At 31.4% G+C, this 48,513-nt stretch carries 46 protein-coding genes; 14 read left to right on the forward strand and 32 right to left on the reverse strand.

Going from position 1 to position 48,513, the window contains the following annotated elements; translation table 11 throughout:
* Positions 1–43: 43 nt before the first annotated feature.
* From argH to IUY40_RS07965, 12 genes are all read right to left on the reverse strand, one after another.
* Positions 44–1,324, reverse strand: coding sequence for an argininosuccinate lyase (argH, locus tag IUY40_RS07910; RefSeq protein ID WP_195736318.1), 1,281 nt, complete (start codon positions 1,322–1,324; stop codon positions 44–46).
* Positions 1,325–1,369: 45 nt separating this feature from the next.
* The gene (locus IUY40_RS07915) at positions 1,370–2,080 is read right to left on the reverse strand and encodes an HNH endonuclease signature motif containing protein (RefSeq protein ID WP_195736319.1); all 711 of its coding nucleotides are present in this window, start codon (positions 2,078–2,080) and stop codon (positions 1,370–1,372) included.
* A gap of 51 nt (positions 2,081–2,131) precedes the next feature.
* Complete coding sequence (locus IUY40_RS07920) at positions 2,132–3,202, reverse strand: M20 family metallo-hydrolase (RefSeq protein ID WP_195736320.1); 1,071 nt, start codon at positions 3,200–3,202, stop codon at positions 2,132–2,134.
* Between the two features lie 89 nt (positions 3,203–3,291).
* Positions 3,292–4,065, reverse strand: coding sequence for an acetylglutamate kinase (gene argB / locus IUY40_RS07925; RefSeq protein ID WP_195736321.1), 774 nt, complete (start codon positions 4,063–4,065; stop codon positions 3,292–3,294).
* A 59-nt stretch (positions 4,066–4,124) separates the two neighbouring features.
* The gene (locus IUY40_RS07930) at positions 4,125–5,072 is read right to left on the reverse strand and encodes an N-acetylornithine carbamoyltransferase (protein WP_195736322.1); all 948 of its coding nucleotides are present in this window, start codon (positions 5,070–5,072) and stop codon (positions 4,125–4,127) included.
* A gap of 86 nt (positions 5,073–5,158) precedes the next feature.
* Positions 5,159–5,920 carry a glutamate 5-kinase gene (gene proB / locus IUY40_RS07935; protein WP_195736323.1) on the reverse strand — a complete coding sequence of 254 codons (762 nt, stop codon included), beginning with the start codon at positions 5,918–5,920 and terminating at the stop codon, positions 5,159–5,161.
* Positions 5,921–6,156: 236 nt separating this feature from the next.
* Positions 6,157–7,353: a glutamate-5-semialdehyde dehydrogenase gene (locus tag IUY40_RS07940; protein ID WP_195736324.1), complete on the reverse strand. Its 1,197-nt coding sequence runs from the start codon at positions 7,351–7,353 to the stop codon at positions 6,157–6,159.
* A 53-nt stretch (positions 7,354–7,406) separates the two neighbouring features.
* Positions 7,407–8,546, reverse strand: coding sequence for an aminotransferase class III-fold pyridoxal phosphate-dependent enzyme (locus IUY40_RS07945; protein ID WP_195736325.1), 1,140 nt, complete (start codon positions 8,544–8,546; stop codon positions 7,407–7,409).
* A gap of 22 nt (positions 8,547–8,568) precedes the next feature.
* Positions 8,569–9,546 carry an N-acetyl-gamma-glutamyl-phosphate reductase gene (gene argC / locus IUY40_RS07950; protein WP_195736326.1) on the reverse strand — a complete coding sequence of 326 codons (978 nt, stop codon included), beginning with the start codon at positions 9,544–9,546 and terminating at the stop codon, positions 8,569–8,571.
* Positions 9,539–10,732 carry an argininosuccinate synthase domain-containing protein gene (locus IUY40_RS07955; RefSeq protein WP_195736327.1) on the reverse strand — a complete coding sequence of 398 codons (1,194 nt, stop codon included), beginning with the start codon at positions 10,730–10,732 and terminating at the stop codon, positions 9,539–9,541. Before IUY40_RS07955 ends, argC begins: the two co-directional genes overlap by 8 nt.
* A gap of 4 nt (positions 10,733–10,736) precedes the next feature.
* A complete protein-coding gene (locus tag IUY40_RS07960) occupies positions 10,737–11,354 on the reverse strand; it encodes a GNAT family N-acetyltransferase (protein ID WP_195736328.1) in 618 nt (205 codons plus the stop codon).
* A gap of 565 nt (positions 11,355–11,919) precedes the next feature.
* Positions 11,920–14,181, reverse strand: coding sequence for a M1 family metallopeptidase (locus IUY40_RS07965; RefSeq protein ID WP_195736329.1), 2,262 nt, complete (start codon positions 14,179–14,181; stop codon positions 11,920–11,922).
* A 179-nt stretch (positions 14,182–14,360) separates the two neighbouring features.
* On the opposite strand from IUY40_RS07965, the gene IUY40_RS07970 reads away from it, so the two are divergent.
* The 3 genes from IUY40_RS07970 to IUY40_RS07980 all read left to right on the forward strand — a co-directional run bounded on the left by IUY40_RS07970 (position 14,361) and on the right by IUY40_RS07980 (position 16,601).
* Positions 14,361–15,212, forward strand: coding sequence for an aldose 1-epimerase family protein (locus IUY40_RS07970; protein ID WP_195736330.1), 852 nt, complete (start codon positions 14,361–14,363; stop codon positions 15,210–15,212).
* Positions 15,213–15,229: 17 nt separating this feature from the next.
* Positions 15,230–15,787: a GNAT family N-acetyltransferase gene (locus IUY40_RS07975; RefSeq protein ID WP_195736331.1), complete on the forward strand. Its 558-nt coding sequence runs from the start codon at positions 15,230–15,232 to the stop codon at positions 15,785–15,787.
* A gap of 256 nt (positions 15,788–16,043) precedes the next feature.
* On the forward strand, positions 16,044–16,601 hold the full coding sequence (locus tag IUY40_RS07980) for a DUF3575 domain-containing protein (protein ID WP_195736332.1): 558 nt from the start codon (positions 16,044–16,046) through the stop codon (positions 16,599–16,601).
* Between the two features lies 1 nt (position 16,602).
* Here IUY40_RS07980 and IUY40_RS07985 read toward each other — a convergent pair whose 3' ends face one another.
* Together IUY40_RS07985 and IUY40_RS07990 are read right to left on the reverse strand one after the other, a co-directional pair.
* A complete protein-coding gene (locus IUY40_RS07985; protein WP_195736333.1) occupies positions 16,603–16,830 on the reverse strand; it encodes a VF530 family protein in 228 nt (75 codons plus the stop codon).
* A gap of 101 nt (positions 16,831–16,931) precedes the next feature.
* Positions 16,932–17,570: an outer membrane beta-barrel protein gene (locus tag IUY40_RS07990; RefSeq protein ID WP_195736334.1), complete on the reverse strand. Its 639-nt coding sequence runs from the start codon at positions 17,568–17,570 to the stop codon at positions 16,932–16,934.
* 145 nt (positions 17,571–17,715) lie between these two features.
* Between IUY40_RS07990 and smpB the strand changes: the two genes are divergently transcribed.
* Both smpB and IUY40_RS08000 read left to right on the forward strand, forming a co-directional pair.
* Positions 17,716–18,168 (forward strand): SsrA-binding protein SmpB, encoded by a 453-nt coding sequence (gene smpB / locus IUY40_RS07995; RefSeq protein WP_195736335.1) that lies wholly within the window; start codon positions 17,716–17,718, stop codon positions 18,166–18,168.
* A gap of 197 nt (positions 18,169–18,365) precedes the next feature.
* On the forward strand, positions 18,366–19,373 hold the full coding sequence (locus IUY40_RS08000) for a helix-turn-helix domain-containing protein (RefSeq protein WP_195736336.1): 1,008 nt from the start codon (positions 18,366–18,368) through the stop codon (positions 19,371–19,373).
* A gap of 23 nt (positions 19,374–19,396) precedes the next feature.
* On the opposite strand, the gene IUY40_RS08005 is transcribed toward IUY40_RS08000, so the two are convergent.
* Positions 19,397–20,038, reverse strand: a complete 642-nt coding sequence (locus tag IUY40_RS08005; RefSeq protein WP_195736337.1) for a protein-L-isoaspartate(D-aspartate) O-methyltransferase — start codon at positions 20,036–20,038, stop codon at positions 19,397–19,399.
* Between the two features lie 143 nt (positions 20,039–20,181).
* On the opposite strand from IUY40_RS08005, the gene IUY40_RS08010 reads away from it, so the two are divergent.
* From IUY40_RS08010 to IUY40_RS08040, 7 genes are all read left to right on the forward strand, one after another.
* Positions 20,182–21,147 carry a Gfo/Idh/MocA family oxidoreductase gene (locus IUY40_RS08010; RefSeq protein WP_195736338.1) on the forward strand — a complete coding sequence of 322 codons (966 nt, stop codon included), beginning with the start codon at positions 20,182–20,184 and terminating at the stop codon, positions 21,145–21,147.
* A gap of 88 nt (positions 21,148–21,235) precedes the next feature.
* Positions 21,236–22,123 (forward strand): 3-hydroxyacyl-CoA dehydrogenase NAD-binding domain-containing protein, encoded by an 888-nt coding sequence (locus IUY40_RS08015; RefSeq protein ID WP_195736339.1) that lies wholly within the window; start codon positions 21,236–21,238, stop codon positions 22,121–22,123.
* A 515-nt stretch (positions 22,124–22,638) separates the two neighbouring features.
* Complete coding sequence (locus IUY40_RS08020) at positions 22,639–23,298, forward strand: YggS family pyridoxal phosphate-dependent enzyme (protein ID WP_195736340.1); 660 nt, start codon at positions 22,639–22,641, stop codon at positions 23,296–23,298.
* A 101-nt stretch (positions 23,299–23,399) separates the two neighbouring features.
* Positions 23,400–24,761, forward strand: a complete 1,362-nt coding sequence (locus tag IUY40_RS08025; RefSeq protein ID WP_195736341.1) for an exonuclease domain-containing protein — start codon at positions 23,400–23,402, stop codon at positions 24,759–24,761.
* 30 nt (positions 24,762–24,791) lie between these two features.
* Positions 24,792–25,628: an ion transporter gene (locus IUY40_RS08030; RefSeq protein ID WP_195736342.1), complete on the forward strand. Its 837-nt coding sequence runs from the start codon at positions 24,792–24,794 to the stop codon at positions 25,626–25,628.
* A 157-nt stretch (positions 25,629–25,785) separates the two neighbouring features.
* The gene (gene miaA, locus IUY40_RS08035) at positions 25,786–26,706 is read left to right on the forward strand and encodes a tRNA (adenosine(37)-N6)-dimethylallyltransferase MiaA (RefSeq protein WP_195736343.1); all 921 of its coding nucleotides are present in this window, start codon (positions 25,786–25,788) and stop codon (positions 26,704–26,706) included.
* 6 nt (positions 26,707–26,712) lie between these two features.
* Positions 26,713–27,456, forward strand: coding sequence for an acyl-ACP thioesterase domain-containing protein (locus tag IUY40_RS08040; RefSeq protein WP_195736344.1), 744 nt, complete (start codon positions 26,713–26,715; stop codon positions 27,454–27,456).
* A gap of 262 nt (positions 27,457–27,718) precedes the next feature.
* Here the strand turns inward: IUY40_RS08040 and IUY40_RS08045 are convergent, their stop codons facing one another.
* The 12 genes from IUY40_RS08045 to IUY40_RS08100 all read right to left on the reverse strand — a co-directional run bounded on the left by IUY40_RS08045 (position 27,719) and on the right by IUY40_RS08100 (position 39,498).
* Positions 27,719–28,435, reverse strand: coding sequence for a response regulator transcription factor (locus tag IUY40_RS08045; protein WP_195736345.1), 717 nt, complete (start codon positions 28,433–28,435; stop codon positions 27,719–27,721).
* 3 nt (positions 28,436–28,438) lie between these two features.
* Entirely contained in the window at positions 28,439–30,022 is a 1,584-nt protein-coding gene (locus IUY40_RS08050) for a HAMP domain-containing sensor histidine kinase (protein WP_195736346.1), read from the reverse strand.
* A 59-nt stretch (positions 30,023–30,081) separates the two neighbouring features.
* Positions 30,082–30,678, reverse strand: a complete 597-nt coding sequence (gene coaE, locus IUY40_RS08055) for a dephospho-CoA kinase (protein ID WP_195736347.1) — start codon at positions 30,676–30,678, stop codon at positions 30,082–30,084.
* A gap of 1 nt (position 30,679) precedes the next feature.
* Positions 30,680–31,678, reverse strand: coding sequence for a glycosyltransferase (locus IUY40_RS08060; protein WP_195736348.1), 999 nt, complete (start codon positions 31,676–31,678; stop codon positions 30,680–30,682).
* Positions 31,679–31,806: 128 nt separating this feature from the next.
* Positions 31,807–32,997, reverse strand: a complete 1,191-nt coding sequence (gene fabV / locus IUY40_RS08065; protein WP_195736349.1) for an enoyl-ACP reductase FabV — start codon at positions 32,995–32,997, stop codon at positions 31,807–31,809.
* Positions 32,998–33,103: 106 nt separating this feature from the next.
* Positions 33,104–34,756 (reverse strand): DNA repair protein RecN, encoded by a 1,653-nt coding sequence (recN, locus tag IUY40_RS08070; RefSeq protein WP_195736350.1) that lies wholly within the window; start codon positions 34,754–34,756, stop codon positions 33,104–33,106.
* 53 nt (positions 34,757–34,809) lie between these two features.
* On the reverse strand, positions 34,810–35,694 hold the full coding sequence (locus IUY40_RS08075; protein ID WP_195736351.1) for a DUF4835 family protein: 885 nt from the start codon (positions 35,692–35,694) through the stop codon (positions 34,810–34,812).
* Entirely contained in the window at positions 35,687–36,898 is a 1,212-nt protein-coding gene (gene coaBC, locus IUY40_RS08080) for a bifunctional phosphopantothenoylcysteine decarboxylase/phosphopantothenate--cysteine ligase CoaBC (protein ID WP_195736352.1), read from the reverse strand. Before coaBC ends, IUY40_RS08075 begins: the two co-directional genes overlap by 8 nt.
* Positions 36,899–36,907: 9 nt before the next feature.
* Positions 36,908–37,225 (reverse strand): DNA-directed RNA polymerase subunit omega, encoded by a 318-nt coding sequence (locus tag IUY40_RS08085; protein WP_195736353.1) that lies wholly within the window; start codon positions 37,223–37,225, stop codon positions 36,908–36,910.
* Positions 37,226–37,234: 9 nt separating this feature from the next.
* A complete protein-coding gene (gene bamD / locus IUY40_RS08090; protein WP_195736354.1) occupies positions 37,235–38,029 on the reverse strand; it encodes an outer membrane protein assembly factor BamD in 795 nt (264 codons plus the stop codon).
* A gap of 136 nt (positions 38,030–38,165) precedes the next feature.
* The gene (gene dapA, locus IUY40_RS08095; protein ID WP_195736355.1) at positions 38,166–39,047 is read right to left on the reverse strand and encodes a 4-hydroxy-tetrahydrodipicolinate synthase; all 882 of its coding nucleotides are present in this window, start codon (positions 39,045–39,047) and stop codon (positions 38,166–38,168) included.
* A gap of 1 nt (position 39,048) precedes the next feature.
* Positions 39,049–39,498, reverse strand: a complete 450-nt coding sequence (locus IUY40_RS08100; protein WP_317190907.1) for a hypothetical protein — start codon at positions 39,496–39,498, stop codon at positions 39,049–39,051.
* A 122-nt stretch (positions 39,499–39,620) separates the two neighbouring features.
* Here IUY40_RS08100 and IUY40_RS08105 point away from each other — a divergent pair, with 122 nt between their 5' ends.
* Complete coding sequence (locus IUY40_RS08105; RefSeq protein ID WP_195736357.1) at positions 39,621–40,400, forward strand: 5'-nucleotidase; 780 nt, start codon at positions 39,621–39,623, stop codon at positions 40,398–40,400.
* 65 nt (positions 40,401–40,465) lie between these two features.
* Positions 40,466–41,377, forward strand: a complete 912-nt coding sequence (locus IUY40_RS08110; protein ID WP_195736358.1) for a metallophosphatase — start codon at positions 40,466–40,468, stop codon at positions 41,375–41,377.
* 90 nt (positions 41,378–41,467) lie between these two features.
* On the opposite strand, the gene IUY40_RS08115 is transcribed toward IUY40_RS08110, so the two are convergent.
* From IUY40_RS08115 to IUY40_RS08135, 5 genes are all read right to left on the reverse strand, one after another.
* The gene (locus tag IUY40_RS08115) at positions 41,468–42,055 is read right to left on the reverse strand and encodes a hypothetical protein (RefSeq protein ID WP_229335457.1); all 588 of its coding nucleotides are present in this window, start codon (positions 42,053–42,055) and stop codon (positions 41,468–41,470) included.
* Positions 42,045–44,048 (reverse strand): NAD-dependent DNA ligase LigA, encoded by a 2,004-nt coding sequence (gene ligA, locus IUY40_RS08120; RefSeq protein WP_195736359.1) that lies wholly within the window; start codon positions 44,046–44,048, stop codon positions 42,045–42,047. Before ligA ends, IUY40_RS08115 begins: the two co-directional genes overlap by 11 nt.
* Before the next feature lie 125 nt (positions 44,049–44,173).
* The gene (locus IUY40_RS08125; RefSeq protein ID WP_195736360.1) at positions 44,174–46,108 is read right to left on the reverse strand and encodes an OmpA family protein; all 1,935 of its coding nucleotides are present in this window, start codon (positions 46,106–46,108) and stop codon (positions 44,174–44,176) included.
* An 11-nt stretch (positions 46,109–46,119) separates the two neighbouring features.
* Entirely contained in the window at positions 46,120–47,052 is a 933-nt protein-coding gene (locus tag IUY40_RS08130; RefSeq protein ID WP_195736361.1) for a type IX secretion system membrane protein PorP/SprF, read from the reverse strand.
* 53 nt (positions 47,053–47,105) lie between these two features.
* A partial coding sequence (locus tag IUY40_RS08135) for a gliding motility-associated C-terminal domain-containing protein (RefSeq protein ID WP_195736362.1) occupies positions 47,106–48,513 on the reverse strand: 1,408 nt, incomplete at its 5' end.

The raw sequence follows: 48,513 nt of genomic DNA on the forward strand, positions 1-48,513 counted from the left end.
TACTAAAAAAATGCGCTATGAAATCATAGCGCATTTTCATGAATTAATAAGAACTCTTCATCTTCTCTTTTATAGCATCTAAACACAAATTATTAATACTTCCTTCATGTGTATGTTTTGTTTCTTTAGGCGACTTAAACGTACCGTTTTCAAGTTGTTCGGCAACTTCTTTATATGCATCTCTAAACGGCATTCCTGCTACAACCATCTCATTTAATGTATCTACTGTAAACAAGTAATCGTATTTTTTATCTTCTAAAATATGGTCTTTTACCGCAATGTCTTTTATGGAGAAAATTGCAATGTCTAAACAAGCTTTTAGGTTTTGAATTGCTGGAAACAATCCTTCTTTTAAAAGTTGTAAATCTCTATGATAGCCACTTGGTAAGTTATTTGTAATTAAAGTAATTTCATATGGTAATGCTTGTATTTTGTTACATTTACCACGAATTAATTCAAATACATCAGGGTTCTTTTTATGTGGCATAATGCTCGAACCTGTTGTAAGATGCGATGGTAAACTGATAAAATCAAAATTCTGACTCATATACAAACAAACGTCCATTGCAAATTTAGATAATGTAGCTGCAACACTACTCATTGCAAAAGCGACTGTTTTCTCTGCTTTACCGCGACTCATTTGTGCTGCTACTGCATTGTACTTTAAAGTTTCAAATCCTAGCTCTTTTGTTGTAAATGTTCTATTTATAGGAAATGAACTTCCATAACCTGCCGCTGATCCTAATGGATTTTGATCTACAATTTTGGCAGCAGCATTAAGCATCGTAATATCATCAATAAGACTCTCTGCATAAGCCGAAAACCACATTCCGAATGAGGATGGCATTGCAATTTGCAAATGTGTGTATCCTGGCAATAATACATTTTGATGCTTTTCTGCAGATTCCATTAACAAGTCAAAAAGGCTTTTTACTTGTTCTTTTAATGCTTTTACTTCATCTTTAAGATATAAATGCACATCGACCAAAACTTGATCGTTACGTGAACGTGCTGTGTGGATTTTCTTTCCTGCATCGCCTAATTTCACCGTTAGTAAATATTCAATTTTGGAATGCACATCTTCAAAACTATCTTCGATTACGAAATTTCCTTTTTCGGCATCTTCAATGATTTCGTTTAATGCATCCACTAATGAATTGGTTTCATCTGCAGTTAAAAGCCCAATTTGCCCCAACATTTTTGCATGTGCAATTGAACCTAATGCGTCATATTTTGCTAGGACTAAATCAAGTTCTCTATCGTTTCCAACAGTAAATTGTTCGATTTGTTTGTCAGTTGGTATTCCTTTTTCCCAAAGTTTCATAGGTAGATTTTTAGATTTTTAGAAACAAATGTTTCTTGTGTATTATTATTTTTTAAAAATATAATCATAATGAAACTCCAAGTACTTATGATTGCCATTTTTTATTTTAATCTTAATGTTTTCATTTACACCAATCTTTTCAATATCTTTTAATTGATTTGATATCTTAATCAAACCATTTTTGTCAAAAGTGATAAAACCCAAATCAAACAATTTATCATAAGTTGGTAAAAGTAAAAGTCCATTAAATTTATCAACTTTTTCAAGATTATCGGACATTTTCCATGGCTTTATATGTGATGCAATCAAAAACCTTACATCCTCATAACCTGATATACTGCATGCGTTCCAGAGATTTATTAAATCATCTCTGAATTTCCCTTGACCAATTCTACTTAAAATAATGGATTCTTTTTCTAATTTACTTAGATTATTATTATTTTTAATTTCATCAATTTCATCTAAAGAATTATCAAGTTGATTTCTATGCATTTCTAAAAACTCAATATATAAATCAAGTGATCGACTATACATTCTATTTCCAGTTTTATTTTTTATATAAAATTCATCATAACTAAAATACTCATCTCTAATCTTAAGAACTTCTTCAGAATTAGTGATCTCATATAAATCAATTTCTTTTCCCAAAGAATTTTTAAAATGATTTGAAATTGTTGTTATAGTATTTGAATACTTTTCAGATTTAGAAATTGAATCTTTATTTTCTTTAATCCAATTGTCAAATTTTGTTTTCATAATCTATGACTTAATTAATAATAACAATTCTCAAAGTTTTTGGTAAAGAAATTATAATTCAAAAAAATCTGCCAATATTTTAATATACAATTCGATTCCTTCTTCAATTTCGTTGATAAAAATAAATTCGTCTGCCGAGTGTGAACGCAATGTTTCTCCTGGTCCTAACTTTAATGACTGGCAGCTTAAAACGGATTGATCCGAAAGCGTTGGCGAACCATAAGTTGTTCTTCCTAATGCGATTCCAGCCTGAACTAAACCATGCTCAACTGGGATTGAGGAAGCGTTAAGATGCATCGACCGCGGTGTTACTTCAGCTTTTACATTGGCTTTTACCACTTCTAAAATTTCGGTATTTGAATAACAGTCGTTTACACGAATATCGACTACCAAATCACATTCTGACGGTACTACATTATGCTGTTTTCCTGCATTTATCTGAGTTACAGTCATTTTTACAGGCCCTAACACATCGGATATTTTATCGTATCTATAGTTTCTAAACCATTCCATTATTGGAATAGCATTGTATAATGAATTATCTTCATTTTGATGCGCTGCGTGGCTTGCTGTACCTTTTACCTTAACATCTAGCACTAATAACCCTTTTTCGGCTACAGCCAATTGCATCAACGTAGGCTCCCCTACAATGGCGCAATCCAACTCTGGTAAATGCTGTAAAACACTATTTAATCCATTTTTCCCACTGCTTTCTTCTTCTGCAGAAGCTACGATTACCAAATTATATGGTAACTTTTCGTTGTTATAAAAATGTACAAACGTTGCCAATAACGAAACCAAGCATCCTCCTGCATCATTACTTCCTAATCCGAATAATTTGCCATCTTTTACAATTGCTTTAAAAGGATCGTTTGTATATGCCTGGTTTGGCTTTACTGTATCGTGGTGCGAATTAAGTAAAAGTGTTGGTTTCTTTTCATCAAAATACTTGTTGAAAGCCCACACATTATTGTTCTCTCTCTTAAAAGGAATTTCGTTTTGATTGAACCAATTTTCGATTAAAAGTGCCGTTTTATCTTCCTCACTTGAAAATGAAGGGGTTTCGATTAAACTTTTCAATAATGCTATTGCTTCTTGCTGGAGCGTTTCTATATTTTTCATTTTTTAAATAGGTACTGAAGTACTAAGATTCTGTATTTTCTAAGATTGCAAAAATCATAGTTTCTTAGAAACTTAGCAACTTTTTTCTTTTATAATTTAATCGTTGTATGCAATATACTCGAATTTTGCAACATACTATGATGTCCGATTTTTATGATCTGAACTCCCTTAGATAAGCTATTAAAACAATTATCTAGCTTAGGAATCATTCCAGAATGAATCACCTTTTCGGCTTTTAGTTTTTCGTATAATTCGGCATTTATTTCGGTAATTACTGAGTCATCATCTTCTGAATCTGACAAAACACCTTGTTTTTCAAAGCAATATGTAAGTGTAACATCAAAAACTTCGGATAAGGCAATCGCTAATTCACTTGCAATTGTATCGGCATTTGTGTTTAGCAATTGTCCGTTTTTATCGTGTGTAATTGCACAAAAAACTGGTACAATTTCATTTTCTAGTAATGTAGCTAGTAATTTTGTATTAACTTGCTTTACATCACCCACAAAACCATAATCGATTGTTGGATGATTTCTTTTTGTTGATTGGATTAAATTTCCATCAGCTCCTGAAAATCCAATTGCATTATTATTTTTAGACTGTAATTGCGCTACAATATTTTTATTAATCTGACCTGCGTAAATCATCACCACAACATCTAGCATTGCAGCATCTGTTATACGTCGACCATCAATCATTTGCGGAACCAAACCAATACTTTCTGCCATTTTTGTAGCCGATTTTCCTCCACCGTGAATCAATACTTTATGTCCTTCTATCTTAGAAAAATCGGTTAAAAACTGCTCTAATTCTGATGGATTATCAATTATATTTCCACCTATTTTTATTACTGTAACTTTCATTTTTTTTGAGGTTCTGAGGTACTAAAATTCTGATTTTATAAGTGACTTAGTAACTTAAATTACAATTTCTTTAGAATCTTCTGTAACACTAATTGTGCTGAATATGTTCTGTTATTTGCTTGTTCTATTACAATAGAATTTTCGCTATCTAAAACTTCATCACTCACAATTACATTACGACGAACTGGGAGACAATGCATGAATTTTCCGTTATTGGTTAATGCCATTTTTTCGGCAGTAACAGTCCAATTTGGGTCTAAATTGGTTACTTTTCCGTAATCGTTAAAATTACTCCAGTTTTTCACATATACAAAATCAGCATTTTCGAATGCTTTATCTTGATCATATTCAATTTTGCAATCTTTTGTTATTTCTGGACTCAATTCATATCCTTCCGGATGCGTAATTACAAAATCCATATTCTTTTGCATTTGCATCATTTCTACAAATGAATTAGCTACTGCCTGAGGTAAAGCCTTAGGATGTGGTGCCCATGAAAGGACTACTTTAGGTTTATGTTTGGTTTTATATTCTTCCATTGTAATTGCATCTGCCAGAGATTGCATTGGATGACGAACTGCACTTTCCATATTTACAATAGGTACTGTTGCGTGTTTTATAAATCCTGAAATAACTGTTTCAGCATAATCTTTTTCTTTATTTTCTAAACCTGCAAAAGCTCTAATGGCGATAATATCACAATATTGTGAAACTACTTCGGCAGCTTCTTTAATATGCTCTGAAGCTCCTGAGTTCATAATTGCTCCGTCTTCGAACTCTAGTGTCCAGCCTTCATTGGTAAAATTCATTACCATTACGTTCATCCCAAGGTTTAAAGCAGCTTTTTGCGTACTTAAACGTGTTCTTAAACTTGGATTAAAAAATAACATCCCTAAGGTTTTATTCTTACCTAGGTGTTGATTTTTTAGTGGCTTTTTCTTGATTTTTAACGCACTCTTAACCCATTTTGATAATGAGTTGATATCTTGAATTGAAATATAGTTCATTGTTTTTTAAATTAATTTAGATAATGTGATAATTAGAAAACTGGATAATTTGCATTATCTAATTTACTCATTAGATTATTTACTCATTAGATTATTTTAGTAAAAGGTATTTCTTTTTTTAATGCTTTTAAAATGAAATTATCTTCTAATCCGTTTACGATCCAGGTTTCGATATTTGCTGCTTTGGCAATTGCTGCAGCTTCAATTTTTGATTGCATTCCTCCTGTTCCATGTGTTGACTTAGATTCTCCAATCTCTTTTTCTAAAAGCTGTAAATCATTTACCAAAGCTATTGTTTCTGGTACTTCATTATGGATAGATGCTTTCGTATAAATTCCGCTTGTGTTTGTAGCAATTATCAAAATATCTACATTTAATAAAACGGCTGTTAATGCTGCTAATTTATCGTTATCTCCAAACTGAATTTCATCAGTTGCAACGGTATCATTTTCATTGATAATCGGAATATAGTTGTTCTCAACCAAAACATTAATTGTATTTACAATATTGATTTTGGATTGTTCTTTTTCAAAATCAGAATAGGACAACAAACATTGCGAGGTCAATAATCCTAAATCACTAAAGTTCTCATGGAAAATCCGCATTAAATGAGGTTGCCCAATCGAAGCCAAAGCTTGTTTTACAATAATCTCTTTGCCTTTGCTTTCTAATTTCACAAATTGTTTTGCTGCTGCAATAGCTCCTGAACTTACAATCACAAATTCATATTTGTCATTTAAAGCTGCAATCTGCATTCCAATATCCTCAATCTTTCCTCTCGAAATATGATTGGTTTCTTTGGTTAAGGTATTGCTTCCTATTTTTAATAAAATCCTTTTTTTAGTCATTTTTTTTAAGTGGCTAAGGTTCTGAGTTTTTATATTGTAAATTTTCTTTTAACTGTATATTTTTTTAACCGCAATCCCGATAACTATTGGGAGCGCAAGATTTTTATTTTCTAAACCTTTATAAACGCTAAGTTCACTAAGCCATATCTATAACTAAATTTTAAAATCTAAAATCGTTTATCATCAATCTAAAATCTGAAATTCTAAGATAATCTAAGAAATCTAAATTATCTAAATTATCTAATTTGCCCTTCTCCATAAATATACCATTTATTCGTAACCAGATGTTGCAATCCAATTGGTCCTCGCTGGTGCAGTTTATCTGTGCTAATGGCTAATTCTCCACCTAAACCAAGTTGCCCGCCATCTGTAAATCGAGTTGATGCATTATGATAAACTGCTGCTGCATCTATAGATTCCATAAATTCCTGAGCAACAGCTTTATTTCTTGTGATAATTGCTGCTGAATGTCCACCACAATATTTATTTATTTTTTCAATAGCATGTTCCTCTGAGTCAACTGTTCCGATAACAATTTTATAATCTAAAAACTCTTCGTACCAAATATTTTCATCCTTAAAAACTGTTGTATTTTTAAATGAAACCAAGGTATTATCTACAATAATTTCAACTTTCGATTCGTCTAGTTCTTCGATTAAAATAGCCAAAAATCCTTCGAAATTTGGCAATCGTGAATCTACCAGAACTTTATCTACTGCATTGCAAGCTGAAATTTTGGATGTTTTTGCATTCAAAATCACTTTCAAGGCAATATCTGTATTTGCTTCTTTATGAACGTAAACAAAATTATTTCCCCGTCCGCTTACGATTACAGGGCAAGTGGCATGTGCTTTTACAAACTCTATTAATTTTTCGCCTCCACGCGGTACAATTAAATCTACTTTTTGTGTGGGTTTTTCTAAAAAAGTTTGTGTTTCTTGCCGATTAAAATTTAAATATTCTACCCACTCTGTCGAAACATTATTCTCTTTTAAAGCCTGATGCCATAAACTCACAATCTCTAAATTTGATTTCAATGCTTCTTTTCCGCCTTTAAGTAAAATTTTATTTCCCGATTTAAAGGCAATTCCACCAGCTTCGATAGTTACATCGGGTCTTGATTCGTAAATAATTAATATCGTACCAAAAGCTGCCGTTTTATTACTGACTTTAATTCCGTTATCGTGTACAAAATGAAACCTTTCCACACCAACTGGATCTTCCTGAGATGCCAATTGGTTCAATGACAAAATCATTTCATTAATCTTGGCATTATCGACTTTTAAACGTTCTTCCATTGCTAAATCGGAGCCATTGTAAGCGGCTAGATCTGCTTGATTTGCCAGAATAATTTGGTTTCTTTCTTCATCGACAAGCTTTGCCATAGAGAGTAAAACCAAATTTCGCTTTTCAATTGATAATTGGTGGTTCATAATTTTTGTAGTTGGTTGTTGGGTAGTTGTTGTATGTAGTTAGCAATGAAAAACTAGTGTCCTAATTCAGTTAAACTCTCTTTCAATGCTACAATGAATGTATCGATATCTGATTTTTTCACTGTTAATGATGGCAAAATTCTTAATAGATTTTTGTTGTTGGCACTTCCTGTAAAAATATGTTTCTCTACAATTAATTTTTTGCGAAGCGCACCGATTTCAAAATCAAATTCCACACCTAACATCAATCCTCTTCCTTTTACTTTTATAATTTGAGGTACTTGCTTGATTTGCTCAAAAAAGTAAGCAGAAACTTCATTTACATTATCCTGTAATTTTAATTTTTCCATTACATCCAAAACTGCAATTCCTGCTGCACAAGATAAATGACTTCCTCCAAAAGTAGTTCCTAACAATCCGAAACTAGCTTCAAATTCTGGAGAAATTAAAATCGCTCCAACCGGAAAACCATTCCCCATTCCTTTTGCTACCGAAATAATGTCAGCCTTGATATTATGATGTTGGTATGCAAAAAACTTTCCGCTTCTTCCATAACCTGATTGTACTTCGTCTAAAATTAAAACTACACCATGTTTTTTACAAGCTTTTTCTAAAGCCTGAAAAAATTCGGTTGTCCCTTCATCCAAACCACCTACTCCTTGAATTCCTTCGATAATTACACTAGAAACATCTCCTTTTTCAAGTTCTGCTTCTACTAATTCGATATTATTAAGAGGCAAGAAAGTAACTACTTGCTGTGCATTTATTGGAGCTACGATTTTTTTGTTATCTGTAACCGCAACTGCTGCTGAAGTTCTTCCGTGAAAAGAATTATCAAAAGCAACAACTCTTGATTTTCCGTTATGAAAAGAAGCTAGTTTCAATGCATTTTCATTTGCTTCTGCACCTGAACTGCATAAAAACAATTCATAATCTTCTAATCCTGAAAGTTTCCCTAATTTCTCCGCTAATTCTACCTGCAAAGGATTCTGAATTGCATTAGAATAAAAACCTAAATTATCTAATTGATTTTTAAGTTTCGATACATAATCTGGCTGTGTGTGACCAATAGAAATTACTCCATGACCACCATATAAATCTAAATACTTAACTCCGTTATCATCTATAATTGTGCAATCTATTGCTTTTACAGGAGTTATGTCATAAAGTGGGTATACGTTAAATAAATTCATGTCTTCTTTTTGTTTATTTTTTCTAAAATCCGCTTGGTTTCAAATGTAAACCTGTCGTTTCTGGTAATCCAAACATTAAATTCATATTTTGGATTGCTTGTCCAGAAGCTCCTTTGGTTAGGTTATCGATTATTGAAGTAATCAATATCCGGTTTCCACTTTTGGTTAAGCTAATAATACATTTGTTAGTTTGCACAACCTGTTTCATATTGATATTGGTTGTGGTTACGGTTACAAACGGTTCGTTTTTATAAAAATCTTCGTATTTCGCTACGATTTCATCTAAACTTTCTTCGACAGTAGTATATAAAGTTGCAAAAATTCCTCTTGCAAAATCTCCTCTGTTCGGAATAAATAACAACTCATCTGAATAAGCTGCCTGTAATTGATTTACACTTTGATTTATCTCTCCTAAATGCTGATGATCAAATGCTTTATAATGCGACATATTATTTGACCTCCAACTAAAATGTGTTGTTTCTGAAGGGCTTACTCCTGCTCCCGTACTTCCTGTTGTTGCATTAATATGTACATCGTTGTTTAAAAGCTCATTCTTTGCTAAGGGTAATAATGCCAGTTGAATCGCTGTCGCAAAACAACCCGGATTAGCTATAAATTGTGCTTTCCTGATAGCCGTTTTATTCAATTCTGGTAATCCGTAAACGAATTGTTTTCCATCAAAATTTGAATCTTCAGTCAATCTAAAATCATTTCCTAAATCAATAATTTTAGTATGACCTGCAAATTTATTTTCCTGCAAAAATGAAATAGACTTTCCATGACCTAAACATAAGAACAATACATTTACATCTGGATTGATAACATCAGTAAAATCCATTTCAATATCTCCCAATAAATCGTGATGTGCTACAGATAATGGCTTACCTGCATTAGTTGTACTGTACACAAAATCGATATTCACATTAGGGTGATACATCAATATTCTTATCAATTCGCCAGCTGTATAACCTGAACCGCCTATTATTCCAACATTAATCATAGTCTAAGTGATTTACAGATGAAAATATGTTTTGAGCATTTCCTAAAATTTTAATAAATCCTTTAGCATCATCAGATGTCCAAGCATTGTTCATTTCTCCATATTGACCAAATCCTGTATTCATTAAATCATTATCAGATTCAATTCCGTCAAGCGAAAAGTGATATGGTTTTAATGAAACAATTACAGTTCCATTTACTGTTTTTTGAGTATCTTCAAGGAAAGCTTCAATATTACGCATTACAGGATCCAAAAACTGACCTTCATGAAATAACATTCCGTACCAGTTTCCTAGTTGTTCTTTCCAATATTGTTGCCATTTACCTAGTGTATGTTTCTCTAATAAATGGTGTGCTTTTATAATTATTAATGGTGCAGCTGCTTCAAAACCAACTCTTCCTTTAATTCCAATAATAGTATCTCCTACGTGAATATCTCTACCAATTGCATAAGCATTAGCTAATTTTTCCAGGATAACAATATTTTTTGTTGGCGTATTTTTAATGTTATTTACACCTACTAATTCTCCTTTTTCAAATTGCAAAGTTACCTTCTCTTCGCCATCTTTTTCTAATTGCGATGGATATGCTTCACTTGGTAAAGCTTGGTTAGAAGTTAAGGTTTCTTTTCCTCCTACACTCGTTCCCCAAAGTCCTTTATTGATAGAATATTGTGCTTTTTCCCAAGAATAATGAACTCCATTTTTTTGCAAATAGTCTACTTCTTCTTGTCTTGACAATTTTAAATCTCTAATTGGAGTAATAATTTCAATTTCGGGAGCAATTGTCTGGAAAATCAAATCAAATCTAATCTGATCATTTCCTGCTCCTGTGCTTCCGTGCGCAATTGCTTCTGCTCCTACTTTTTTAGCATATTTTATTGCTTCAATAGCTTGAAAAACACGTTCGGCACTTACAGATAATGGATATGTATTATTTTTTAATACATTCCCATAAATCAAATATTTTATAGCTTTATCATAATACTTATCTACGATTGTAAGATTTGCATGTTGTGCACTTCCTAATTCGTAAGCTCTTTCTTCAATAGCATTTAATTCTTCTTCATCGAAACCTCCTGTATTAATAAGTACAGTGTGGACTTCATATCCTTTTTCATTTTTTAAATATTTAAGGCAGTACGAAGTATCTAATCCTCCGCTATAAGCTAATACAACTTTTTTCATAATTTTATTTTTTTAAGAAAAGGGCTTGTTTAATTAATTTTAATCTATTGAGTACTTTTACGTTAAATAGATGTTTTGGTGGATCTTTTTGTTTTTCTTTTGGATCGTACAACATTCCTGTACATAAGCACATTTTATTTTCTTTACTTTTTAATATTTCATAATTTGTACAAGTTTTACAACCTGCCCAAAAGCTTGGATCACTTGTAAGTTCGGAAAAAGGAACTGGTTTATATCCTAGATCTGAATTTATTTTCATAACAGCCAGACCTGTTGTGATACCAAATATTTTAGCATCTGGAAACTTTTCTAATGAGTAATCAAAAACTTTCGATTTGATTTTTTTGGCTAAACCTAAGTTTCTATAATCTGGATGTACTATCAATCCAGAATGAGCTACAAACTTACCATGCTGCCAGCTTTCGATATAACAAAACCCTGCAAATTTACCATCTACCAAAGCTATCAAAGCATCACTATTCTCCATTTTTTTCTGAATATATTCTGGAGTTCTTTTAGCAATTCCGGTACCTCTCAATAAGGCAGACGACTCTATGGTATCGCATATTTCTTGCGCATATTTATAATGTTCTTCTTGTGTTACAACAATAGAGATCTTCATTTCAATAGTTGAAGTTAGGGTTAAAAAATAAAACATGGTTTTTTTTCTGAAATCCGAGAGTTGCTCCAGCAAAGCTAAATAAAATATACGTAAAACCCTTACTATCAAAAAAATGACATTGAGATAATTTTAAATAAAATATACTTTTAGGATGTGTTTGTCCAAAGGACAACTTAGGTAATTTCAAAACAAAAAAATGAATATAAATAAATACGACGAAAAACTCTTTTGAATACTATAGAGATAGCATCCGTACTTCGGGAGAAGTAGCAGGCGAGTTTGTCCGTGACAAAGAAGTTATATGTAAACTTATTTTATTCATCGATGCAAATTTACATCTTTTTTTTAATTACAATACGTAATTTTAATTTTGTAACATTTTTTTAATATAATGTTGTTTTTATAGATTTATCGCATTACAACAACTAAATTCTACACAAAAATTAAACTTTTAATAAAAAAATGGCTATTTAAGTTATACTCAAATAGCCGTTTTTAATAATTCACAACTTTTAAAGCTCTTTAAAAAGCATATAGGTGTTATTTTTAATCTAATAAATTTAGATTACTCTTTTGTAAATTCCATTACTTGTGAGTTTTCTAAAATTGTCATTTTTAATCCAGTTTTAGTAAATACAAATCTTAATCCGGCTCTTAATGATTCGAAAGTATCAACTGCTCCGTCAACTGGATCAATTGTAAATTTAGGATAATTAGGAAGCTCTACTGTTAACGCATTATTTTTTTCTATAAATGTGATTTTAAGAGGTGTCATTTTACTAGAATATGTACCTAAATAAGAATCTAAAATAACATCCTTTTCGATTTTACCAGTTCCTGCTGTCCATACATTATTACTTTCATTACTATCTGGAAAAACGTGATCAGGATCAATTATAACACTCTCTATCTCTTCTGTAGAGTCAAATTTAAAAGACCACTCTTTATTTCTCTGCCAGATTTCAACTGGTAATTTTACTCTAGAAACTTTTCCGCTTTTAGTTTTCACATCTATTACAACAGGCATTACCATTTTTTCAAAATTCTCAATAGTAATAATAATTCCTTTTTTAGGATCATTTTTCACATATTTAATAGCATTTATACCCTGATCAAAACGCCAGTTATTAACAAACCATCCTCTCCAGAACCAGCTTAAATCTTCTCCTGCAACATTCTCCATTGTTCTGAAAAAATCATCCGGTGTAGGGTGTTTATAAGCCCAACGCTCCATATAAGTACGGAAGGCAATATCAAAACGTTCTTTTCCTAATATTTGTTCTCTTAAAATTACCAATCCTGAACTTGGTTTATAATAACACAACAAACCGATATTTGCCTCCTTCATATTATCTGGAGAACTCATAATCGTTTCTAATTTAGGACTAGTAAACATCTCTGCCATTTTATGCAAATCTCTTGGCGCTTCTTTATACTCCCCTTTATTAAACTCTGCTGTACTTAGTGAATTGATAAAAGTATTAAACCCTTCGTCCATCCATCCAAACAATCTTTCATTTGAACCTACAATCATAGGAAACCAAATATGTCCAAATTCATGATCTGTAACGCCCCATAAATCTTCTCCTTTTGATTCCCAACTGCAAAACACAATACCTGGATATTCCATTCCTCCTTCATTTCCTGCAACGTTTGTCGCAACTGGATAAGGATATTCTAGCCATCTATTTGAATAATTTTCAATTGCTCCTTTAGTATATTCTGTAGAACGTCCCCAAGCAGCATCTCCTGCACTTTCGACAGGATAAGCAGAAAGAGCCAATGATTTTTTCCCGCTTGGTAAATTAATTTTAGCACCATCTAAGATAAATGCCGCAGAAGAAGCCCATGAAAAATCGCGAGCATTTTTTATTTGATAATGCCATGTCTTTTCTCCATTTGCAGCTGTATTTGTTGCAGCAACTTCTTCAGCAGAACGAATCATTACTGTTTTATCACTTTGTGCTGCTTCTTTAAAGCGTTTTTGCTGTTCAGCTGTATAAACTTCTGAAGTGTTTAATAATTCTCCTGAGGCAACTACAAAATGATTAGCTGGAACTGTCAATTTTACATCAAAATCACCATATTCCAGATAAAATTCCGAAGCTCCTAAATACGGATGTGTATTCCATCCTCTTACATCGTCATACACACACATACGTGGATACCACTGTGCTATTGTGAAAATTTTACCGTTTTTAGTTTCAAGAACTCCTGTCCTATCTGATCCTTCATTTGGAGCAATATAAGAGAATTCAATTTTAATTTTAACACGGCTTCCCTTTGCTGCCAATTCTTCTGGTAGAAAAATTTGCATTCTGGTATCGGTAACAATATATTTCGCTTCAACTTCTGCTGATTTTTTCTTACCGAAAACAGTAACTTTTACCGATTTTATTTTATTTCCACCTTCAAAAACCTGACCTTGAGCTCCATTACGACTTCCTGACAATGGCACTACAGCATTTCCTCGTGAATCTTCTTTGAATAAATTTTGATCCAAATTAAGCCATACAAAAGACATTTTATCTGGACTATTATTGGTATAAGTAATTTCATCTGTGCCGATGATCTCATTAGTAACTCCATTTAACTTTGCAGTTATTTTATAATCTGCTCTATTTTGCCAGTATTCAGCACCAGGTTGACCGCTAGCTGAACGGGTTGGTGTTCCGTTTTTAGAATAGAACAATGGAGAGAATGCCTCATAATAATCGTATTTAGAAATAGGATTAGTATTTGCAGTAGGAACTTGTTGTGCCCATATGGCCGAAATTCCAAACAATAAAGCCATAGCAAATATGGCTCTCAAAGAGAGTTTTTTCATTTTTGTTGCTGTTTATCTAGCAAATTAATGAAAAAAAAAGCTATTAATGAATTAAATCCAAATAGATTAATACAATTTTACAAAAATTTTATAGAAAAATATTTCATCCGCTTTTTCGCCTATAATTTAATTTTATAAATATATTTACAATATTTTTTTAATCTTTCAAAACCTATATTTTGATTACAATTATTTCAAATTCAAAACTTACTGCTTCGATTAAACATACTGGAGCCGAATTATTTTCATTAAAAAATACTCATAATAAAGAATATATATGGGAAGGTAATCCTGCTTTTTGGGGTAAACATTCTCCTGTTTTATTTCCAATAGTTGGCACATTAAAAAACAATACCTATACAATTAATGCTATGCCGTATCATTTGCCAAGGCATGGTTTCGCTAGGGATTTGGAATTTAATCTAATTTCTAAAACTGATGAAAGTGCTGTTTTTTCAATTCAATCGAATAATGAAACACTGAAAATATATCCTTTTGAATTTGAACTCCAAATAATTTATACCTTAGTAGATTCTCAATTAGATATAGAGTACAAAGTAATTAATAAAACCGATTTAAACATGCCGTTTTCTATTGGAGCTCATCCTGCTATAGCGCTACCAGAAAATTTTGAAGATTACACTTTAGAATTTGAGAAAAAAGAGGTTTTAAAATATTCTTTACTTGAAAATGATTTAATTTCTAATAAAACAAAACAATTAGAAACAAAAGAAGGTCAAATTCAGCTAAATTATTCACTATTTAAAAATGATGCATTAATATTTAAGTCATTAGAATCAAATACTTTGGCTATCTTAAAAAATAATACACCATATGTAAAAGTTGACTTTACTAGCTTTCCTAGTTTAGGTATTTGGACAAAAGAAAATGCCCCTTTTATTTGTATTGAACCTTGGTTTGGTTATTCAGATACTCCCGAAAACTCTGGAAATCTTTTCGAAAAAGAAGGAATCTTGACTTTAGAAGCAAATAAAATATTTAATTCTAAATTTAGTATTGAAATTCTATAATTTAATCTTATTGCTTTATGTTAACTCTAAATTTTTCACCATTTCCTGTACTCAAAACTGAACGCTTATTCCTTAAAAGAATAACAAATGAAGATGCTAACGAGATTATAGCGCTACGTTCTAATCCAGAAACTATGAAGTACATACCGAGACCACTCATAAAAACTAATGAACAGGCATTGGAACATATAGCACAAATCAATAGTATTACAGAAACTAATGAGGGAATCAATTGGGGAATTACGCTAAAAGACAATCCTAAAATAATTGGTTTTATTGGTTATTTTAGAATAAAGCCAGAGCATTATCGTGCCGAAATCGGCTATATGTTATTACCTGAATTTCATGGAAAGGGAATAATTCCAGAAGCTGTAAAAACAGTAATTGATTATGGTTTTAACGAAATGAAACTTCATTCAATCGAAGCTGTTATTGACCCTGATAATCTGGCTTCTGAAAGAGTTTTACAAAAAATGGGATTTGTAAAAGAAGGTCATTTTAAAGAATCTGAATATTATGAGGGGCGTTTCTTAGACAGCGTAATTTATTCATTACTCAACAAAAAAAGTATTTAAATCATTAAAAGTGCTGAAACTATAGATGAAATTAAAATATAAGCTTTTCATACATCCGATAATTAAACATTAAAGAGTAAGACTAATTTGCTGTAATAAAACCACTTAGCATTTACAATCCATAAATAACTTACATAATTTTAATCAATTCTTGTTAAATTTTTAAATCATGGCTACACAACATAATGCATTGCGTTATATTTGCATCCGAAACTAGCAACCAAAACTAACTTATTGCTAGTAATTACTAGATTTTATGAAAAAAATATTTGCCTTAATCGTTCTTTTGTTATCAATCCAATCTTATAGTCAAACTTATATAAAAGCAAATGCTCTTACGGCTTTAGTCGCTATTCCTGATGTTGCTGTAGAAACAAGTATTGGTAATAAACTAACCCTTAATATTGACTTGATGGCCTCTTTTTGGGAATCATTTGATGGTAAAACCCCAATGAAATTTGCCACCTTCACTCCTGAAATTCGTTACCATTTTAATGAAAAATTCAATGGTCTATATTTTGGTGGTCATATTGGAGGAGATGTATATAAAATTCAAAAATGGAATTATTGGGATACCAACAAATACGAAGAAGGGCATGGTTATAGAATAGGAGCTACACTAGGATATCAAAAGAAATTAAATGATAAATTCATGCTTGATTTTTTTATTAGTGGTGGATGGCATCAAGGTTTTTATAAAGGTTTTTACAATGATGGTACACCTGGCCGTTATGAAAAAGCTCCTCATTATAACAAAAGTGGAGAATGGTTACCTTATGGAGGTGGTGTAATGATCTCTTATAAATTAAATTAATTTACACTAGAAATTTAGGGATCGATTTTATATATAAATCCTCTACTTTTTTTCTAGCCCAATCTGTTTTTCTTAAGAAAGTTAAACTAGATTTTATACTAGGATTTGAAGTAAAACATTTAACCGGAATTAATTCACCTAAAGTATCAAACCCGTAATAACTAACTAGTTTTTCGAGTATCGCCTGAAGCGTGATTCCGTGTAAAGGATTTTTATCTTGATTTTGCATTTTATATTTTTAAATAAATAATAAAAAGACCATACTATAAAAAAGTACGGTCTTTTTTTTACAAATTTACTAAATTGAAATTTAAATAATCTTCTATAAAATTAGAATATGAATTTAAATCCAAAAGAAAGTGGTGAAGTTAAATTTGGATTACTTCCTCCTAAAGCAGTATTATAAGATGAATCTACATTTGCTACGTGTGCCAATCCAAAATTAGTTACTGTAGTCTTAGAACCAACCTTTGGATCTAAAGTAGTAGATGTGAAATTCGCTAAATCATAAGAAAACTCAACTGAGAAATATTTTGTTACAAAAAAATCAAATCCTCCTGATAATGCCAAACCAAATTGGTTTACTTTCAATTCGCTTTCTTTCTCTTTTCCTGTAATAACTGGGGCTGCCAATTGACCGAAGAAATATAATGAACCTGCTACATTCCAGTATTTTCTGGCTAATGGCTGAATAACAATTAAATCAGAATTTGCAGCAGTTCCTTTATTTGAATCAGCCTTTATGTTAATATATCCAATACCCGCACCAACAGCTACAGATGGCGTGATAAAAGCCCCTACAACCGGCATTACTAATAAATTTGTACTTTTTACATCATCAGTTTTAGTTTGTTGGTAACCAAATTGTGATGTTACAAACCATGCGCCTTTTAAGCCTTGATTAGCTTCCTGAGCTTTTACAGTTAACCCCATTAAAATAATACTAGCTAATGTTAAAATTTTTTTCATGTCTTTAAGTTTTTATTTAGATTTATTTAACAAATTTAAGCGTAAGTTATTTCCTGAAAAATGATTAAAATCATAGTTTAAAAGTTATCTTTAATTATCTTTGATTTTACTAAAGTTTTTCTTTTTTATTTTACATTTGTACCCTATGTTAAAAACAGTCAATATACTCAACAAAAGAGCCCGCTTCGATTACGAAATAATAGACACCTACAATGCTGGAATTGTTTTAGCCGGAACTGAAATCAAATCAATACGTCTTGGTAAAGCAAACATTACCGAAAGTTTTTGTGAATTTAGTGGTGATGAACTTTTTGCTATTAATACTTATATTGAAGAATACATGTTCGGAAATCAATTTAATCACAAATCAAGAAGCGAACGAAAACTGCTTTTGAATAAAAAAGAATTAAAAAGTCTTCAAAAAAGTGTGCAAGCAAAAGGATTAACAATTATTCCTTTAAAGTTATTTACTAATGAAAAAGGATTAGCTAAATTACAAATCGGCCTTTGTAAAGGGAAGAAAAACTACGACAAACGCGAATCTTTAAAAGAACAAGATACTAAACGTGATCTAGACCGAATTAAGAAAGCTTTTTAACAAAAGTCATATCTCAATATTTACACTTATTTTTACTACAATAAATTCTAAATTTCAATTAGATAAAAAAAGACGGCATACTACCTAAGAAATAATACTTATCAAAATACAATAGCATTGAATTCATTTTTAATGCTATTTTTTATTACTAAAACAATGACTAATTTTGTCTTGACAATTAAAACTATGATTCTAAAATGAAAATGATTCTTAAAAATGCTCGAGAACAAAAAGGTTTTAAAACGCGAGAAGTTGCACAATTACTCGAAATTGATCAAGCATTAATAAGCAAATTTGAAAGTGGTACCCGAAAACCTACAAGAGAACAAATTATTAAACTTGCTTCATTACTCGATATTGATTTTGAAAATTTATTAATTGTTTGGTTAAAAGAAAAAATAATACATGAAATTGGGCATGAAGAATTTGCTCTTAAAGCACTTCATCTTGCCGAAATAGAAATTCAAAATATCAAAAAAGCAGATACTTCGACCATCTTATCTACGCTACAAAGCATTCTGGATGAAATTGAAGTATTAAAAACAAAAATACAATCCTTTCAACAATTTGACTTGCACCGAATTTCTAAAATTTTAGAATTGGAATTTACATACGAAAGCAATCGCATTAATGACAACTCATTGACACTACAAGAAACTAAAGCAGTAATTAATGAAGGATTAACTATTGGAGGTAAGACAATGCGCGAACATTTAGAAGCTGTAAACCATCATGAAACTATTTCTTATATCAAAGATCTAACTCAAAAAAACAGTGCTCTCAATGAAAAAGAATTACTGACAATTCATACTCAGATTTTAAGAGGAATAAAACCTGAACATGCTGGAAAATATAAAAATGATTCCTTAATCATTCGCGAAATGAGTTCGTTTTTCAGTTGGTTTGAAACCAATAAGAGTACACTACACCCCATATTATTAGCTTCTGAAGCGCATTTAAGGATTATAAAAATTAGTCCTTTTGAAAGCGGAAATATTCAAATAGCACATTTAGTAATGAATTGGATATTAATTCAAAACGGCTATGTTTTTGCAACTATTCAAGGTGACAATGAACACAAAAATGAATATTTTTCAATTTTAGCCGAAAGCCAAAATCAAAACGATAAATCAATTTTTATAAATTTTGTTGCACAGGTAGAAAAAGAAAATTTAAAACGCGCCATCCAATTAGTTTCTCAATAAAAAAGCCCATAAATGGGCTTTTATTAATTTTTATCTTCTAATAAAGGAACGAATCTAAATTCTCCAAACTCATGTTTTTCAAATTGGGTTTCGTTTTTACGAATTAATAATGTCATAATCTGAACATCTTCTCCTAGCGGAATCACTAGCCTTCCTCCTATTTTCAATTGTGCCATTAACGGTTGCGGAATAAATGGGGCTCCAGCAGTTACAATTATACTATCAAATGGCGCATACGTAGGTAATCCTTTATAACCATCCCCAAAAGAAAGGTGTTTCGGACGAATTCCTAACTTAGGAAATAAAACTGATGTTGTTTTAAACAGTTCATTTTGTCTTTCGACACTATATACCCTGGCTCCCAACATATATAATACAGCAGTTTGATACCCTGACCCAGTACCAATTTCTAATACTTTATGGTCTTTTTTAACTTCTAAAAGCTGCGATTGAAACGCAACAGTGTAAGGTTGAGAGATAGTTTGCCCCGCACCAATCGGGAAAGCTTTGTCCTGATAAGCATAATCTTCAAAGCTAGAGTTCAAAAAAAGGTGTCTTGGAATTTTTTTTATCGCTTCCAAAACAGCTTTATCCGTAATTCCCTTTTGTTGCAAAGTGCTTACTAATTGATTCCGAAGTCCTTGATGTTTGGCAGTGTCTTTCAATGTTTGTTCTTTTAATTTTGGTAAAAATAAGAAAGTAAATAGTAATTCAAATATTGATTCTTAAATATTAAATTACTAAAACTTTAAAGCATTCACTTTCACTTTCAACAAATAAATTATATTTTTGTTAAAAATACATTCTCATGTTAAAAGTAGGAGTTTTAGGTGCCGGTCACTTAGGTAAAATACATTTACGTTTATTACAACAATCTGATAAATATGAATTAGTTGGTTTTTATGACCAAAATCAAGAAAACGCCGAGAAAATTTCAAAAGAATTCGGTTATAAAAATTTCAATACAATTGCCAAATTAATACATGCTGTAGATGTAATTGATATTGTAACCCCAACATTATCACATTATAAATGTGCTAAAGTTGCTATAAAATCTGGAAAACATATCTTTATCGAAAAACCAATTTCGAATACTGTTGAAGAAGCCGAAGAAATTATTGCTTTAGCAAAAGAATATAACGTAAAAGGTCAGGTTGGTCATGTGGAACGCTTTAATCCAGCATTCATAGCAACAAAAAACATGATCGAAAACCCGATGTTTATAGAAACACATCGTTTAGCAGAATTTAATCCTCGTGGTACAGATGTCCCTGTAGTATTAGATTTGATGATTCATGATATTGATGCTATTTTAAGCGTAGTAAAATCGAAAGTAAAAAACATCAATGCTAGTGGAGTTTCAGTAATTAGTGATACTCCAGATATTGCCAATGCTAGAATTGAATTTGAAAATGGTTGTGTTGCAAACTTAACTGCAAGCAGAATTTCGATGAAAAACATGCGTAAAACGCGTTTTTTCCAAAGGGATGCTTATATTTCAGTAGACTTTTTAGAAAAAAAATGTGAAGTAGTTCGTATGAAAGATGCTCCTGAAATTCCAGGTGATTTTGATATGATTTTGCAAAATGCTGAAGGCGTAAAAAAACAAATCTATTTTACAAATCCAGATGTGGAGCAAAACAACGCCATATTAGACGAATTAGAATCTTTTGCAAATGCTATAAATACAAATACTGATCCGGTTGTAACTCTAGAGCAAGCAACAGATGCGTTAAGAGTGGCTTACCAAATTATTGACTGTTTCGATAAATAAAAATAATCACAAAAAAAAGTTAGCCATAAATTCACAAATTAATTTGTGAATTTATGGCTAAAATTATAAAATATAGTACTTAAATAATATGAAAACAATAGCTGTAATCGGTGCTGGAACAATGGGTAACGGAATTGCTCATACATTTGCTCAAAGTGGTTTTGTTGTAAAACTAATTGATGTTTCAGAAAAATCATTAGACAAGGGAATGGCAACCATTGCCGCTAATTTAGACAGAATGCTTGCAAAAGGAAGCATTACTGCAGAAGAAAAAGCTAAAACAATAACAAATATTATCACCTATACAGACATTAAAGATGGTGTTGTAGGAGTAGATCTAGTTGTAGAAGCAGCTACCGAAAACATAGATTTAAAACTAAATATTTTTAAACAATTAAACGAAACTTGTTCTCATAATACAATTTTAGCAACAAATACTTCATCTATTTCTATAACACAAATTGGATCTGTTGTTGCACATCCTGAACGTGTTATCGGAATGCACTTTATGAATCCAGTACCAATTATGAAATTGGTAGAAATCATTCGTGGTTACAACACTAGCGATGAAGTTACTAAAATTATTATGGAGCTTTCTATTAAATTAGGTAAAACCCCTGTTGAAGTAAACGATTATCCAGGTTTTGTAGCAAACAGAATTTTAATGCCTATGCTAAACGAAGCCATCGAAACGCTTTACAATAAAGTAGCTGGTGTTTACGAAATAGATACCGTAATGAAACTTGGAATGGGGCACCCAATGGGGCCTTTACAGCTAGCTGATTTTATTGGTCTTGACGTATGTTTAGCTATTTTAAATGTGATGTACGACGGTTTCAAAAACCCTAAATATGCACCATGTCCATTATTAGTAAATATGGTACGAGCTGGAAAATTAGGTGTGAAATCTGGCGAAGGGTTCTATGATTATAGTGAAAATAAAAAAGCAGATAAAATCTCAAAGCAGTTTATATAGATATTCATTTGTTCAATGAAAAAAATATATTTTTTTAGTAGTTTTAATAATTTCTATCTTAATCGGTCTTTTTTATTACAAACCAATAACATCAAAATATTTATTTGGAATAGCAAAAATTCTACAGCAAGACAATGAATATCAATTAGAAATTGACAATATAGTATATAACAATTGTGTTTTTAAAAGTACAGCAAGTTTTGATAAAAAACGAAATCATGATTTTATAATTTTATATTTGAAGGATTTAAAAATCAAACCTAGGTTTGAAATTATTGTTGTAAATATTAACTAGAAGCTAATAGGTCATTTCTGTATTTCTACTGGTTGCTATGATAAAGTATTTGAAAAACTTTTCAAAGTGATATGGGTTCATTTTATACACCTTTAAATGGTGACAAAGAGCCCGGATTTGATGCTAAATTAAAAATAGAAAATCAGAAGATGGATTTTTACATTCCGTCAGAATAAAATAGAAAATTACATATTCAGCTTTCCAAAAAAATAAATTAACAATGTCTATTAAAGCAAATTTAAATATCATAAAAACTTCCCTGCCAGAACATGTAACATTAGTTGCGGTTTCTAAAACTAAACCAGTTACTGATTTAATGGAAGCTTATGAAGCGGGTCAGCGTATTTTTGGAGAAAATAAAATCCAAGAGATGACAGACAAGTGGGAAGAAATGCCAAAAGACATTCAATGGCACATGATAGGTCACGTACAAACAAATAAAGTGAAATTTATGGCATCGTATGTTAACTTAATCCATGGAGTCGATAGTTTAAAACTACTACAGGAAATCAATAAACAAGCATCCAAAAATAATCGTATTATTGATTGCCTGCTTCAAATTCATATTGCTGAAGAAGAAACAAAATTTGGACTCGACGAAAAAGAACTCACCTCACTCCTAGCTTCAGATGAATTTCATAATATGAAAAACATTCAGGTTATTGGCCTAATGGGAATGGCAACTTTTACAGAAGATCAAAAACAGATTAAAAAAGAATTCACTCATTTAAAATCTATTTTTAACTCTTTACAATCTACAGAAGCTGTAAACTGTAAACTGAATACTATTTCAATGGGTATGTCCGGAGATTACCAACTTGCAATAGAATGTGGCAGCACTATGGTGCGTATCGGAAGTAGTATATTTGGAGGGAGATAGCTAAATAAAAAACAATTAATTGCAATTTCAAAAAAAAATAACAATTTAAAACCTTGAATTGATTTTTTTATTGAAATTAAATTTTGAAATTGACATCGATAATGTACGCAATACTAGACATAGAAACAACTGGAGGACAGTTTAATGAAGAAGGAATTACCGAAATTGCTATCTATAAATTTGATGGACATGAAGTAGTTGACCAATTCATTAGTCTGGTTAATCCTGAAATTCCCATCCAACCTTTTGTAGTAAAGCTTACGGGTATTAACAATGCAATGTTGCGTTCAGCTCCAAAGTTTTTTGAAGTTGCCAAGCGAATTATTGAAATCACTTCTGATTGTGTTATTGTAGCTCACAATGCCTCTTTTGATTACAGAATCCTACGTACAGAATTTAGACGCTTAGGTTATGATTTTGAAGCCAAAACCCTTTGCACAGTTGAGCTTGCGCAAAAATTAATTCCAGAACAGCCTTCTTATAGCCTAGGCAAACTAGTTCGTGCACTTGGGATTCCAATGGCCGACAGACATCGAGCCAATGGCGATGCAATGGCAACTGTTAAGCTGTTTAAAATGCTTTTAGAAAAAGATACTGAAAAAATAATTATAAAAGATTTTATAAAACTAGAAATTGAAAAAGGAATTGCTCCAAAATTACTAGATATTGTAGCACAAGCACCAACAAAAACTGGAGTATATTATATTCATAACGAGAGCGGAACCATAATTTACATTGGTAAAAGCCGAAATATAAAAAAACGCATCAATCAGCATTTTACTGGAACAAATATCAAAAGTAAAAAAATACAAGCCGAGGTATTTACGGTTACTTATGATGAAACTGGAAGTGAACTAATTGCACTTTTAAAAGAAAGTGAAGAAATAAAAGTTAACAAACCCAAATACAACCGCTCTCAGAAAAAAACAAATTTTCCACTATCTTTATATGTTGAAAAGGACAAAAAAGGGTATTTAAACTTAAAACTTCAGAAAACTGATGGACGCAGAAAAGAAATTACATCTTACGGAAGTTTGCAAGAAGGGAAAAATGCCTTATTTTTTATTACAGATAAATACAAGTTGTGCCAAAAGCTTACGGGTTTGTATGTGACAAAAAAAGAATGTTTTCAATATAAAATAAAAGAATGTGATGGTGCTTGTATTGAAGAAATCACTCCAGAAGTATATAATGTAAGAATTCAAAATTTTATTACAGATTATAGTTTCGAAAACAAAAATATGATTTTAATAGATCGTGGACGAACTGTTAACGAACGTAGTGCTATATTAATAGAAAATGGTGTTTATAAAGGCTATGCTTTTTACGATTTAAACTACCAGATTACCAAGATCGAAATTCTCAAAAACATCCTTATACCTATGCAAAACAATCGTGATGCCAAGAGTATAATTCAGAACTATATGAGAAAAAGCAAATCGTTAAAAGTAATTCATTTTTAATACATATTAACTTTCAGTATCTTCGCAGATATGACAAAAAATAAATCCAAATACGATCTTTTTAGACAAAAAACCCAAATCATCCTTTATGGTAGCAATACCATTTTAGGACGTATGTTTGATTTGGTACTTTTGGGTCTTATTCTATTAAGTGTCCTATTAGTTATGATGGATACTGTAGAAGGAATCAATCATAAATACCATACACAACTACTTATTTGTGAATGGATTATTACCGTTTTCTTTACAATAGAGTTTATTTTACGAATTATTTCGATACAAAAACCCATAAAATATATTTTCAGCTTTTATGGAATTATAGATTTAATGGCGATACTACCTATGTACTTGTCAATATTTTTCCCCGCTACAAATGTTTTAACCATTGTAAGAGTTTTGCGTTTCTTCCGATTGTTCAAAATTTTACATATTCCACAAATATCACAACAATCGATACAGCTTCGAGAAGCAATGGAAGCTAGTAAAGAAAAAATTCTAGTATTTATTTACTTTGTTGTTATTAGTGCCATAATTATTGGCTCATTAATGTATGTCGTCGAAGGTAAAGAAAGTGGCTTTACAAGCATCCCAATGGGAATATACTGGGCAATTGTAACCTTAACAACTGTAGGTTATGGCGATATCTCACCAGCATCACCTTTAGGACAATTTCTAGCCTCATTAGTAATGATAATGGGATATGGAATCATTGCAGTTCCTACCGGAATAGTAACTGCTGAATTTGCAAAAAGCAGCCTAAAAAGCAACTCTATTAGCACCAAAAAGAAGTGTAGAAAATGCCATTCGCAAGTTCATTTTGATAATGCCAAATATTGCTATGAATGTGGAGAAACATTACCTGATTAATTAATTTATGAAGCCATCTCCAGCTGTACATTACAACACCTCCTTATATTCGCATTTTTTCAAGACATAAAAGGAGCTTCATAAAGCGCTCTTTTATACAAAAAAAATAAACGAATCTAAGTCTGGGGCTTACATTTCCATCTAGGCTAAAAAAAATATGAAATACCTAATTACCATCATCGGACCAACTGCAATAGGCAAAACTGCTCTGAGTATTGCATTAGCTCAATATTTCAAGTGCGAAATAATATCGTGCGATAGCCGTCAGTTTTTTAAAGAAATGACAATTGGCACAGCTGTTCCCGATACCAATGAACTACAAGCCGCTAAACATCATTTCATACAGAACATATCCATATTCGAAAACTATACTGTAGGGGATTACGAAAAAGAAGCTATAACTAAGTTAAACGAATTATTCAAACACAGCGATTACGCTATTCTTATCGGAGGTTCAGGATTATATGTTGACGCTGTATTAAAAGGATTCGATGAGTTTCCAGAAATTGATGCTTCAATACGAGAAAAAGTAGCACAAGAATACGAACAAAACGGAATTACGTATTTACAAGAACAATTAAAAAAATTAGACACCAGTTACTACGATAAACTTACAATCGAAAATCCGCAGACATTGCTAAATCCGCAACGTATGATGCGCTTCATAGAAGTTTGCTTAGGCACAGAAAAACCATATTCTTCGTTTCTAAATCAAAAGAAGAATAACCGAGACTTCACTCCTATCCTCATAGGCTTAGAAGCTGACAGACCAATTCTTTATGACAGAATAAACCAACGAGTTGACGTAATGATAAACAATGGTTTACTCGAAGAAGCAAAGTATCTTTATCCTAATAAAGCATTAAATGCTTTGCAAACTGTTGGATATCGAGAATTATTTAGTTATTTAGATGGCGAATTCACATTGCCATTTGCAATCGAGGAAATCAAGAAAAACACACGACGTTTTGCAAAACGTCAGTTAACTTGGTTTAAGCGAAATGAAAACACAAAATGGTTTGATTACCTAACACCAAAAAACGAGATAATAAACTTCATCGAGAAAAATATAAAATAATTTACAATGCCCATATCACCAAATTTCACTTCTGTTTTAAGCAAAGACTGGGAAATCAATTTTACGCAATGCACTCCAAATGGATATCTGAAATATACCGACATGTGCAATCTTTTACAACTAACTGCTGCAGCCCATTCTGAAGTTGGAGGAATTAGTTTTACCGATATGCAGGAATTTGACCAAGCTTGGGTTTTAAGCCGAATGCGTGTAGAAATTACTGCTTTGCCTAAATGGCAAGATGTTGTAACTGTAAAAACCTGGATTAACAGCTTAGAAAATTCCCGCTCAGTTCGTGCATTAGAAATGTATGTAAATGGTAAGAAGATAATTGGCAGCGAAACATTTTGGGCGGTTTTTAACACCAAAGCACGTCGCCCCGAAGGATTAGCATTACCATTTGATCATTTTGAATTGTTTCCAGACAATAGAGCTACTATTGATAGTTTCTCAAAAATAAGTATCAATCCAGAGAAAGAATCTATTTTTGAAAAAACAGTTTATCTATCAGATTTAGATATTGTAAACCATGTCAATAATGTAAAATACCTTGAATGGTCCTTAGATCATGTAGACTCAAACAAAATTATGAATCAGAAAATAGATAGTTTTGAAATGAATTTCATGAAAGAGCTTTCTTTAAATGACACTGTAGTAATTCATGAAAGCGAAACCGAAGCGAATACTACTTTTAGCATCACTAAGGATGATAAAACCTGTTTTGCCTTACAACTTAATTGGAAAAAGTAACACATCCTTAAATACGAAGTATTTACTATCTGAAGCAAACCAACTACTTTACTATTATAATAAACAACAAGCGTAGTCTGTAATTTCGAGGAACGAGAAATCACAGTATAATAGAAATTTAATTATTGACCTGAACTCAAAAAAGCAATCCCTAACAGGTTTTAAAAATCTGTTAGGGATTGCTTTTTTTTATGAAAACTCTTGTAACATAAACAACAGAAAACGTTACAAAAAAAGCTCCGATTTCTCGAAGCTTTTCTATTTATACAGTTACTTTGTTTTTAACAACTAGTCTAAAACCTTCACCGTGGATGTTAAGAATTTCAACATCTTCATCTGGTTTAAGATACTTTCTAAGTTTGGCGATATATACGTCCATACTTCTTGAAGTAAAATAATTATCATCTCTCCAAATTTTTGTTAAAGCCAATTCTCTTGGCATTAAGTCATTTTCGTGAAGTATTAACATTTTTAATAATTCATTTTCTTTTGGAGATAACTTTATCGGCTCTTCATTTTCAAAAGTTAAAAATCTAAGTTTTGAATTTAAATGAAATTTACCAATGTTAAACTCAAATTGTACTTGTTCTGCTTTTGTATCAGAAGATTTTCTTTGAATAATTGCTTTTATTTTCATAAGCAATACTTCTGAATCAAATGGTTTGTTCAAATAATCATCAGCACCTGCTTTGTACCCTTTTAATACATCCTCTTTCATAGATTTTGCAGTTAAAAAAATAATAGGCACTTCACTATTTTTTTCTCTGATTTCTTTTGCTAATGTATATCCGTCCTTATATGGCATCATGACATCTAGAATACACAAATCGTATACGTCTTTCTTGAATTTCTCGAAGCCTTCCATTCCGTTTTTTGCTAATGTAACTTCAAAATCATTCAGCATTAAATAGTCTTTAAGAACTGCACCAAAATTAAGGTCGTCTTCTACTAAAAGAATTCTTTTATTGATATTTTCCATATTTTAATTTATTAGTGGTATTTTTATTATGAAGGTACTACCTTTCCCTTTTTCACTTTCAACGTAAACCTGACCATTATGGTCTTCTACGATTCTCTTTACATAAGATAAGCCTAATCCGTGACCTTTAACATTATGTAAATCTCCTGTATGCTCTCTATAAAATTTTTCAAAAACTCTTTTCTGGGCAACCTTACTCATTCCTAATCCATTATCTTTAACTTTTATAAGAATCATATCTTTAATGTTCTCCGTAAAAATTTCAATTTTAGGAATACCTGGCGAATACTTTATAGCATTCTCCAATATATTGACTAAAACATTAGTAAAGTGTACTTCATTAATTAACGCTGTTGTTCTAGCAGCATCGTAATGATTTGTAATTGCTCCACCTCTATCTTCAAGAATCAAACTTACATGCTCAATTGCATCGTCAATAATCCCATGGATTTCGGTTGGTTCTTTATTAATATCTAATTCTCTTTTTTCTAATTTAGATATTCGCAATACATTCTCAACTTGAGCATGCATCCGTTTATTTTCGTCTCTTATCATCTGAAGGTACCTAAACACCTTCTCTTTATCTTCGATTATTTTAGGATTTTTTATGGCATCCAAAGCCAGATTTATTGTCGCAATTGGTGTTTTAAATTCATGCGTCATATTGTTTATAAAATCTGTTTTAATTTCAGATATTTGCTTCTGACGAATTAACTGATTTAGTGCGCTTGTGTATGCAATTATAATAATAAGCGTAAATATGATAGACAGTATTGTTATACTTACCAATTCTGACAATAAAAATTTCTTCTTGTGAGGAAATGTTACTGATAGCTCATACTTGTTGTTTCCCTCATTATCTGCAAAAATTGGTATCGAATAAGTTGCTTCTTTATCATATTTAAACCCATCAGATTTAATTTTAGTTGCAATGCCACTGCTATAAATTCCAAACTCAAATTTTGTTTTTACACCATACTCCTCTAATTCCTTCTTTAAGAGTTTTTGTAACTTCTCTTTTGTAACTCTTTCATTAATTGGCATTGCCGAAGCAATATCTTTAAAGAATATTTCAAATTGTGCATTATCTAAAACATCTAGATTTCCTGATTTTTCAATCTTTACATCTGGAATTATGCTTTGCTGTAATGACGAATTATCTATATTGTTATTATTATAAATTTCGGTTGTACGCTTAGAATTAAAATTCTTAAACCTTTCGCTAGTAAATTTCTTATCAAAGAACGATCCATTTATATTATAATCTTCTGATATAATACTATTAGAATACACAATCATTTTATTCGTTCTAGGATTTTTTTGAACGTAATAAAATTCTAATAAATCATTTTTTTGCGGAACTTTACCGGTACTATCTTTATAATGATTGTATTTATCATAAAAACTATACGCCTCTTGTTGCTGTAGCTTATCGGCTACATTTCCAATAACTTGCTTAACATGAAACTTAAACTGCTCATCATTATTATTAAATGAAGAAGTAAACCAATATACCTGAACAAGAATTATCCCAATTAAGGATAAGCTCATCAATAAGACAAGAATTCTAAAAAACATTTTATTCATCGAAACAAAATTAATATTTTAACAATATACTAAACAATACATTAACCAAATATTAACATTTAAGAGTGATTTTGTTTAATATTTAAAAATTTAAGAATTTTAACAACTTCTTGCTTTGCATTTTTAAGATTCAAATTATGAATAACGTAATTACTATTCGCTATACGCTGCTCGTCGTTCCATTGCATATCCATTCTTTTTAAAACATGTTCGCGAGTAGTTTTATCGCGATTCATTACTCTCTCAATTCTGGTTTCCTGGGGGGCGGTAACCGTTATTATAATATCACATTCTTTATAACGACCGCTTTCAAACAAAATTGCGGCCTCATATATTATATAGGGTTCTTTTTTATGTTTCAATAACCAATTCTCAAAATCTTTTTTTACTGCAGGATGAACAATTTCATTAAGCAATGTTAATTTATCTGCATTATTAAAAACAATATCAGCCAATTTAGCTCTATTTAATATATTATTATCAAAAACGCCACTCCCAAATGCTGCTTGTATTGCTGTAATTATTCCCTCAGACTGCATTACTATTTTAGCTGCATCATCGGCAATATAAACAGGTATTCCCATTGCCAAAAAGTAGCCTGCTATGGTAGTTTTTCCGCTACCAATACCACCTGTTAAACCTATTATTTTCGTCATATTAAATCTTAAAAAATAATCCAGGAAAAGCTTCTTGAGGTTTTTTCTTTAAAATAATTACTTTAATAAATGATTCTAAAAAACCAATTCCATAACCATAAAACTGTTTCCAAACAGCAACAACTGATAAATAACCAATTCTTAAATTCTTATTTTGAATCGTCGATACAACAAAAATCACAATAAAGTAAGCAAAATACAATTGTAATAGTATATCAATATTAAAAACCACCAATATAACAGCCAAAATAAGTCCCAAAATAAAAAATGTTGGGAAGAAAAAAGTAAGTTTATTATACTGTGGGTACCAACTATTAAGTATTGGTCTTGCTTTTCCAAATTTATTAACCTGAATTGAGAACTTATCCCAATCGATTCTTCGTTTATGATATACATAAGCATTAGAGAAAAGCCTAGTTTCGAAACCTAAATTCCACAAACGTATTGACAAATCCGGATCTTCTCCTGGGTGAATATTTCCAAATCCGTTTGATGCTTCAAATCCTTTTCGAGACAATCCCATATTAAAGCTTCGTGGCTGAAACTTCCCTATTTTCTCTGATCCTCCTCTTATTCCTCCTGTTGTAAGAAATGATGTCATAGCAAAGTTAATTGCTTTCTGGATATCCGAAAAGCTATCTAATGCTCTATCTGGCCCTCCAAAACAATCCACATAATCTTCTTTTAATGCCTTATCTACTTCTACTAAATAATTAGGTGGGATAATACAATCCGAGTCAAAAATGATAAAATAATCACCTAGTGCTTTTCGCATTCCGTAATTTCTAGAATCACCAGGCCCAGAATTTTCTTTAAAGTAATAGGATATATTTAATTTCCCTTGATATTTTTGAACAATATCATCACATGGTAATGTTGAGCCGTCTTCTACAAGCACAACTTCAAAAGGTTCTTTATATTCAGATAACAATAAGCTTTCTAATAGCTCATCAACTTCGTCAGGACGATTATACACTGGTATAATTAAAGAAAACACCATAATTTGGTATGTGGTATTAAGGTAGTATTTATTTTAACTGTAAAATTTTAACAAAGATAAGTTATATCCGTAAAAAAACCACCAACTTTAGGTTGATGGTTTTAAATAATTATATAAATTTTGCTGGTTTAAGCGATACTTTCTACCCCAACTACTTCATTTGTGTCTGCTTTGTAATCTACTCCTTCAAATTCAAATCCGAATAAGTTTAAGAAATCATTTTTGTAACCAGCTAAATCACCAATTGCAGGTAATGTTTCTGTAGTTGCTTCCAACCATAATTTAGCCACTTTTTCCTGAACATCTTCACGCATTTCCCAATCATCGATACGAATTCTTCCTTTTTCGTCTGTAGGAATTGGTTTTCCTGTATACAATCTATCTTGGAATAAGCGTTGGATTTGCTCAATACATCCTTCATGAAGCCCTTCGGCTTTCATAATTTTGTATAATAATGATATATATAAAGGAATAACTGGAATTGCTGAACTCGCTTGTGTAACTAATGCCTTGTTTACCGAAACATATGCTTTTCCTCCTAGATCTTTCAAACTATCTGTAATAGCAAATGCTGTAGCTTCTAAATCATCTTTAGCACGACCAATTGTTCCCTTACGGTAAACCGCTTCGGTTAAAGATGGCCCAATATATGAATAAGCAACTGTTGTTGCTCCTGGTGCTAATAGATTTTCTTTTTTCAATACATCCATCCACATTGACCAATCTTCACCACCCATTACTGCAACAGTATTAGTGATTTCTTCTTCTGTACATGGCTCAATAGAAACTTCTGTTACATTTCCTGTATGAAAATCAACCGTTTTATTTGTAAATGTACTTCCAATTGGTTTTAAAACTGAACGATGCAATACTCCTGTAACTGGATGCAAACGAACTGGAGAAGCTAAGCTATAAATTACTAAATCAATCTGACCTAGATCAGCTTTAATCAAGTCTATTGTTTGTTGTTTAACCTCATTAGAGAAAGCATCACCATTGATACTTTTAGCATATAAACCTGCTTTGTGAGCTTCACTTTCAAAAGCTGCTGAGTTATACCATCCTGGAGAAGCAGTTTTCCCTTCAACTGGCGGTTTTTCAAAAAACACTCCAATTGTAGCTGCATTTGATCCAAATGCACTTGTAATTCTAGATGCCAATCCAAAACCTGTTGAAGCTCCAATTACTAATACTTTTTTAGCTCCTTCAATTGGACCTTTAGATCTTATGTATTCTATTTGATTTTTTACATTTTGTTCACATCCTTTTGGGTGAGATGTCAAACAAATAAATCCTCTCATTCTTGGTTCTATAATCATAATTTTGGAACTGTTTTTTATTTTTATTTTATAAATAATGGTATCTAACTACCTATTTTCACTTGGTAAGACTCAATAATTTAATTAACAAATATAACTCATTTTTTTAGTTGAGCAAGGCTTTGGCATGATTTAAAGCCGAATCGGAAACAACTGATCCTGATAACATTTGAGCAATTTCTAGAACTCGTTCTTCTTGAGATAAAAGCTTTAATTCTGACTGCGTATCATCATCTACGGTTGACTTAAACACTTTAAAATGAGAATCTCCTTTAGCTGCGATTTGAGGCAAATGGGTTATTGCAAAAATTTGCATTTGCTGACTCATCTCTTTCATGATTTCTCCCATTCTAACAGCAATTTCTCCTGAAACTCCTGTATCAATTTCATCAAAAATCAATGTTGGTAATTTAGAATATTGTGCTAAAATTGCTTTTACTGCAAGCATGATACGTGACATTTCTCCTCCCGAAGCTACTTTTTTAAGCAAACCGAAATCGGTTCCTTTATTTGCAGAAAATAAAAACTGAAGTTCGTCTTTTCCATTTTGTAAATATGCCTCTCCATAATTAATATCAATTTTAAAACGAACATTTGGCATTCCTAATGTTTCTAATATTACTATTAACTTATCTGACAATAATGGAATTGCTGCAATTCTATTTTCATGGATTTTGCTTGCAAAAGCATCCAATTCATTTGTTTTTTGTTCGATAGAAGCTGTTAATTTTACTATTTCCTCTTCGATATTACCTAATTCAAGAACTGAATTTTCTAATTTAGTTTGAATTCCAATTAAATCATCAACCGTAGCAACTTGATGCTTTTTTTGTAAATTATAAATAACTTGCAATTTCTGACTGATGAAATCAAGTTGTGCGGGATCATTCAATAATTTTTCTGATGCCTTTTGTAATTCACCCGATACATCATCAAACTCAATAGCTAAGCTTGTCATCCTTTCAAATAAAGCTTGATAATCTGTTGAAAAAACAGCAATTTTATGTAATGAAGCTTTAATTTCGTTTAAATTTTGGATTACCCCAAATTGCTCTTCATTGGCTATAGCCAATGATTTATCTATTGATTCTTTGATAATCTCAACATTGTTAAGCTTTTCAAATTCTTCTTCTAACTCTTCTTGCTGTCCTGATTTTAATTGCGCTGCAACTAATTCATTTAAAAGAAACGTATTGTATTCCTGTTCTTTCGCTGATTCACTTTGCTTTTTAAGTAGTCCGTTTAGTTTTGTTTTATCTGACTTATACTTTTTTAAAACACCTTGATAATCTACAATAACATCCAAATTATTTGAAATTGCATCAATAATCTGAAATTGTACACTTTCTTCTGACAACTCTTGTGTTTGTTGCTGTGAATGAATATCTATTAAATACAAACTCAACTCCTGTAACTCTTGAAGATTTACTGGACTATCATTTATAAAGGCACGTGATTTACCCGAAGGCAAAATTTCTCGTCTTATTATCGTATCGTTTTCATAATCCAAATCATTGGTTTCAAAAAACGATTCAAGATTGTATTTTGAAATCTTAAAATGCGCTTCGATAACACATTTTTCTTCTTTATTTTTCAATGAAGTCAAATCGGCTCTTTTACCCAAAACCAAACCTAATGCACCCAATATTATTGACTTTCCTGCTCCTGTTTCACCAGTAATAATAGAAAATCCTTTCGAAAAATCGATTGATAATTTTTCAATTAGTGCATAATTTTTTATTGACAATGAAGTAATCATATCTCTTTTTTCTAATAATAAGTTTTGGAAACAAGCAAACTTAACCTGAATGCTTAATATTTAATCTGACCCCATTTACTAGAGTTCATTGGTGAAACTCTATTTAAATTCTCTACTAAATCTGTTATAGAAACACTAGGTCCTCCTGTAAATATAGATACAATTTCATCTGATTTAGCATCAAAAAATACTCGTGTTAAAAAAGCATTGGGTTTCGTAGCATTTAATTTTCCTAAAAGCAATAATGAAGCTTTAATTTTTTCCTTAGCTGATTTTAAATCCTGATTCATTACATCTAAACCTGCATGATATCCATAAACACATTGTCTTAAATCATTATATGTTGGCGCAAGCATATCATTGATTAAGAAATAACGATTTTGTACTCCATCTGACTGACTCCATCCTTTAAATCCTCCTTGCTGAGCGACATTGGCTATATTTTGAGCGGTTTCAAAAAAGGGGGTGCCTAATGCTGGCATAAAAGTATCTGCATCAATTCCTAAAATCATATAACTATAAAATGTCATTATAGAAACAAGATTCGACTCGAAAACATTTGGATTGTACAATAAATTCTCAAATTCGGTATATCTAAAATTCAAATCCTTGTCATTAAAATTAAAAACTGGAGATGAATATGTCGAATTATATATTAGTCGTGAGGACTGTATTTGTATCGTTCCTGAAAACTGATCTGAATTATGTGACGTTATAGTTAAATACATCGAACAGTTTATTTTTTCATTTTGTTTTAATGTACTCCCTGTCCAATCTGTATTATTTACAAATTCACTTAATGCAGTTTGTAATGTTTTAAAAACCTGTTGATTTGCATTAGGAAGCATCTGTGAATTTACAGTTACTGTACAATTTAACTGTTGTGCCTGTACGAGGCCAAAAGACATAAACACCAAAAAAATAAGTATTTTATTCATAAAAATGCTTTATCACCTTATTTAAAATATCAGTTGCAACTGCTTCTTTGGATTTTAACTCCATTGGTTCAATAGAGAAAAATTTATCAATAAAGGTTATTTTATTTGTTTTTCCTCCAAAACCTGCTCCTTCATCCTGTAAAGAATTTAGAACTATCAAATCTAAGTTTTTTTTCTGAATTTTCAGCTTTGCATTCTCAATTTCATTTTCAGTTTCTAAAGCAAAACCTATTAAAAACTGATTTTTTTTCATTTCACCTAATGACAATAAGATGTCTTTTGTTTTTTCCAACTCTATAGTAAAATCTTCCGAAGCTTTTTTTATTTTTTGAGCCGCTACTATTTTTGGTTTATAATCTGCAACTGCTGCTGCTGCGATTGCTACATCTACACCTGAATAGTGCTGATGACATGCATCATACATTTCTTGTGCTGATGTTACCGAAATTACTTTTATAGATGAGTTTACTACTTTACAATTTGTAGGTCCAGCAACAAGTACAACTGAAGCTCCTAAGTTTGCTGCTTCTGATGCAATATCAAATCCCATTTTACCTGATGAATGATTCCCAATAAAACGAACTGGATCAATTGCTTCATAAGTTGGACCAGCTGTGATTAAAAACTTTTTGCCTTTAAGTGGTAATTTACTTTCTAAATCAGCTTCTAAAAAAGCAATGATATTTTCTGGCTCTGCCATACGTCCTTCTCCTGATAAACCACTAGCTAACTCCCCGCTCTCTGCAGGTATAATCGTATTCCCAAACTTTTTTAACAACGAAAAACTCGCTAAAGTAGAAGGATGAATATACATGTCCAAGTCCATTGCTGGCGCAAAGTAAACTGGGCATTTTGCCGATAAATAGGCTGCTATCAATAGATTATCACAAGTACCATTTGCCATTTTTGACATTGTATTTGCGGTAGCTGGAGCAATGATCATCAAATCGGCCCAAAGTCCTAACTCGACGTGATTATTCCATTTTTCATTCTCATCTTCTTGATTAAAAAATGTGGAATGCACAGGATTTTTAGATAAGGTTGATAACGTAAGTGGCGTTACAAAATCCTTAGAAGCAGGTGTCATGATTACTTGAATCTCGGCACCTGCTTTTATAAAAAGTCGTACTAATGATGCTGTTTTATAGGCTGCAATTCCACCAGAAACTCCTAGTAAAATTTTCTTACCGTTTAAAACTGACATAGTACTATATTATTTATTTGAATTTCTGTGGTATGTTTTACCATCTAACCATTCTTGAACTGCTAAAGCGTGTGGTTTAGGCAGTTTTTCGTAAAATTTAGAAACTTCAATTTGTTCTTTATTTTCGAAAACTTCTTCAAGACTATCATTATAAGTAGCAAATTCTTCTAACTTTTCAGTCAATTCCTTTTTAATTTCAGAATTAATTTGATTTGCTCTTTTTGCCATAATAGTTATCGCTTCATACACATTACCTGTAGGCTCTTCAATAATATTTTTATTGTAGGTAATTGTATTTACTGGAGCATTCGTCTTTTTTAAATCCATGACTTTATTTTATTTAGTAAAATTTTGTAACTCTTTTTCAACTCTCTCATTCATCTCGTCAGCTTTCAACTTGTAATGAGTATCACTTTTATATTTCATTAAATTCGTATATGCAGTTTTAGCTACTTTTAAACGATCTTCCATTTTTGTAGAAATACTGTTTATTGCCAACTGATATGCTGAATCAAATTTATAATACAATGCATCTTCTTTGAATTCTGTTCCAGGATAATCTCCAATAAAATTATCAAATGCTACTATTGCTGATTTAAAATCTGAAATAGTATTATATCCTTTTGCATTTTCATATGCTTTTTTCTCCAATTTATTAGTCAGTACTTTTAGACTAGCATTTGCTTCTACTAAATATTCTGAATTTGGATAATTATCTATAAAAGCCTGTAACTTATCTATCGCTTTATTAGTATCTGTTTGATCCAGACTATACACTGGTGATAACATTGAATAACTTTTTGCTCCTAAAAAAGCTGCTTCTTCTACTTTTTCACTTCTTGGATATCCTGAAGCAAAACTTTCAAATTGATATCCTGCTAAATAATACTGTTTTGTTTTATAATATGACTGTGAAAACATATAAAACAATTTCTCTGCCTGAGGTTTCCCTCTATATGATGTTGCTAGTTGTTCAAACAAACGAATTGCTTTAGTGTACTTTCCAGCTTCATACATTTTTGTTGCCACTTCGAATTTTGCTGCAACATCATCCTTTTTTAGTGCTTTTTGATAATCACTACATGAACAAAAAAGAACAACGACAAACAATACAGATATTATTTTTTTCATTTTTTTACTTTTATTATGATTTCCAGGATATCTATATCCAAGTAAAACCACACCGAAGTTTCGGTGGCAAATTTAGTTATTAATTTAGCTTCTACAAAATATTTTTCAGTATAATAAAATACCTTCTTTTTTGTTTTTATTTAATACTTTTTTTAACAAATTCATCGATACGATTTGCTAGTGATTCATCAGCTGCTACAAGCGGTAATCTCACAACATTCTCAGCAATACCAAGCGATTTGAACACTTGCTTTATTCCTGCAGGATTACCTTGTTCAAAAATCATATCAATACAATCTGACAAAAAGTACTGTGTTTTGTATGCTTCATTTACTTTTCTATTCAATCCCAAGCGAATCATTTCGGAAAATTCTTTCGGAAAACCTTGTCCAATAACCGATATTACACCTGAACCTCCTGCTAAAATCATCGGCAATGCAATCATGTCATCTCCTGATATAACGAGAAAATCACTTGGTTTATTTTTAAGTAATTGCATTGCTTGTACAATATCACCTGCAGCTTCTTTTATTGCAACAACATTTGCAAAATCATTTGCCAATCGTATAACTGTTGATGGCGACATATTACTAGATGTTCTTCCGGGAACATTATATAAAATTATTGGTACTGGAGAAGCTTCGGCAATAGCCTTAAAATGCTGATAAATTCCTTCTTGCGTAGGTTTGTTATAATAAGGTGACACTGACAATATCGCTTCAAAGGCTGATAAATCTCTAGTATTTAATTCTGCTACAACCTCCATTGTATTATTTCCTCCTACTCCTAACACTAAAGGTAACCTTCCTTTATTTGCATTAATCACAATAGAAATAACAAGTTCCTTCTCCTCTTTAGTTAATGTAGCATTTTCTGCAGTTGTACCCATAACCACAAGATATTCAACTCCTCCATCTACAGAAAAATTAACTATTCTTTGTAATGCTTCTGTATCTATTGAAAAATCGTCTTTAAAAGGAGTCACTAGTGCAACGCCTGTTCCTATTAATGATTGCATATTAGATTGTATTTGGTTTAATGTTTTTTAAATATTTAAATAATTCATTCACGAAAACTTTATATTCTCGAACGTTGGTATTAATCATCAATCGATTTAATCTTTTATCAATTGTTGTAAAACCCACTTTGAATTTGGCTTTCGAATTTTGTGTTACGAGCATCAACATCGGTTTTTCGACATCATAATAACTTATTAATAAATCGAATTCTTCCTTTATAAAGTCTTTTAAAAATCCTTCGGTAACCTTTCCGCTCCAATTAAGATGATTAATCCCAAAAGTTGGACAAGTATACGCCTCTTTTTTATCGAATTTGTCTTTATAAACAACAATCTTAATATTCTTTTCAACAATTCCTTTTGATACCAATTCGGTCAGCAAAGCCTCTTTTTTTGAAAAATCATTTCCATCTACAAGTAAACCAACCGTTTGTATATCGGTAGTAAACACACTCTTTTTTACATTATCAAGATTTTTATTTAATGATTTTTTTACAAAAAAAACCTTTATATAATTTAAAAACATAGTACTTTTACTAGATTACAAAATTAATTATTTAAGTCGCATTTAAGATGGTAAAACTAAAAAAGTATAACGGATTTTTAAAACTTTTTGTTATATTCTTAACACTTTTTTTTGGAATTTCTTGTAGCAAACAAACGTATCAAGTTTCTAAGATAGAAGGAAAACTAATTCCTATTACAAGTACTGAGAAACAAACTCCTGAAATAGAAAATTTCATAAAGCCTTACAGAGAGCATATCAATAAAGATTTAGATAGTGTTCTTTCTTATTGTCCTGAAACTCTAGACAAAAGTTCTGGAAAATTACAAACAACTATTGGTAACTTAATGGCTGATGCATGCTTGCAAAGAGGAAACCTAATTTTTAAAGCCAGAGAGAAAAAAAACATTGACATTTGCTTTCTTAACCACGGTGGCATACGAGCAATACTTCCTAAAGGTAATGTTACTGCTAGAACTGCTTTTGAAATTATGCCTTTTGAAAACAGCCTTGTTGTTATGGCTTTAAAAGGGGAGCAAGTTATAGAATTGGCTAATTATTTTATTGCTGAAAAAAAACCTCATCCAATTTCTGGAATGTCTTTTACAATCTCTAAAGACAATACTCCTATAAAAATTTTAATTCAAGGAAAACCTATCGAAAAAGACACGATTTATTATGTTGCTACGAATGATTATTTAGCGAATGGTGGCGATAGCATGAACTTCTTTAAAAAGAGCACCCAGAAATATGATTTAAATTATAAATTACGAGATATTCTTATTGATTATTTTAAATCTGTTCCTACAATTCCGGTACCTAAAGATGTCCGAATTACACAAGAATAAAATAAACTATTAAAAAAATATTGAAGAACTCTAGGTTCAAGCGTTTTACCGCAAAATAAATTAAAATGAAAAGAAGAGATTTTATTGAAAAAACTGCTGCTAGTACAGCATTATTGAGTTTGGGTTTATCTATGAGTAGCTTTACATCTCCTGATATTAAACACATAACTATATTACACACCAATGATGTTCACAGTCATATTGACCCTTTTCCTGCCGATGATCCCCGCAATGCAAATATGGGTGGAGTTTCAAGACGTGCTGCTTTAATTGATACAATTCGTAAAGAAAATCCTAATGTTCTTTTATTAGATGCTGGTGATATTTTTCAAGGAACCCCTTACTTTAACTATTATGGTGGTGAACTGGAATTTAAATTGATGAGCATGATGAAATACGATGCTTCTACAATTGGTAATCATGATTTTGATAACGGTGTAGATGGACTATATGCTCAAATGCCTCATGCTAAATTTGAATTCATCTCTTCTAACTACGATTTTAAAAACACTGTTATGGACGGTCTTGTAAAACCGTATAAAATTTTTAATAAAGACGGTATTAAAATAGGTGTTTTTGGTCTTGGAATCCAACTTGAGGGTTTAGTAGATAAACTAATGTACAAAGAAACTGTTTATAATGACCCTGTAGAAACTGCACATGATATGGTTCAAATTCTTAAAAAAGAGCAAAAATGTGATTTAGTAATTTGTTTATCACATTTGGGTTATAAATACCGTGATGACGCTACTAAAATTTGTGATTTAAAATTAGCTGAACAAACTCAAGATATCGATTTAATAATTGGCGGACATACTCATACTTTCCTTGACAAACCTACTATTGTAAAAAACAAAGCTGGACAGGATGTTTTAGTTAATCAGGTTGGATGTTACGGAATTAATGTGGGTAGAATAGACTTTTATCTTGATAACAATAAGACTAAAACTTCACAAGGAAAATCGATTATTGTCTGACTCTAATATTTTCAATTCTTTTTTGAATAAAATATTTTACCATAAAATAGTAAGCTAACATTTGAGTTACATCTCGAATTAACACCAATACTATTGAATGATCAAAAGATTGATTAAATATAAAAAAATATCTGAGAAGATAAAGCAAGTTGTCATTAGTGTTAACAAAAGAGTTAGATAAGTACCTTTAGTTATATAGCTAATGAATGAGACGCAACCTAACACACTCAGTACAATACCGTATATGGTATAAATAAAATGGTTTACACCTACTTTCTCATATTGTAACCCGAGAACGGATACTAAAAGATAAACAATAAATAAAACGACTATTGCAACTGGCAAATAGTCGTTTTTTCTTAATTTTATTTTTCGGTAATCATCCATTATTAGTCTTAACAATAACAAGTAAACTAATAAAAATGAAAAAAGTGAACCCAACTCTGTAGCTTCTACCTCCATTAAATTAAATACTTCTCCAATAAAACAAAACGCAAAAATAAATCCCTGAATTATATTTATCTTATAATTAGTTGTAATAAGATAATATATAAATATCGAAGGTACCACAATTGCCTTTACGTACATACCAATAAAATCTTGCTCTAAGAAATCAAAGATAATTGTTAATGTTAACGCTAAGAAGTAAAGAATTAATGAAGGTGTGTTAGCTTTCATTTAATTTGGTTATAAAATCATCTTCTGAAATTATAGGGATATTTAATTTATTTGCTTTTTCTAATTTAGCTGGCCCCATATTTTCACCGGCGACAACAAAATCAGTTTTAGTAGAAATTGAACTTCCTACTTTACCTCCATTGTCTTCAATCGTTTTTTTAATATCTTCTCTTGAGAATTTAGAAAATACTCCTGAGACTACAAAGGTTTTTCCTTCGAATTTGGTAGTTGCATTAGGATTTATTTTTTCTACTATCTCAAATTGAACTCCATATCCTTTTAAGCGCTCTATAATTTTTTTATTCTCTTCATTTTCAAAAAACTCTATCACACTCTTTGCAATACGCTCTCCTATTTCATCTACTAAAACCAAATCCATTAAAGTAGCTTGGCTTAATCCATCTATATTTTTATAATGTTTTGCTAATTTTTTGGCAACTGTTTCTCCTACAAATCGAATTCCAAGTGCAAATAAAACGCTCTCAAATGGAATTTTTTTAGAATTCCCCACTCCTTTTACTAGATTTTCTGCAGACTTTTGAGCCATTCTTTCCAATGGTAAAATTTGCTCTACCGTTAGCTCATATAAATCAGCATAATTATGAACCAAACCATTATTAAAAAGTAATGCTACTGTTTCTCCTCCAAGCCCTTCTATATCCATTGCTTTTCTTGAAATATAATGCTGGATTCTACCTATAATCTGTGGAGGGCATCCATAAAAATTGGGGCAGTAATGATTTGCTTCTCCTTCTGATCTAACTAATTCGGTATTACATTCCGGACAATGTGTAATGTATTTTGTAGGTTCTGCATCTGCTGAACGTTGCGTTAAATCGACAGCGATGATTTTGGGAATGATTTCTCCTCCTTTTTCTACAAAAACAGTGTCATTTATCCTAATATCTAATTTCTCTATTTGGTCTGCATTGTGCAAAGATGCTCGTTTTACGATAGTTCCTGCTAATTGTACTGGTTCTAGGTTTGCTACTGGAGTTATTGCTCCTGTTCTTCCTACTTGATAGGAAATCGAATTTAATTTGGTAGAAACTCGTTCTGATTTAAATTTATATGCAATTGCCCAACGCGGTGATTTTGCTGTATAACCCAACTCTTCCTGATGTTGAATACTGTTTACCTTAACAACAACGCCATCAGTTTCATAAGGTAGTTCATGACGATGTGTATCCCAATAATCTATAAAATCAAATACTTCTTGTAAATTATTAGCCAATTTAGCTTCTACTGGCACTTTAAATCCCCATTTTCTTGCTAGTTCCAATCCTTCAAACTGGCTTGAGAAAGGCAAGTTATTTCCTGTCACAAAATAAAGCAAACATTCTAATGGTCTTTTGGCAACCTCTGCACTATCTTGTAATTTTAAACTTCCCGAGGCTGTATTTCTAGGATTAGAATAGGGTGTTTCTCCTATTTCGATTAAATCCTGATTCATTTTTTCGAATCCTGCAAAAGGCAAAATTATTTCTCCTCGAATTGCAAAGATTGGTGGATAATTTCCTTTTAATTGTAATGGGATCGATTTTATTGTTTTGATATTGTTTGTTACATCATCTCCTTGAAATCCATCTCCTCGAGTAACTGCTCGTTTTAGTTTTCCATTTTCATATGTAATACTTATTGAAGCTCCGTCATATTTTAATTCGCAGGTATATTGCAAATCAACGTTTCCTAAAACTTTTTGAATTCTAGTTTCCCAATCAATTAAATCTTCTTTTGAATAGGAATTATCCAAAGAATACATACGATACTCATGAGCTACTGTCTGAAAATTTTTCGTAATCGTACCTCCTACCCGCTGAGTTGGCGAGTTTTCATCAAAAAACGCTGGATGTTGCTTCTCTAATTCCTGAAGTTGCTTGAGTTTTATATCAAATTCATAATCTGATATTGTAGCATTATCAAGTACATAATAATTGTAGTTATGTACATTTAACTCATCTCTTAAAGCTTGTATGGAATTCTGAATATTCATATTTTAATATAATTCGATTGTCTTTTATTATCCTAAAAAAGTTTGCCTAAAATAGACAATCAAAAGTATAATTAAAAACAAAAAAACCATTCTTTTAAGAATGGTTTTCATAAAGTTTTTAAACATTATTTTTCTATTACAATAAAGTCTGAACGTCTGTTAGCAAGATGCTCTACTTCAGTACATTTCACTCCGTTACTACATTTATTCACTAATCTTGTTTCTCCATAACCAATAGCACTTTCAATTCTTGAAGATTCAATGCCTTTAGAAAGGATATACGCTTGAGTAGATTTGGCTCTCTCATCAGAAAGCTTCAAATTATAAGCATCTTTACCTCTCGAATCGGTATGTGATTCAATTTTAATTTTAATCTTAGGGAATTTTTGCATCACAAATACAACTTTATCCAATTCGGTTGCTGCTTGAGGATTAATATTTGATTTATCATAATCGAAGAAAATAGGATTGATATCAATTTTTTCGATTCCATCTTTTTTAACTACTAAATCATCATAATTACTGAGATAGAAATTAACATCTTTTATTTCGGCATTGTTATCTTTTGTTGTTCCGATATGTTTTTCATCTCCACTATAATTTGGTTTATTAGCTGTTATCTTTACTCTCATATTACATGGAACTTGTAATTTATAATTTCCATCTACATCGGTTCTCGTTTCGGTAATAACAGCATCATATACATCATATGCTAAGATGAAAGTATCACTTATACCTGTTTTGGTTTTAGTGTTTATTGCTTTACCTGAAATAAGTTGATTACAAATAGGTTTTCCTTTAGTAAAATAATAAATATCATCATCTCCTTTTCCCTGAGCGCGGTTTGATGATACATATCCGTAATTTTCTTTGGGATCAATTATGAATGAAAAATCATCTTTATTACTATTTATAGGTGCTCCTAAATTTCTAGGAACCGAAAAATTCAATCCTTCCGAGAGTTTACTCTCATATACATCTAAATCTCCTAATCCATAATGTCCATCTGAAGAAAAGTAAAGTATTCCGTTTCTATAAAAAGGAAAAACATCATTGCCAATTGTATTGATTGTTGGTCCTAGATTTTGTGGTGAACTCATCGTACCATCATCTGCAATTCGTACTACATACAAATCAGTTTCTCCATACCCGCCTGGCATATCCGAAGCAAAGAATAACATTTTGCCATCATCACTTAAGTAAGGATGCCCTACTGAGTATTTATCACTGTCAAAGAATACTTTTTCGGTTTTAACCAATTTATTATCTTCTATGGTTCCCTTTATAATTTGGAAATTATTGGTTCTGGATTCGTCTATCACCAATTTATTCCTTTTAAGAATATTCGTTGTGTAATACATGGTTTTCCAATCGGGGCTAAATGTTGCTGTTGCCTCATGATATTTGGACATTACATTAGGAATAAAAAGAACTTCATTGAATAAACCCCCATCAACTGCACTTCTTTCGGCTACATATAAGTTCAAGAATGGTTGTTTATTCCAATTGTATAGTTTTTTATCAAAATTACCCGTATCTCTTGCCGATGTAAATACTATTTTATCTCCATAAAAGGTGGCTCCAAAATCGGATTTATCAGTATTTATAGCTATATTTTTTACGCTATAAAGCGATTTAGCTTTTGATAAACTATCTAATAGTTTCTTTTGATAAATATATCTGTCTATCTCTTTTTGGTCTCCTTTTTTATTTAAATATTCTTTGGTGACTTTATCTGCATTATCATAATCCATAACTCCTTTCATCGATTGGATATATCTTAGATAATAAATATCGGATAGGTTATCTCCTTGTATTTCATATAGTTTTTGATACCATTTTAAAGCATTTCGATTGTCTGAAATAAAATAATAGGAGTCGGCTACATTTTTTAAAGTTTGAACTGATGGTTTGTTTATTTTTTGCAAACACTCTTCATATGCTTTTGCTGCATCTGTATAAGAGTAATTTTTAAATAAAGCATCGGCTTTTTTTAAATTTGTTTGCGCTAAAATTGATACAAAGCTAAATAGCAAACTAAGTATATAGAATTTTTTCATAGGTCAGGTTTTTAAAAGAATCTTGGAGATTTAATTTTACTTGGATCTTTATGAAATTGATAACGCAATACGAATTCATGGGAACCATCGTTGTATTTATTCAAATTGGTTACGGTATAATCATATGAATATCCGATGTAAAAACTTGGCGAAATTTGAAACCCTGCCAATGCACTAACCGAATCATCAAAGCGGTAGGAAACTCCCAACACCACTTTTTCCTGAATCATAAAATTGGCAGAAAGATCTACTGACATTGGCGCTCCACTTACCAATTTAGCTAAAAATGCAGGTTTAAATTTTAAACTTGGACTCAAATCAAATACATAACCTCCCATAAAATAATAATGTAATCTATCATAATCTATCGATTCTTGTATATCATTATAATAATCACTTCTTATAAAACTGGGAACTGAAGCTCCTGCATACCATCTATCGGTATAATAATATACTCCTGCCCCTATTGAAGGTTTAATAACATTATTTATATTAGTATTTAATAATGCATCGTTACCATCATAATACCTCCCTTTTGACCAATCTATGTTCATCATTCGCATTCCTGCTCTTAACCCAAATGCTAATCTTTTTTCATACCCTAGTGGTAAGGAATATGAAAAATTACCATCTAGATACAGCTCATTTGATGGCCCTAGTTTATCATTGACCACACTTAGACCCAAACCTATTTTTTCATTTCTCAACGGTGATTGCACAGAGAATGACTGTGTTTGAGGTGCACCATCTATACCAACCCATTGGGATCGATGTAATAGCACTGCCTCCAAGTATCCTGTAGAACCTGCATAAGCTGGATTAATAACCATTGTGTTGTACATATACTGTGTATATTCTGGATCTTGTTGCGCATTTGCAAGGAATGATGCAAACCCGCAAAATATTAAAAAATAGGACTCTATAAATTTTACACTTAGTTTCATACTATAACTATTTAGTCAGTTAATTTAATTTGATGATTTATGTTAACAGGGGGTTATCTAATAATAGATAACCAACCTGTTTTAACTATTCCATCTGCACCAATGTCTAGAACATAATAATATGTACCTGCTGGTAATTTGTCTCCTTTATTAATTGCACCTGATACATTTGCTATTCCATCCCAATCATTATTATAATGATTTTGTTTATAGACTAATGCTCCATATCTGTTATAAACATTCAAACTATTGTTTGGATAATTTTCGATACAATCGATTTTGAAAACATCATTTGCTCCATCATTGTTCGGAGTAAACTCGTTATAAACCACTAAACATACAGGGGTTACAGAAGCTTCTCCTTTATTATTTGTAGTATCCGAATCTATTGGATTTGAAATAACAATCGAAGCTACATTTAAGTAATTTCCTGTTGGTAATACCTGAACCACTACAGTAAGCACTGCGCTTTGATTAGAATTTAAGACTGGAATATTCCATGCTCCAGTTAAATTACTATATGTTCCAATAGTAGTTTGTGCGCTTATGAAATCATATCCTGTTGGTAAAATTTCACTAACTATTGTATCTATAAAGTTTCCTGATCCTACATTATTTACTGTTACAGTAAAAGTTACTTTATCATTAATGTTAGGAGTTGGATTATCTACTGTTTTGCTCATTGTTATATCTGAACAAGTCGCAACAGCAAGGGTTAGTAATTTGCTATTTATCTCATTACATAGATTAGTATAGGAAACATTTACACTTGCTGGTCCTAATGCTGGCCAGGTAACAGTTACAAAATTATCTGTAGCAGTTCCTCCACTTGTTACGGTTCCTCCTCCTGTGATTGTCCAATTATAGTTAGACATTCCGCTTAAAGTTGTATACGTAATTTCATCAAAAACACACGGTGCTACTTTACTTTCTGTTATTGTAGCTGCAGTATTTCCTGTGAAAGTAACTGGTATTGCCAATCGTAATTTACTTTCACAACCTGTAATTGGATCTTTTAAAGATGCATAATAGGTTCCCGCTACCAATAATGTTCCTGTTGCTAATGGTGTTCCGCCTGTTTCAACATTATACCAAACAATACCTACTTCATTTACTTGTAAATCAGAAACTCTTGGAAGAGCTGTTAAACAGAAGTCTTGTGTAGCTCTTGTAGTCGTTGGTTTTGGTCCATCATTAACCGTTACACTTACCAATAATCTATCTTTACTTTCACAACCTGTTATTGGGTCTACAATCGCTCCATAGTATCGTCCATTTGTTAATAATGTCTCTGGTGCCAATGCGGTTCCTCCAGCAGGAGAAGCGTACCAAACAACACCTGTTTCATTTGTCTGTATATCTGACACTTTAGGATCATTTACCAAACAGAAATCTTGAGTATCATCATTAGTTGTTGGTTTAGCTGGGTCAATTATTGTAACTGTTACGAGTAATCTAACC

The organism is Flavobacterium sp. ALJ2 (assembly GCF_015594725.1).
In the GTDB taxonomy this organism is placed as follows: domain Bacteria; phylum Bacteroidota; class Bacteroidia; order Flavobacteriales; family Flavobacteriaceae; genus Flavobacterium.

What these genes read in the sequence shown, in the direction of transcription:
- IUY40_RS07965 (WP_195736329.1), bottom strand. Translation starts at nt 14,181, where the DNA reads ATGAAAAAACTCTCTTTGAGAGCCATATTTGCTATGGCTTTATTGTTT.
- smpB (WP_195736335.1), top strand. Translation starts at nt 17,716, where the DNA reads ATGTTAAAAACAGTCAATATACTCAACAAAAGAGCCCGCTTCGATTAC.
- IUY40_RS08115 (WP_229335457.1), bottom strand. Translation starts at nt 42,055, where the DNA reads ATGAAAGCTAACACACCTTCATTAATTCTTTACTTCTTAGCGTTAACA.
- IUY40_RS07940 (WP_195736324.1), bottom strand. Translation starts at nt 7,353, where the DNA reads ATGAACCACCAATTATCAATTGAAAAGCGAAATTTGGTTTTACTCTCT.
- IUY40_RS08105 (WP_195736357.1), top strand. Translation starts at nt 39,621, where the DNA reads ATGGTAAAACTAAAAAAGTATAACGGATTTTTAAAACTTTTTGTTATA.
- IUY40_RS08015 (WP_195736339.1), top strand. Translation starts at nt 21,236, where the DNA reads ATGAAAACAATAGCTGTAATCGGTGCTGGAACAATGGGTAACGGAATT.
- IUY40_RS07990 (WP_195736334.1), bottom strand. Translation starts at nt 17,570, where the DNA reads ATGAAAAAAATTTTAACATTAGCTAGTATTATTTTAATGGGGTTAACT.
- IUY40_RS08085 (WP_195736353.1), bottom strand. Translation starts at nt 37,225, where the DNA reads ATGGATTTAAAAAAGACGAATGCTCCAGTAAATACAATTACCTACAAT.
- IUY40_RS07985 (WP_195736333.1), bottom strand. Translation starts at nt 16,830, where the DNA reads ATGCAAAATCAAGATAAAAATCCTTTACACGGAATCACGCTTCAGGCG.
- IUY40_RS07960 (WP_195736328.1), bottom strand. Translation starts at nt 11,354, where the DNA reads ATGAAGATCTCTATTGTTGTAACACAAGAAGAACATTATAAATATGCG.
- ligA (WP_195736359.1), bottom strand. Translation starts at nt 44,048, where the DNA reads ATGAATATTCAGAATTCCATACAAGCTTTAAGAGATGAGTTAAATGTA.
- IUY40_RS07980 (WP_195736332.1), top strand. Translation starts at nt 16,044, where the DNA reads ATGAAAAAAATATTTGCCTTAATCGTTCTTTTGTTATCAATCCAATCT.
- dapA (WP_195736355.1), bottom strand. Translation starts at nt 39,047, where the DNA reads ATGCAATCATTAATAGGAACAGGCGTTGCACTAGTGACTCCTTTTAAA.
- IUY40_RS08000 (WP_195736336.1), top strand. Translation starts at nt 18,366, where the DNA reads ATGAAAATGATTCTTAAAAATGCTCGAGAACAAAAAGGTTTTAAAACG.
- IUY40_RS07920 (WP_195736320.1), bottom strand. Translation starts at nt 3,202, where the DNA reads ATGAAAAATATAGAAACGCTCCAGCAAGAAGCAATAGCATTATTGAAA.
- coaE (WP_195736347.1), bottom strand. Translation starts at nt 30,678, where the DNA reads ATGACGAAAATAATAGGTTTAACAGGTGGTATTGGTAGCGGAAAAACT.
- IUY40_RS08030 (WP_195736342.1), top strand. Translation starts at nt 24,792, where the DNA reads ATGACAAAAAATAAATCCAAATACGATCTTTTTAGACAAAAAACCCAA.
- IUY40_RS07930 (WP_195736322.1), bottom strand. Translation starts at nt 5,072, where the DNA reads ATGAACTATATTTCAATTCAAGATATCAACTCATTATCAAAATGGGTT.
- IUY40_RS07955 (WP_195736327.1), bottom strand. Translation starts at nt 10,732, where the DNA reads ATGAAAAAAGTTGTATTAGCTTATAGCGGAGGATTAGATACTTCGTAC.
- IUY40_RS08050 (WP_195736346.1), bottom strand. Translation starts at nt 30,022, where the DNA reads ATGAATAAAATGTTTTTTAGAATTCTTGTCTTATTGATGAGCTTATCC.
- argC (WP_195736326.1), bottom strand. Translation starts at nt 9,546, where the DNA reads ATGATTAATGTTGGAATAATAGGCGGTTCAGGTTATACAGCTGGCGAA.
- recN (WP_195736350.1), bottom strand. Translation starts at nt 34,756, where the DNA reads ATGATTACTTCATTGTCAATAAAAAATTATGCACTAATTGAAAAATTA.
- argB (WP_195736321.1), bottom strand. Translation starts at nt 4,065, where the DNA reads ATGAAAGTTACAGTAATAAAAATAGGTGGAAATATAATTGATAATCCA.
- coaBC (WP_195736352.1), bottom strand. Translation starts at nt 36,898, where the DNA reads ATGTCAGTTTTAAACGGTAAGAAAATTTTACTAGGAGTTTCTGGTGGA.
- IUY40_RS08075 (WP_195736351.1), bottom strand. Translation starts at nt 35,694, where the DNA reads ATGAATAAAATACTTATTTTTTTGGTGTTTATGTCTTTTGGCCTCGTA.
- IUY40_RS08125 (WP_195736360.1), bottom strand. Translation starts at nt 46,108, where the DNA reads ATGAAAAAATTCTATATACTTAGTTTGCTATTTAGCTTTGTATCAATT.
- IUY40_RS08020 (WP_195736340.1), top strand. Translation starts at nt 22,639, where the DNA reads ATGTCTATTAAAGCAAATTTAAATATCATAAAAACTTCCCTGCCAGAA.
- argH (WP_195736318.1), bottom strand. Translation starts at nt 1,324, where the DNA reads ATGAAACTTTGGGAAAAAGGAATACCAACTGACAAACAAATCGAACAA.
- miaA (WP_195736343.1), top strand. Translation starts at nt 25,786, where the DNA reads ATGAAATACCTAATTACCATCATCGGACCAACTGCAATAGGCAAAACT.
- IUY40_RS07915 (WP_195736319.1), bottom strand. Translation starts at nt 2,080, where the DNA reads ATGAAAACAAAATTTGACAATTGGATTAAAGAAAATAAAGATTCAATT.
- IUY40_RS08040 (WP_195736344.1), top strand. Translation starts at nt 26,713, where the DNA reads ATGCCCATATCACCAAATTTCACTTCTGTTTTAAGCAAAGACTGGGAA.
- proB (WP_195736323.1), bottom strand. Translation starts at nt 5,920, where the DNA reads ATGACTAAAAAAAGGATTTTATTAAAAATAGGAAGCAATACCTTAACC.
- IUY40_RS07945 (WP_195736325.1), bottom strand. Translation starts at nt 8,546, where the DNA reads ATGAATTTATTTAACGTATACCCACTTTATGACATAACTCCTGTAAAA.
- IUY40_RS08010 (WP_195736338.1), top strand. Translation starts at nt 20,182, where the DNA reads ATGTTAAAAGTAGGAGTTTTAGGTGCCGGTCACTTAGGTAAAATACAT.
- fabV (WP_195736349.1), bottom strand. Translation starts at nt 32,997, where the DNA reads ATGATTATAGAACCAAGAATGAGAGGATTTATTTGTTTGACATCTCAC.
- bamD (WP_195736354.1), bottom strand. Translation starts at nt 38,029, where the DNA reads ATGAAAAAAATAATATCTGTATTGTTTGTCGTTGTTCTTTTTTGTTCA.
- IUY40_RS08045 (WP_195736345.1), bottom strand. Translation starts at nt 28,435, where the DNA reads ATGGAAAATATCAATAAAAGAATTCTTTTAGTAGAAGACGACCTTAAT.
- IUY40_RS08110 (WP_195736358.1), top strand. Translation starts at nt 40,466, where the DNA reads ATGAAAAGAAGAGATTTTATTGAAAAAACTGCTGCTAGTACAGCATTA.
- IUY40_RS08130 (WP_195736361.1), bottom strand. Translation starts at nt 47,052, where the DNA reads ATGAAACTAAGTGTAAAATTTATAGAGTCCTATTTTTTAATATTTTGC.
- IUY40_RS08060 (WP_195736348.1), bottom strand. Translation starts at nt 31,678, where the DNA reads ATGGTGTTTTCTTTAATTATACCAGTGTATAATCGTCCTGACGAAGTT.
- IUY40_RS07975 (WP_195736331.1), top strand. Translation starts at nt 15,230, where the DNA reads ATGTTAACTCTAAATTTTTCACCATTTCCTGTACTCAAAACTGAACGC.
- IUY40_RS08025 (WP_195736341.1), top strand. Translation starts at nt 23,400, where the DNA reads ATGTACGCAATACTAGACATAGAAACAACTGGAGGACAGTTTAATGAA.